The following is a 57,249-nucleotide window of genomic DNA, read 5'->3' as shown; positions in this document are numbered from 1 at the left end:
GTTGAAGATGAGCCGGATGACCGCGGCGGTGCTGCTGGTGACCTTCGTGGTGGCCGCCATCACCCTGCTGGGCACCTCCCCGGAGACGCTGCGCTGGTTCACCTTCCAGGATTTCCAGATGGTCGGCGAGGACCGCGCGCTGTTCCAGCCGCTGTCCGACACGCTGGCGCAGGGGCAATGGTGGCGCCTGTTCACGCCCATGCTGATCCACTTCGGCTGGCTGCACTTGGCGATGAACGCCATGTGGTATTGGGAGCTCGGCCGGCGCATCGAGTATCGCCAGGGCGCCTGGATGCTGCTGGGGCTGAGCCTGGGCTTCGGCCTGGTGTCGAACCTGGTGCAGTACAGCTGGAGCGGGCCGAGCCTGTTCGGCGGCCTGTCCGGCGTGCTCTACGGCTTGCTGGGCCATTGCTGGATCTTCCAGCGAATAGCGCCGACGCCGGCCTACCACCTGCCCAAGGGCGTGGTGGGGATGATGCTGATCTGGCTGCTGGTGTGCCTGTCGGGCGTGATCGACCTGCTCGGCTTCGGCTCTATCGCCAACGGTGCCCATGTGGGCGGGCTGGTGGCGGGTTGCCTGAGCGGCCTGGTCGGTGGGTGGCTGGCGCGGCGTCGCGTGGCCTGACGCGCTTCTGCGTGAAGTCCTGCGCGGAGGTCTGCCCTCTCCCTAACCCTCTCCCTGAAGGGAGAGGGGACTGGTTCGGCGCAGGAGGAAACCATGGCGTCAGTTGGCACAATCGGCTCCCTCTCCCTTCGGAGCGGGGCGCGTAGCCAGGGCGGGGGAGAGGGGCAGGCTTCGCGCCGAGCCTTCCAGCCAATAGCCCGAGACATCATTGCAACCGATTGACCGGCGTTCGTGCGCGCCGGGCGTTCGCCCGGTAGAATGCCGGCTTCGTTTTTCCCCTGCAGGAGCCGGCCCATGTCGTCCTTCGCCGAAATGATCCAGAACATCACCCCCGAAATCTACGAGAGCCTCAAGCTGGCCGTGGAAATCGGAAAATGGCCCGATGGTCGCAAGCTGTCCCAGGAACAGAAGGAGCTGACCCTGCAGGCCATGATCGCCTGGGAGATGGACAACCTTCCCGAGGACCAGCGCACCGGCTACATGGGCCCGCAGGCTTGCGAGTCCCACGCCGAGCCGATCCCGAACATCCTCTTCTCCTCCAATTCGCTGCACTGATGCAGGAACTTGGACGCGGCGCCCTGGACAAGATGTCGGCGCGCCTGGAAAGCCCCGTGCAATACGCCTTCCGCCTGGGTGATACGCAGGTCCCGGTCAACCCGCTGATCGGCAGGACGGTGCGCCTGGAATACCTGGGCGAGATCTTCTGCAGCCATTGCTCGCGCAAGACGAAGAAGAGCTTCGCCCAGGGCTATTGCTACCCGTGCTTCACCAAGCTGGCGCAATGCGACAGTTGCATCATGAGCCCGGAGAAGTGCCACTTCGAGGAAGGCTCCTGCCGCGACCCCGAATGGGGTGAGCGCTTCTGCATGACCGACCACGTGGTCTACCTGGCCAACTCCTCGGGCGTGAAGGTGGGCATTACCCGCGCCACCCAGGTGCCGACCCGCTGGATCGACCAGGGCGCACGCCAGGCGCTGCCGATCATGCGCGTGGCGACCCGCCAGCAATCCGGCTTCGTCGAGGACCTGCTGCGCAGCCAGGTCGCCGACCGCACCAACTGGCGCGCACTGCTCAAGGGCGAGGCCGAGCCGCTGGACCTGATCGCCATCCGCGAACGGATCTTCGACGCCTGTGCCGAAGGCATCGTCGCCCTGCAACAGCGCTTCGGCCTGCAGGCGATCCAGCCGGTGATGGACATGCAGCCCATCGAGATCAGCTATCCGGTGGAGGCGTACCTGCCCAAGATCACCAGCTTCGATCTGGACAAGACGCCGGTGGTCGAGGGTACCCTGCAGGGCATCAAGGGCCAGTACCTGATCTTCGATACCGGCGTGATCAACGTGCGCAAGTTCACCGCGTACCAGCTGGCCATCAGCGCCTGATCGAACCTGCATTGAATTTCCGGCACGAGGAACGCATCTAGGGATAGATGCGTTCCCGACTCGCCCGCGCCGTTCCCAATCGCTAGAGTCAAGTATTCCTCCGGCCGGCCCATCCCGCCTGCCGCCTTCCAAGGGGCCAAAAGCCATGCGTACCGAGCAACCGAAAGTCATCTACCTCAAGGATTATCAGGCACCCGAGTACCTGATCGACGAGACCAACCTGACCTTCGAGCTGTACGAGGACCACACCCTCGTCCATGCCCAGCTGGTGATGCGCCGCAACCCGGAGCGCGGCGACGGCCTGCCGCCGCTGGTGCTCGACGGCCAGCAGCTGGAGCTGCTGTCGCTGGCGCTGGACGACCAGCCTCTCGAAGCTGGCCAGTACCAGCAGGACGAGAACCACCTGACCCTGCAGCCCACCGCGAAGTCCTTCACCGTCGACAGCACCGTGCGCATCCACCCCGAGAGCAACACCGCGCTGGAAGGCCTGTACAAGTCCGGCAAGATGTTCTGCACCCAGTGCGAGGCCGAAGGCTTCCGCAAGATCACCTACTACCTCGACCGCCCGGACGTGATGAGCAGCTTCACCACCACGCTGTCGGCCGAGCAGCACCAGTACCCGGTGCTCCTGTCCAACGGCAACCCGGTGGCCAGCGGTTCGGAAGAGGGCGGTCGGCACTGGGCGACCTGGCAGGACCCGTTCAAGAAGCCGGCCTACCTGTTCGCCCTGGTCGCCGGCGACCTCTGGTGCGTCGAAGACCAGTTCACCACCATGAGCGAGCGCGAAGTCACCCTGCGCATCTATGTCGAGCCGGAGAACATCGACAAGGTCCAGCACGCCATGGACAGTCTGAAGAACTCGATGCGCTGGGACGAGAAGGTCTACGGCCGCGAGTACGACCTGGACATCTTCATGATCGTCGCGGTCAACGACTTCAACATGGGCGCCATGGAGAACAAGGGTCTCAACATCTTCAACTCCAGCTGCGTGCTGGCCAAGGCCGAGACCGCCACCGACGCCGCGCACCAGCGCGTCGAAGGCGTCGTCGCCCATGAGTACTTCCACAATTGGTCGGGCAATCGCGTGACCTGCCGCGACTGGTTCCAGCTGTCGCTCAAGGAAGGCTTCACCGTGTTCCGCGACAGCGAGTTCTCCGCCGACATGAACTCGCGCACGGTCAAGCGCGTCGAGGACGTGGCCTTCCTGCGAACCAACCAGTTCGCCGAGGATGCCGGCCCCATGGCGCACCCGGTGCGCCCGGATTCCTTCATCGAGATTTCCAACTTCTACACCCTGACCGTCTACGAGAAGGGCTCGGAAGTGGTCCGCATGATCCACACCCTGCTGGGCGCCGAAGGCTTCCGCAAGGGCACCGACCTGTACTTCGAGCGCCATGACGGCCAGGCCGTGACCTGCGACGACTTCGTCAAGGCCATGGAAGACGCCAACGGCGTGGACCTTACCCAGTTCAAGCGCTGGTACAGCCAGTCCGGCACCCCGCGCCTGGCGGTGGAGGAGCGCTTCGACGCTGCTGCGCAGACCTACACCCTGACCTTCCGCCAGAGCTGCCCGGCCACGCCGGGACAGAGCGAGAAGCAGCCTTTCGTCATTCCGGTGCAGATGGGCCTGATCGACAAGCTGGGCAACGCCTTGTCGCTGCGCCTGCAGGGCGAAGAGCACGCCCACGGCAGCGACCGCGTGCTGACCGTGGACCAGGCCGAGCAGTCCTTCACCTTCGTCGGTCTGGCCGAGAAGCCGCTGCCGTCGCTGTTGCGTGGTTTCTCCGCGCCGGTGAAGCTGAGCTTCCCCTACGACCGCGACCAGCTGATGTTCCTCATGCAGCACGACGAGGATGGCTTCAACCGCTGGGAAGCTGGCCAGCAACTGTCCGTGCAGGTCCTGCAGGAACTGATCGGCCAGCACCAGCGCGGCGAGAAGCTTGTCCCGGATGAGCGCCTGATCACCGCCTTCCGCACCCTGCTGCTGGATACCGGCCTCGACCAGGCGATGGTCGCCGAGATGCTCTCGCTGCCCAGCGAGGCCTATCTCACCGAAATCAGCGAAGTGGCGGACGTCGACGCCATCCACGCCGCCCGCGAGTTCGCCCGCCAGCAGATCGGCGCGGCGCTGCACGAGCAACTGTGGGAGCGCTACCAGGCCAACCGCAAGCAGTCCCGCGAGACCGCCTACGTGGCCGAGGCTTCCCATATCGCCCGCCGCAGCCTGCAGAACATCGCGCTGTCCTACCTCATGCAGAGCGGCAAGGCCGAGGTGCTCGCCGCCTGCCAGGAGCAGTACAAGGATTGTGACAACATGACCGAGCGCCTGACCGCGCTGGCCGTGTTGGTCAACTCTTCCTTCGAAAGCGAGAAGGCCGAGGCACTGGCAATGTTCGCCGACTACTTCCAGGACGACCCGCTGGTGATGGACCAGTGGTTCAGCGTCCAGGCCGGCTGCACCCTGCCGGGCGGGCTGGAGCGCGTCCAGGCGTTGATGAGTCATCCGGCCTTCACCCTGAAGAACCCGAACAAGATCCGCGCGCTGATCGGCGCCTTCGCCAACCAGAACGCGGTGAACTTCCACCGTGTGGACGGCGCCGGCTACCGCTTCCTGGCCGACCAGATCATTACCCTCAACGCGCTGAATCCGCAGATCGCCTCGCGCCTGCTGACCCCGCTGACCCGCTGGCGCAAGTACGCGCCCGCGCGCCAAGCGCTGATGAAGGCCGAGCTGGAACGCATCCTCGCCTCCGGCGAGCTGTCCAGCGATGTATACGAAGTGGTCAGCAAGAGCCTCGCTTAACACACCCGCCGCGCCCCTTCCCAGGGGCGCCATGCACGTTCGAAAAGGTGTTACCAACGCTTGTTGGTAACACCTTTTTGTTACCTATCGAAATTGATCGATATCATTCTTATCGCTTTCCGATAGTGGGCGAAGGGCGCCGATGCGTCTGCGTCGAGCCTTCAGGGGCGGATTGCGCCATCTGGGGTGCTGAGTGGCGCAATCGGTCACTTGATTTGATCAGTGAATGACCAGTCACAAAAAGTAGCGCGCAGATTCTTTATTTTTTGTAAGCAGAATCGGATACATCAGTGCTGTTGGCACTGGGGTTGCACCGCCGGACCCCGCTTCGCCTTTGCCCGTCCGATGGGGCGGGAGGCATGTCGAGCACCTTGGGGGAGTTTCCTTCAGATCGACGACAACAAGGCCGTGGAGTAACGGCTGAAAACGGTGAACCGCCCGCAGTGGCGGCACCGCCAAAGAATGATCAGTCCATGGAGTGAGTCCAAATGGAAATCCCAGTTCGCAAGCCTGTCTTGCGTTATGCGCCTGCTCGTGCGGGCTTTGCCCTGGCAGGCATCCTGCCGCTGCTGATGTCCGCCCAGGCGACCGCCGTCGAGTTCAGCTTCCTCGACAACGAGGTTTCCGGCTCGCTGGACAGCACCATTTCCTACGGCACTCTCTGGCGTGTACAGGGTCAGGACAAGACCAACAACGATATCAACGGCAACGACGGCAACCGCAACTTCGACACCGGCCTGGTTTCCGAGGTGTACAAGATCACTTCCGACCTGGAAGCGACCTACAAGAACTACGGTCTGTTCGTACGTGGCTCGGCTTTCTATGACACCCAGATCATGGACAAGCGCAACGACTACTACGACAACAACCATCCGGCGCAGCCGAGTCAGACCTATCCCAACAGCAACCGCTTCACCAGCGAGACCCGCGACGCCGCCGGCAACCGCGCCGAGATCCTCGATGCCTACGTCTACGGCAACTGGGACGTGGCTGACCATCCGCTGACCGCGCGCCTGGGCCGCCAGGTCTTCAACTGGGGCGAGGGCATCTTCTACCGCGGTGGCGTGAACACCACCAACCCGGTGGACGCCGCCAAGTTCCGCCTGCCGGGCTCCGAGCTGAAGGAAGTGCTGATGCCGGTCGAGGCCGCGAGCTTCAACATCGGCCTGACCGACAACCTGTCGATGGACGCCTTCTACCAGTGGAACTGGAAAGAAACCCGTATCGACCCGGTCGGCACCTTCTTCTCCGAGACCGATCTGTTCGCCGATGGCGGCAACACGGCCTACACCACGGTGGGTGCGCTCTCCAACCCGCTGTTCCAGAGCCTCTATCCGCAGCTTTCCGCGGCGCACGTGGGCGGTCTCCAGGGCACGCAGTACCTGGACTCCAACGGCGTGTTCAAGGTCGCCAATGTCGGCAAGGACATCAACGCCAAGAACGACGGCCAGTTCGGCGTGGCCTTCCACTATGTGGCCGAAGAGCTGAACTCCACCGAGTTCGGCTTCTACTTCGTCAATTACCACTCGAAAGAGCCGACCATCTACGCCGACCTGAACAGCGATTACGCCGGCGTGAACCTCGACCAGTTGGCAGGTGTGGGTGGCTTCACCTCCTACGACCAACTCGTCAGCGCCGCAGGCAGCGGCAACGCCCTGGCCGGCCAGGTGCTGAGCCTGGTCAACGGCGCGACCTCCGTGGATGTCGCCAACCAGGTCAATGCCCGTCGCGAGTACGTCGAGAACATCCGCATGTACGGCTTCAGTTTCAACACCACCGTGGGCGACGCCTCGGTGTTCGGTGAACTGGCCTACCGCCCGAACCTGCCGATCGGCATCGCCACCACCAACGACCTGCTCGGCGACCTGCTGGTCCAGGCTCCGGGGCTGGCCAGTGGCAAGTCGGTGAATATCGGCGGCGGCCAGGTCTCGATGAGCGACCAGATCCACAACTACGAGCGCGTCGAGGCCTTCAACACCTCCCTGGGCACCATCTACAACTTCGGCCCGTCGCTGTCCTTCGACTCGCTGATGGGCGTCGCGGAACTGGCTTCCGAGCACCTGCGCGGCAGCGACCTGCAGTACACCGCGTATGACGGCAGCACCCGTTACTACTCCGGCCGCGGCAACGGCGCCTACATCTCCGGCTACGACCGCGACGATCAGGTGAACAAGAACGCCTATGGCTACACCCTGCTGCTGTCGGGTACCTGGAACGACGTCTTCGCCGGCGTGAACATCTCGCCCTACGCCGTCTACAAGGACGACTTCGAAGGCAACTCCTACCAGACCGGCAATTTCATCGAAGGCCGCAAGGCCTACACCCTGGGCGTCAAGGCTACCTACCTGAACGCCCTGGAAGCGGAGCTGCAGTACACCGAGTTCTACGGCGCCGGGCAGAACAACGCCAGCCGCGACCGCGACAACGTCGGCTTCAACGTCAAGTATTCGTTCTAACCATTAGATCCAAAGCCGCGTGGCACGCTCACCGAGCTGCCGCGCGCCCCTCACGGAGAAGCAACATGCGCAACATGCGTACCCTGGTCGGCGCCGCCGTGGCCCTGGCCCTGTCCGCCGGCAGCGCTCTGGCGGCGGTTTCCCCGCAGGACGCGGCCAAGCTGCAGTCGAGCCTGACCCCGCTGGGCGCCGAGAAGGCCGGCAACGCCGCCGGCACCATCCCGGCCTGGACCGGTGGCATCACCCAGGCGCCGGCCGGCTACAAGCCGGGCCAGCACCACATCGACCCGTTCGCCGCCGACAAGCCGCTGTACACCATCACCAAGGCCAACCTGGACCAGTACAAGGCCAACCTGACCCCGGGCACCCTGGCACTGTTCGCCACCTACCCGGACACCTTCCAGATGCCGGTGTACCCGAGCCGCCGCAGTGGTTCGGCGCCTCAGTGGGTGTACGACAACACCCTGAAGAACGCCACCAGCGCCAAGCTGGCAGAGGGCGGCAATGGCTTCGTCGACGCCTTCGGCGGCATTCCGTTCCCGATCCCGCAGAGCGGTGTGGAAGCAGTGTGGAACCACATCGCCCGCTACCGCGGTACCTACGTCGTGCGTCGCGCGTCCGAAGTGGCCGTGCAGCGCAACGGTGACTACTCGCTGGTAACCTCGCAGCAGGAAGCGCTGTTCAAGTACTATATCCAGGGCAAGAGCTTCGCCGACCTGAACAACCTGCTGTTCTACTACCTGTCGTTCACCAAGAGCCCGGCTCGCCTGGCCGGCGGTGCCGCGCTGGTGCACGAGACCCTCGATCAGGTGAAGGAGCCGCGTCAGGCCTGGGGCTACAATGCCGGCCAGCGCCGCGTACGCCGTGCGCCGAACCTGGCCTACGACACTCCGATCGCTGCCGCCGACGGCCTGCGCACCGCCGACGACACCGACATGTTCAACGGCTCGCCGGACCGCTACGACTGGAAGCTGATCGGCAAGAAGGAAATGTACATCCCGTACAACAACTACAAGGTTTCCAGCCCTGAGGTTAAGTACAAGGATCTGCTGACCCCCAGCCATCTGAACCCGAAATACACCCGCTACGAACTGCACCGCGTGTGGGTCGTCGAAGGTACCCTGAAGCCGGGTGCGCGCCACATCTACTCCAAGCGCGTGCTGTTCCTCGACGAGGACAGCTGGGGCGCCGCCGAAGTGGACCAGTACGATGGTCGCGGCGAGCTGTGGCGCGTATCGCTGGCCTACCTGAAGAACTACTACGAGCTGCCCACCACCTGGACCGCCCTGGATACCTTCCACGACCTGCAGGCCCGTCGCTACCACGTACAGAACCTGGATAACGAAGAGCCGAGCACCATCGACTTCAGCCAGGCCGTGCCTGACGATTCCTACTTCAGCCCGTCCGCCCTGCGTCGCCGCGGCACTCGCTGAGGTCGTCGCGTGAACAGGAAGCCCCGCCTCGGCGGGGTTTTTTATTGGCCACCGGCAACCTTTGTAGGAAAGCCATCGGCGTCTCGGTGAGCTTTATCCGGATCGTCGAAACCTGAGGAAAGACGTCTGGCAGAAGCAAAAAGTGTTACCGCTCAACCCGCGCAGACCCTTCAGCCCCGCGCCTTTCGGGGGAGGTGGCAAAATGCAATCATCCTTTCGAGTGAGGCGCTCCGGGCTTAACAAAAGATAACGTGCCGTTAATTGTCAGCCCCGGAAAAGGCTGGCTATATAGCTCCAAACTACATACCGCCTGCATAAGAAAAAGAGGTAAAGGCATATGCGTGAGCCCCTGTGGCGCACTTCGAGCAAGCAACCCGTATCGGGAGTGCGAAGCTCCTTCGCGATGTCGCGCAAGACGGTTTCCCTGCTCGGCGCGTTTTCCTTCCTGATGATGTCCCTGGCTCCGCTGCATGCCGTTGCCGCCACGGATGCCGCCAGCGATTCCAACTCGATCGTTTCCGCCAAGGCGTCCAGCAGCCTGCTGTTGAGCATCGCCCATGCCGGCAAGCGCCTGGTCGCAGTGGGTGACCACGGGCACATCCTCTATTCCGACGACGCAGGCAAGAGCTGGACCCAGGCCAGCGTGCCGACCCGCCAGCTGCTGACCTCGGTATTTTTCGTCAACGACAAGAAGGGCTGGGCCGTCGGCCACGACGCCCAGGTCCTGGCCACCACCGATGGCGGTACCACCTGGGTGCGCCAGTTCGAGGACTTGAAGCGCGAAGCGCCGCTGCTGGACATCTGGTTCCAGAACGAGAGCCACGGCATGGCCGTGGGCGCCTATGGCGCGCTGCTGGAAACCACCGATGGCGGCCAGCACTGGGAAGACGTCAGCGACCGCCTGGACAACGAAGACCAGTTCCACCTCAACGCCATCGCGGCAGTGAAGGACTCCGGCCTGCTCGTGGTCGGCGAGGCGGGCAGCATGTTCCGCTCCAAGGACTGGGGCCAGACCTGGGAAAAACTCCAGGGCCCCTACGAAGGCTCGCTGTTCGGCGCCACCGGCACCACCCAGGCCGGCACCGTCCTGGCATACGGCCTGCGCGGGCACCTGTTCCGCTCCACTGATTTCGGCGACACCTGGCAGCAGGTCAGCCTGCCCACCGCCAACGGCGGCGAGCTGGAGTTCGGCCTCTCCGAAGGCAGCCTGCTGGATGACGGCACCATCGTCGTCGTCGGCCATGGCGGCAGCGTACTGGAGAGCAAGGACGACGGCGTCAGCTTCAGTGTCGTCAACCGTCCGGACCGCTTGTCCCTCGCGGGCGTGAGCGCGGCGGGCAATGGCAACCTGGTCCTGGTCGGCCAGGGCGGTATCCACCTGGCTTCGGCGACCGGCGCCGAGCTGACAGAACAACAATAAGCCGGGGAGCCGCAATGAACGCTCTGAACAAGCATCAACAGGACAAGGCGACTTTCCTGGAACGCATCATCTTCACCCACCGGCCGTTCGTGATCATCGCGTGCCTGCTGGTGACCCTCTTTCTCGCCTGGTCGGCCACACAGGTGCGTCCGTCCACCAGCTTCGAGAAGATGATTCCGCTGCAGCATCCGTTCATCCAGAACATGCTGGAGCACCGCAACGACCTGGCCAACCTTGGCAACACCGTGCGCATCTCGGTGGAAGCGGTGAATGGCGACATCTTCACCAAGGAGTACATGGAGACGCTGCGGCAGATCCATGACGAGGTCTTCTACATCCCCGGCGTCGACCGCTCCGGCATGAAGTCGCTGTGGAGCCCGAGTGTGCGCTGGACCGAGGTGACCGAGGAAGGCTTCGCCGGTGGCGAAGTGATCCCGCAGACCTACGACGGTTCCGCCAAGGCCCTGGACCTGCTGCGCAACAACGTGCTCAAGTCCGGCCAGATCGGCCGCCTGGTGGCCAACAACTTCAAGTCGAGCATCGTCGACGTGCCGCTGCTGGAGGTCTACCCGGACCCGAAGGACCAGGGCAAGCTGATGAAGCTGGATTACCGCCAGTTCTCCCATGAGCTGGAAGAAAAGATCCGCGACAAGTACCAGCTGCAGAATCCCAACGTGAAGATCCACATCACCGGCTTCGCCAAGAAGGTCGGTGACCTGATCGACGGCCTGCTGATGGTGGTCGGCTTCTTCGGTATCTGCTTCGTCATCACCCTGGTGCTGCTGCTGTGGTTCACCAAGTGCGTGCGCTCGACCATCGCCGTGCTGTCCACCACGCTGGTGGCGGTGATCTGGCAGCTGGGCATCCTGCACCTGATCGGCTTCGGGCTGGACCCGTACTCGATGCTGGTGCCGTTCCTGATCTTTGCCATCGGTATTTCCCACGGCGTGCAGAAGATCAACGGTATCGCCCTGCAGTCCAGTGACGCGGAAACCCCGCTGCTGGCTGCCCGCCGTACCTTCCGCCAGCTGTTCCTGCCGGGCATGATCGCGATCCTCGCGGACGCCGTCGGCTTCATCACCCTGCTGGTGATCGACATCGGCGTGATCCGCGAACTGGCCATCGGCGCCTCCATCGGCGTGGCAGTGATCGTGTTCACCAACCTGATCCTGCTGCCGGTCGCCATCTCCTACATCGGCATCAGCAAGAAGGCGGTGCAGCGCAGCAAGGAAGACGCCGTCCGCGACCATCCCTTCTGGCGCGCGCTGTCCAACTTCGCCAGCCCGAGCGTGGCGCCGATCTCCGTTGTCATCGCCCTGGCGATGTTCGCCGGCGGCATGTGGCAGGGCCATCACCTGAAAATCGGCGACCTCGACCAGGGCGCGCCGGAGCTGCGTCCGGACTCGCGCTACAACCTGGACAACGACTTCATCATCCGCAACTACTCGACCAGCTCCGACGTGCTGGTGGTGATGGTCGCGTCCGAGGCCGAAGGCTGCTCCACCCACAAGACCCTGTCCGCCATCGACGATCTGGCCTGGCGCCTGGAGAACACCCAGGGCGTGCAGTCGGCGATCTCCCTGGTCACCGTCTCCAAGCAGATGATCAAGGGCATGAACGAAGGCAATCTGAAGTGGGAGTCGCTGTCACGCAACCAGGACGTGCTGAACAACTCCATCAGCCGCGCCGAAGGCCTGTTCAACAGCAACTGCTCGCTGGCGCCCCTGCTGGTGTTCCTCAACGATCACAAGGCCGAGACTCTCGACCGTGCTGTCGCGGTTATTCAGGACTTCGCCAAGGCCAACGAGAAGGACGACCTGAAGTTCAAGCTCGCTGCCGGTAACGCCGGTATCGAGGCTGCCACCAACGACGTGATCAAGCACTCGGAGCTGACCATTCTGATCCTGGTGTACATCTGCGTGGCGCTGATGTGCCTGATCACCTTCCGCTCCTTCGCCGCGACCCTGTGCATCGTGCTGCCGCTGATCCTCACCTCGGTGCTGGGCAACGCGCTGATGGCCACCCTGGGCATCGGCGTGAAAGTGGCGACCCTGCCGGTGATCGCCCTGGGCGTGGGGATCGGCGTGGACTACGGCATCTACATCTACACCCGCCTGGAGTCCTTCCTGCGCCAGGGCCTGTCCCTTCAGGAGGCCTACTACGAGACCCTGAAGTCCACCGGTAAAGCGGTGCTGTTCACCGGCCTGTGCCTGGCCATCGGCGTCGCCACCTGGATCTTCTCGGCGATCAAGTTCCAGGCCGACATGGGCCTGATGCTGACCTTCATGCTCCTCTGGAACATGTTCGGCGCACTGTGGCTGCTGCCGGCGCTGGCGCGCTTCCTGATCAACCCGGAGAAGGTGCGTCAGAAGAAGGCGTCGATCCTGGTGCACTGATCGACTGTCGAGCGGTAAATGGAAACCGCGGCCTTGGGCCGCGGTTTTTGTTTACGTCATTGGCTCGGGCATCCGTCTTTATTCTGCGCCGCCCTCTCCCCAGCCCTCTCCCTGAAGGGAGAGGGGGCGCAGCGGAGTTGCCGGTCAACTCGGTGTTTCGCTTGATGCCGCTCAGTTCCCTCTCCCTCCAGGGAGAGGGTTAGGGAGAGGGGCTCATCGCGCCCATGAGCAGCTCAGGTTTTATGGCAGGATGGCAAACACCCGCGCCGGGAAGCCCGTGCCTTTGGCTATCTTCGGGAAGCTCACCACCGCCAGCGCGCCGGCTTCGGGCACCTTGTCGAGGTTGGCGAGCAGCTCGATCTGGTAGTGGTTGGTGCCCAGGATGTAGGACTCCAGCGAGTAGTCGTCCTTGCTGGTGGCGATGCCCGGATCGGTGTCGGTGGTCTCGTGTCCGGACGCGGTGATCTTGCGCGTCTCGTAGAGGTACACCAGCGCTTCCTTGCTCCAGCCCGGATAGTGCGCCACGCCCTTGGCATCCTGGTTCTGCATCTTCGCCTGGTCCGGCCAGCGCTGCGACCAGTCGGTACGCAGTGCCGCGAAGGCGCCTTGGGGAACGGGGCCGTGCTTGGCTTCCCAGGCCTTCACATCGGCCAGGCTCAGCACATAGTCGGGGTTCTTCGCCACCTGCTCGTGAATGTCGAACACCACCAGTGGCAGGAACTGCTCCTTCACGTCCAACTGGTCGACGCTGCGCAGGCCCTTGTGGAAGTGCACCGGCGGGTCGACGTGGGTGCCCCACTGGCCGACGTGGCTGTACAGCTCCACCTGGAAACCGTCCTTGTCCACGGTGTAGAGCGTCTTGCGACCCATGGGCTCGAAGCCTTTCCAGTGCGGGGTGTTGCTGTCGAACGAATGGGTCAGGTCAATCCAGTCGTGTTGTTTGAGGCTGGCATAGGTGTCCCACAGGCCGGGCTGGGCGGCCTGGCTCGCGGCGGGCAGCAGGGCGGCGGCGAAGAGCAGGGCGGGAAGGCGTTGCATGAGTCTGATTCCTTGACGGGGATGGGAGAAAGCGCCTTATCTTTCTCCATCGTCTGATCCGTCATCCAATTCTGAATTCTACTTTTCTTATTCTGTTTCGTTATTCCATCAGGAGCCTCCATGTCCTTCCAGCTCATCGAATACGCCGACGCCAGCGCCGAGGTCCGTGCCGTCTACGACGACATCATGGCGACCCGCAAGATCGACTGGGTTAACAACTTCTGGAAGGCGCTGGCCAACCACCCGCAGACCCTGAAGCGCACCTGGGAAAGCCTCAAGCAGGTGATGGGGCCGGGGCAACTGGACCCGCTGGTGAAGGAGCTGATCTATGTTGCCGTCAGCGTCACCAACAACTGCAACTACTGCATCGGTTCCCATGGCGCCGCGGCGCGCAAGGCCGGAATGGACGACGCCATGCTCGGCGAGCTGATGGCGGTCGTTGCGATGGCCAACGAGACCAACCGCCTCGCCATTGGCTACCAGGTGCCGCTGGACGATGTGTTCAAGGGGGCGGTGATGGAGAACTCTGCCGGCTGATGGGATCGGTTCCGCCCACGGTGACTCCCCTGTAGGAGCGGGCCACGCCCGCGATCCGCTGGCAGGGCCTGCAGCTTGCTGCGTCGACTGGTGTGTTTCTGCGTCGCTTCAGCGTACGCCCATGCATCTTGTTTCGCCCCCTCGGGCGACCTACTTTGGCAAACGCCCCAAAGTAGGCAAAGGTCTTGCCCCGGACATCCGGTTTTTCGCTTGGGGCGAAAAAATGCCCTCGCTCCAGCGAAGTTACAGGGGCACGCGTCGAAGGGCCATCCCTGGCCCATCGCCGCTCTCGCGACATCCATGTCGCTCAACCCCTGAAACTCCGCTTCCGCTCGGCCTCCTGAACGGGGCATTCGGCGCGTGCGGACATTTCTCTGGAAGTCGCTAAGAGCCAAAGCCGGATCTGTTGGGCTCTTCGTAGGAAAGAGGGGGGGCGCCTGGCCCTTGCTCGCGAACCCACCAGGCGCCCGGAACATCAGGGGACGGATTGGGACAACCGCTGAATCGCCTTCACCGGCGTCCCGTCGCTCCAGCGCCCCATGGACAGCTGGGCCGGTCCGCCGCCCAGGGCGTAGTCGCGGTCCTGGCCGTAAAAGGCGGTGTCGCACAATGCATCGAACAGCTTCCACGGCCCGAACCAGTCCATTGCGTCGATGGCCAGGGCATTGTGCGCCGAGGGCTGTCCCTGCTTGAGCCGTTGCTTCACACGTTCCTGCACACGATTGAGCAGCCAGCTGGAAGAGTCGCTGGGCGGGTAGCGTGGGTCGAAGCGCGGCGCAGTGGGGGCGGCATGGTTGGCCAGCAGCGGCGGGCTGCCGTGGCGGTCGCTGCGCAGCAGGAGCAGGTCCTTGTCGCGCGGCGCGACCAGGGTGCTTTCTCCGTAGATGCGCCGGGCGTCGTCGCAGGCGACGCGCTCGTCCTCGTCGCCACAGATTGCCAGCAACAGGGTGCCGGCGGGAATGTCCGCCAGCGGCTCCAGCGGCACCTGTCGCCAGCGCTGGCCGCTGCTCCTGCCCGGCTCCACGGCCATCAGCGCGCGCGGCGTGGGTACGCCCAGGCGTTGCCAGGACGCCGCCAGGCCGCTGGCGATCAGCCCACCTGCCGAATGACCGACATAGGCCACGTGCTCCAGCTCCGGCTTCACGCCCAGCTTGCCTGCCTGCAGATCGGCAACGGCGTGGCGCACGGCGTCGGCGGCGTTGGGCAGGAACTCCGCGGCCGGGGTCTTCAGGGTGGCCTGGTAGCGTGGGTAGATGAGGATGGCGCCACGGCGGACGATGTGCTCGATCCAGGCGCGGTACAGGTCCGGCTGCATCACGCTCCAGCCGTGGGTGAAAACCACCACCGGCGCGCTGGACGGGGCGGGGCGGTCCGGGATGAATACCCAGTATTCGTTGCCGTTGGCCGCGAAGTGCCACTGGCGCACATCGGCGTGGACATAGTGCGAGCCGCCGGGGCCTTGCAGTGGCTGGGGCGGCGGCAGGATCTGGGCGGCGTTCAGGGAGAGAGTGCAGATCGACAGCAGGCCGGCGGCCAGCGTGGAAATCAGCCGGTTGCAACGCATGGAGGCACCTCTGGCGGGGATGCCTCCAGCATAGCCGTCAGCGCGGGTAGAGCGGCGGCAGGCTGCTGGCTTCCGTCGCTGGCGGGGCGTCCGGATCGGCGCCGGGCAGGGTGCGGATGGCGCGCCAGAGGTCTTCGCCCTGCCAGTTGCGCCCACCTTCGCTGTCGCTGTAGAGCGCGCCGTTGAGGCCGTCCAGCGCATCGGACAGCGGCACAAAGCGCGCCGCCATGTCGGCCAGGGTTTCCGGCTGCTGCCGGGCCCAGGCGTCCAGCGCCTGGCGGGTGGCGTGGGGGTCGTTGGCCTGGCAGGCGCGGCGCAGTTCGTCGAGCAGCGTGCGGGTGCTCGGCCCAGCCTGCGCAGCGCGGATCACCGCCGGCTGGCTGCGGGCTCGCCACCACAGGCCGAAGCCGAGGAGGGTCGTCAGGCTGAGCAGTGCGCAGGCCAGTTGCCAGGGCCAGAGCAATGTATCGCTGACGACCGTCTCGCCGGGAATGGCAGGGGCTTCGGTGTGTTCCTCCAGCTGCGAGTTGGCAGCGACCTGCAGGGTGCGGGCCGGCAGGCTGGTGCGTTCGACACGATGTTCCTGGGTATTCCACCAGACGATTTCCACCGGCGGCAGTTCCACCGGGCCGGCCTTGTCGGCGATCAGCGCCTCGCGCTCTTCGCGGCTGCCGATCATGCCCTGGTCGCTGCTTTCGTTGGCCAGTTGGGGCTGGTCCGGGTAATGCCGCAGGCCTTCGGGCAGGGCGATCGGCAAAGGCGGCAGCTGGGCGCTGGACAGCCCCTCCACGCGCAGCATGATGTTGCGGGTCAGCGCCTCGCCGGCCTTGGCCTCCTCCGGCTGCGGGCTCCAGGTCTCGGTCAGGCTGAGCGAACGGGCGGGCAGCCAGGGCGCGTCCCTGGGATAGTCGGCGGGCTTGGGGTCGACCTGCAGCGGGATGCTCGGCGAGACCACCCGCACCTGCTTGCCCGGCGGCGGGCCGAAGGGGTTGTACTCGTCGTTGCGGCGCTGCGCGGCCTGGGTGGCGTTGAAGGTCTGGCCGGGTATTTCCAGGGTGCCACTTTTCTGCGGGAAGATCGCATAGCGCACTTCGATCACACCGTGGCGGACGCCGTTGATTTCCTTCTCGTAGGTGCGCGGCTCGCCCAGCTGCTCGACCCGCGCATCGTTCATGCGCAGTGGGCTGAGGCTGCTGTCGTCGTACAGCGACACCGAGTGGTAGATGCGCAGGGTAAGGATCACTTGCGCCTGCACCCAGCTTTCCTCGTGGTCGACGCTGGCATCGATGAACACCGGGGCGAGCTTCTGGCCCTCGGCGCTGTCCTGGGCCTTGAGCACGTCCAGGCTGATCGGTTCGCTGGCGTTGCCGCCCAGGCGGATCGGCGGGATTTCCACCTTGCCCTCGCTGCGCGGCTGCAGCGTGATGATCCAGCGCGTGGTGGCCTGAGCCTTGCCGTTGAGCGTGGTCAGGCGGTTGACCTGGCGAGTGCCGAGTACCACGAAGCGCTCGTCCAGCGGCTTCAGGTCGGGCTTGCCGAACAGCGTGGGGTCATCCGACTCCAGCGTCAGTTCGACGCTCTCGCCTGCAGTCAGGCGCGCGCGGTCAACACTGGCAGTGAAGCTGGCTTCGGCGCGCATCGCGGCCAGGCAGAGCAGGGTCAGGCAGATCAGCCTTTTCATGGGGTGGGTTCCTGGCGCTGCTGCTGTTGCTGGTACCAGAACTTGCGGCGCAACAGTTCGGACGGGTCGTCGGGAATCTGCCGCAGCCACTGTTCCAGGGCCTGACGGCGCTCATCCCCTAGTGGACCGGCTTCTTCCGGGTTGGTTTCCTGTTCTTCGCCGGCGTGTTCGCCGGGTTTGTCGCTCGTGCTGGCGGAGGGGCGATCAGCCTCCTGAGAAGGGTTGTTCGCCGCTGGCGCCGGCCGCGAGTCGCGCTCGCCGGAGTGTTCGTCGTCCTGCTGCTGATCCTGCGGCTGGGCGGCCTGCGGGTCGTTGTTCTGGGCAGGGTCCTGATTCTGCTGCAAGGGCTGGTCCTTGCCATCGCCTGTGGGATTTTCCTTGCGCTGGCGCAGCAGGTCTTCGAGCAGTGCCTTGTTGCGCTTGGCCGATTCCAGCTCGGGGTCGCGCTCCAGGGCCTGGTCGTAGGCGTCGATGGCAGCTTCCAGCTCGTTCTGTTTCGCCAGGGCATTGCCGCGGTTGTAGTGGTCGGCGGCTTCGTCTCCATGGGCGAAGGCCTGGGCGGCGTCGACGTAATCGCCGGCGCGGTACAGCGCCAGGCCCTTCCAGCGGAAGTCGTCGAAGCGCTCGGCGGCTTCGGCTGGGTGTCCGGCGTCGAGCAGGCGCTGGCCCTGCTGGTCCGGCCGCAGCCAGAGGTCATTGGGCTCGAAGGCGTTGGCATCCTGCGGCGGCGCCCACAACAGCGGCAGCAACAGCGGCAGGCAGAACAACCAGCCGCGGCGGCCGGCGCAGGCGGCGAGCAGGAGCAGCGGCAACAGCAGCCAGTAGCCCTGGTCGGCCCAGCGTTGCAGGCGCAGCAGGGCATCTTCCTCGCTCACCTGAAGACCCTGGGTGCTGTCCAGCAGGCCGAGGGAGCGCAGGTCGCTGCTGCTGGTGCGCAAGCGCTGGAAGCGTCCGCCCATGTCGGTGGCGAAGGTGCGTAGCGAGCTCTCGTCAAGGCGCGGCACGAGGATGTTGCCCTGGTCGTCCTTGAGGAAGGTGCCGTCTTCCTGGGCGATGGGGGCGCCGCCGGGGGTGCCCACGGCGAGCAGCAGCAGATCCTTGCCCTTGCCTTTGAGTGCCTGGCGGATGCCCTGGCGCTCGCGGGCGTCCAGTGCGCTGGTGACCAGCAGGATTCGACCGTTGCCCTGCGCGCCATTGTCCAGCAGGCGGCGCGCCTGGGCCACGGCAAGGTCGGCGCGCTGGCCCGGCTCGGGCATGATCGACGGCTTGAGGGCATCCAGCAGATTGCGCGCAGTGCCCAGGTCATTGGACAGCGGCACCAGCGTGTGGGCGCTGCCGGCGTAGACGACGATGGCGGTCTGCGCGTCGCTGCGGCTCTGCAGCAGGTCGAGCAGTTTGTGCCGGGCCTGCTCCAGACGGGTCGGCTTGAGGTCGGTGGCGAGCATCTGCGGAGTGAGCTCCAGCACCACCACCAGCGGGTCGCTGCGCTCCAGGGTCGGTTGCTCGACCTGCTCCCAGCTCGGGCCGAGCAGCGCGAGCACGGCCAGCAGCCAGGCAATACCGAGGTAGATCCACGGGCGGCGCTCATGGCGACCGTTGCCGCCGGACAGCAACCACGGATGGAATGCCTGGGGCAGCAGCAGTTGCCAGCGGCCGGCGCGGCGTTCGCGGTGCCAGAGCTTCCACAGCAGCCAGCCCAGCGGCAGCAGCAGGATCAGCCAGAGCGGGTGCAACAGATGCGGCCAGACGTGGCTCATGGCCGGCGCTCCTTCTGCAGGCGCGCCATCCAGGCCGGCCAGCGCCAGTCCTCGGGCGGCCAGAGGGTACCGACCACGAGCGCGGCGCTGATCATCAACGCCAGCAGCAGCGGCCAGCGGTACAGCGCGATGGCGGGGCGCGCCTGGGTCGGCTTCTGTTCCACCGGCTCGAGCTGGTCGAGGCTTTCGGAGATGCGTTGCAGCTCTTCGCCGTTGCGCGCGCGGAAGTACTCACCGCCGGTGCTTTCGGCGATGGCCTTGAGCGTGGGTTCGTCCAGGTCCAGACCCGGATTGAGGCCGAACAGCCCGACGACGCCCCCTTGCTTGGGATCGGCGCCGATGCCGATGGTGTAGACCTTCACCTGTTCCTGGGCCGCCAGCCTGGCGGCGGTCTGCGGGGAAATCTCGCCGGCGGTGTTGGCGCCGTCGGTGATCAGTACCAATACGCGGCTCTCGGCCGGGCGCTGGCGCAGCCGCTTGACCGCAAGACCCATGGCATCGCCCAGGGCGGTGTCCTTGCCGGCGATACCGATCAGCGCCTCGTCCAGCCAGATGCGCACGGTATGGCGGTCGAAGGTCAGCGGTGCCTGCAGGTACGCGCGGGTGCCGAACAGGATCAGCCCGACGCGATCGCCCCGGCGGCTCTCGATAAAGTCACCGAAGAGCCTCTTTACCAGGTCAAGGCGGCTGACTTCCGCGCCGTCCCAGGTCATGTCGACGTAATCCATGGAGCCGGAAACGTCCACCGCGACCAGCAGGTCGCGGCCGGTAGCCGGGATCGGCAGCGGCTCGCCGACCCATTGCGGGCGCGCAGCGGCCAGCAGCAGGCACAGCCAGAGCAGGGCGAAGGGCGCCTGTTGGCGCCAGGCCGGCAGGCGTGCGCGGGCCCGGCGGCCGGCGAGGCCCTCGAGTTCCTTGAGGAAGCTGACCTTGATCGCCGCCTCGCCGTTGTCGGCCGGCGGCAGGACGAGGCGCATCACCCAGGGCAGCGGGGCGAGCAGGAAGATCCAGGGCCAGGCGAACTCAAACATGCTTGCGCACCCAGGTTTCCACCGCGGCGGCGAGACCGTCGATGGCCTTGTCGTCCAGCTTGCACTCGGCGCGGTAGCCGCCTTCCACCAGGATCATCCAGCGGGTCAGGCCGGCGGCCGGGCAGCGGGTGTCGAGGAAGGCCAGCCAGGCGCGGCCGCTCAGGGTGTGGCTGTGGCTCTCCGGCCAGCGCGCGCGGGACAGGCGCTTGAGCAGACCGTTCAGCGCTTGCAGCCAGGGGCCGGCCGGCGCGTGGTCGTAGGGGCGCGGCAGGCGCTTGAGCTCTTCCAGCGCGGCTTCGCGAAGCGGGTCCAGTGGCGCCTCCGCGGCGACCTTGGCCTTGCGCTTGGGCAGCCAGCGCTGGCGGTTGCGCCACAGCAGCCAGAGCAGCAACGGCAGCAGCGCGGCGAGCAACCACCAGCCCGGCGCCGGCGGCCACCAGGGCACCGCGGCGGGTTCGATCAGCGGTTGCAACTGGTCGAGGGGATTCATTTCGCGTAGCCCGGCTCGTGCTGTTCCAGCAGGTTGCGCAGCTGTTCCACCAGTTCTTCCTGGGTGGTCAGCGGCAGCAGCGGCACGCCCAGGCGCAGGGCGAGGCGCTGCCAGCGTTGGCGGCGGGCTTCGCCAAGGGCGCGGTAGGCCAGGCGTTGCTCGTCGATGTGGGTGTCCAGCTCCAGCTGCGCCTGACCCTCGGCGAATCTCAACAGCCCGGCGGCAGGCAATGCGTGGTCGAGCGGGTCGGAGACCGGCAGCATCACCAGGTCGGTGTGGCGTGACAGCAGGGAAAGCTGTTGTTCGGCGACGTCACTGAGCGCGCGCTCGTCGCACACCACCATGATCAGGCTGCCGGGACGCAGCACCTCGCGGGCGCGGCGCAGGGCCATGCCGAAGCCGTCGCCGCTGTGGCTGAGGTTGGAGCCGGCGAGCAACGCGTTGTTGGCGCGCACGATCAGGTTGAACAGCTGCAGCAGGCTCTGCTTGCTGCGGCGCGGCTTGATTTCATGGCATTCGCTGTCGGTGAAGACCAGCCCGCCGATGCGGTCGTTGTGCGCCAGCGCAGCCCAGCCGACGAAAGCGGCGGCGCGGGCGGCGAGCACGGACTTGAAGCTCAGCCCGGAGCCGAAGAACAGCCGGGCACTCTGCTCGACCAGCACGAACACCGGACGCTCGCGTTCTTCATGGAACAGCTTGGTGTGCGGCTCCTGGGTGCGTGCGGTGACACGCCAGTCGATGGTGCGCACGTCGTCGCCGGCCTGGTAGACGCGCACCTGGTCGAAGTCCACGCCACGGCCGCGCAGGCGCGAGTGGTGCAGGCCGATCAGCGGGCTGCGCCGCGAGGGCGTGGAGAACAGCTGGACTTCACGCAGGCGGTGACGGATCTCGATCAGCTCGCCGAGCGAGACGGCCACGCCGGGCGCCAGGACGTTGTGCATGTCAGGCGACGGCGACCACGTCGAGGATGCGCTGGACCACGCGGTCCTGGTCGATCCCGGCGGCTTCCGCCTCGAAGGTGAGGATCAGGCGATGGCGCAGCACGTCGAAGAGCATCGCCTGGATGTCCTCGGGGCTGACGAAGTCGCGCCCGGCCAGCCAGGCATGGGCGCGTGCGCAACGGTCCAGGGCGATGGAGCCGCGCGGGCTGGCGCCGTAGGACAGCCACTCGGCCAGTTCGGCGTCGTACTTGGCCGGGGTGCGCGTGGCCATGATCAACTGCACCAGGTACTCCTCCACGGCATCGGCCATGTACAGGCCGAGGATTTCCTGGCGGGCGGCGAAGATGGCTTCCTGGGTGACCCGGCGCTCCGGCTTGGTCTCGCCGTGCAGCGCTTCGCCGCGGGCCTGCTGGAGGATGCGGCGTTCCACGGAGGCCTCCGGATAGCCGATCTTCACATGCATGAGGAAGCGGTCGAGCTGCGCCTCGGGCAGCGGGTAGGTGCCTTCCTGCTCGATAGGGTTCTGCGTCGCCATCACCAGGAACAGCGGCGGCAGGTCGTAGGTGCTGCGCCCCACGCTGACCTGGCGCTCGGCCATGGCTTCGAGCAGGGCGGACTGCACCTTGGCCGGCGCGCGGTTGATTTCATCGGCCAGCACCAGGTGGTGGAAGATCGGTCCCTGCTGGAACACGAAGCTGCCGTTTTCCGGGCGATAGATCTCGGTGCCGGTGATGTCGGCAGGGAGCAGGTCCGGAGTGAACTGGATGCGGTGGAAGTCGGCCTCCAGGCCCTCGGCCAGATCCTTGATGGCCTTGGTCTTGGCCAGACCCGGCGCGCCCTCCACCAGCAGGTGGCCATCGGCGATCAGGGCGATGAGCAGCCGCTCGATGAGCTTTTCCTGGCCGAGGATCTGGCTGGAGAGATACTGGCGCAGTGCAAGGAGCGACTCACGATGTTCCATCGCGTGGATTTCCTGGGACTAAGGGTGGGGCTGTCGGGCCGCCTATTTTACTGCATCGGCCCTCACTCTTGCAGCGCTGCGCTTCGAGCCTTGTGCGGCGCTGCCGGTTCCCGAACGGTTTCTACGCCGGGCAGCGGTGTCAGGCAATGCAGCGCGGAATTGGGGTTGCGCTGCTGGCGCATATCGCGCGCACCGCCATGGACCACCGCGAAGCGGTAGACCCAGGCCACCAGGCGCGGCATGCCGGCGCGCAGCAGCATGCGGTGGAACAGCTCGTCCGCCTCGGCCTTGGTCACCGGGGCGACGTTGAGGAACTGGTACAGCGCGTCGTGCACCAGGCTCGCGTGGTGCGCCACCGGCCAGAACATCGTGCGTTCCTTCTGCTGCCCGTGGCGCAGGCACTGCACGCTTTCCAGGTGTTCCCACCAATCCGGCGTGCCGAGGGTGGCGATCCAGAAGAACGGCACCTTCGGCGAGCAGCCGTCCCAGGCGTAGGTGCGCGTACAGCCGAAGTCGTAGCTCACGGTGCCGGCGGCAAGGTCCACGCTGGCGGGCCCGGGGTTGATGATGATGCGCCCGTCGTGCACCACCAGCCACTCGCTGTAGAAGAAGCGACCCTGGAACAGCGGCTCCTCGCAGACCAGCGGGAAGTCGATGTAGTTGATCCACGGGCCGTTGCGGTCGCGACTGCAGAAGCCCCACTCGCGCACCGAGCGCTCCCGCGCGGCTTCGACCCGGCGCAGGCGCTCGGTGCGGCCGACGATGCGTGGCAACAATACGCCGAGATAGACCGGGACCGCGCCGATCAGCAGCGGCCGTACGGCTTCGTCGAGGAACAGCCAGGCCAGCACCAGCAGCGTCACGCCCAACAGGGTGACCAGCAGGTTGTCCAGGTGGCGCAGCAGCGGGCGGTGCAAGGGTGGGTGGCGTTGCATGGCGTCCGTTCCAGGGCAGGAGTCCGCATGATAGCGCTTTGATATTTCCTGCGGCAGGTGCGGAACGATCGTACCGGGAAATCTGTCGTCTCTGCGTGGGCGTAGCCTCTGCATGCCGTTGAACGAATATGTCGCAGCCCCGTAAGCCACGGCCTGGCCACTCCCGATAAGCTCGCTGGGATCGGTGACCGCCCGGTCGGGGTTGTCAATCGAGGGTCACACTGCCCGTCTATGACCTGTGGCCCGACACAAGGCGATATGCGTTCTACGCTCAATCCAACAAAACGAGCCCAGCGGAGTACCAACATGGCGTTCTTCACCGCAGCCAGCAAAGCCGACTTCCAGCAACAACTGAAAGCGGCCCTGGCGCAGCACGTCGACGACAAGGGTCTGCCACAAGTGACCCTGTTCGCCGAGCAGTTCTTCGGCTTCATCTCCCTCGACGAATTGACCCAGCGCAGGCTGTCCGACCTGGTCGGCTGCACGCTGTCTTCCTGGCGCCTGTTGGAACGTTTCGACCCCGCCCAGCCTATCGTTGCGGTCTACAACCCCGATTACGAGAAGCATGGCTGGCAGTCCACCCACACCGCCGTGCAGGTGCTGCACCCGGACCAACCGTTCCTGGTCGACTCGGTGCGCATGGAGCTGAACCGCCGCGGCTACAGCATCCACACCCTGCAGACCAACGTGCTCAGCGTGCGCCGCAACGCCAAGGGCGAGTTGCTGGAAATCCTGCCCAAGAACAGCACCGGCAAGGACGTGCGCCAGGAGTCGCTGATGTACCTGGAGATCGACCGCGTCTCCCAGGCCGGCGAACTGCGCACCCTGGAAAAAGCCCTGCTGGAGGTGCTGGGCGAAGTCCGCCTGGCGGTAGCCGATTTCCCGGCCATGCGCACCAAGGCCGAAGAGCTGCTGGCCTGGCTGGGCAAATCCAAGCTCAAGGCTCGCGCCGAGGAAACCGCCGAGGTGCGCGCCTTCCTCGAGTGGCTGCTGGACAACCACTTCACCTTCCTTGGCTATGAAGAATTCACCGTGCAGGAGGAAGCCGACGGCGGCCACCTGGTGTACGACGAGAAGGCCTTCCTCGGCCTGACCCGCACCCTGCGCGCCGGCCTTAACAAGGACGACCTGCACATCGAGGACTACGCGGTGACCTACCTGCGCGAGCCGGTACTGCTGTCCTTCGCCAAGGCCTCGCAGCCCAGCCGCGTGCACCGCCCGGCCTACCCGGACTACGTGTCGATCCGCGAGATCGACGCCAAGGGCAAGGTCGTCCGCGAGTTCCGCTTCCTCGGCCTGTATACCTCGGCGGTCTATGCCGAGAGCGTGTTCGACATCCCGTTCATCCGTGGCAAGGTCGCTGCGGTGTTGAAGAATTCCGGTTTCGACAGCAAGGCGCACCTGGGCAAGGAGCTGGCGCAGATCCTCGAGGTGCTGCCGCGCGACGATCTGTTCCAGACCCCGGTGGATGAGCTGTACAACACCGCCATGTCCATCGTGCAGATCCAGGAACGCAACAAGATTCGCCTGTTCCTGCGCAAGGACCCGTACGGCCGCTTCGCCTACTGCCTGGCCTACGTACCGCGTGACATCTATTCCACCGAAACGCGGATGAAGATCCAGCAGGTGCTGATGGAGCGCCTGAAGGCCAGCGACTGCGAGTTCTGGACCTTCTTCTCCGAATCCACCCTGGCCCGCGTGCAGTTCATCCTGCGTGTCGATCCGAAGAATCGTATCGACGTTGATGCCGCCCAGCTGGAGCAGGAGGCGATCCAGGCCTGCCGCTCCTGGCAGGACGACTACGCCGCACTGGTGCTGGAGAACTTCGGCGAAGGGCAGGGCAACAACCTGCTGGAAGACTTCCCGAAGGGCTTCCCGGCCGGCTACCGCGAGCGCTTTGCCCCGCATTTCGCGGTGGTGGACCTGCAGCACCTGTCCAGCCTGTCCGACAGCCGCCCACTGGTGATGAGCTTCTACCAGCCGCTGGCCCAGGGCGAACAGCAGCTGCATTGCAAGCTGTACCACGCCGACACGCCGTTGGCCCTGTCGGACGTCTTGCCTATTCTGGAAAACCTCGGCCTGCGCGTGCTCGGCGAGTTCCCCTATCGGCTGCGCCACACCAACGGCCGCGAGTACTGGATCCACGACTTCGCCTTCACCTACGCCGAGGGCCTGGACGTCAACATCCAGGAACTCAACGAGACCCTGCAGGACGCCTTCGTCCACATCGTCAACGGCGACGCCGAGAACGATGCCTTCAACCGCCTGGTGCTGACCGCCGGCCTGCCGTGGCGCGACGTGGCGCTGCTGCGCGCCTACGCGCGCTATCTCAAGCAGATTCGCCTGGGCTTCGACCTGGGCTACATCGCCAGCGCGCTGAACGCCCACGTGGACATCGCCCGCGAACTGGTGCGCCTGTTCAAGACCCGCTTCTACCTCGCCCGCAAGCTCACCGCCGAGGACCTTGAAGACAAGCAGCAGAAGCTGGAACAGGCGATTCTCGCGGCCCTGGACAACGTCCAGGTGCTCAACGAGGACCGCATCCTGAGGCGCTACCTCGACCTGATCAAGGCGACCCTGCGCACCAACTTCTACCAGCCGGACGTAGCTGGGCAGAACAAGAGCTACTTCAGCTTCAAGTTCAACCCCAAGGCCATCCCGGAAATCCCGCGGCCGACGCCCAAGTTCGAGATATTCGTCTACTGCCCGCGTGTGGAAGGCGTGCACCTGCGCTTCGGCGACGTGGCCCGTGGCGGCCTGCGCTGGTCTGATCGCGAGGAAGACTTCCGCACCGAAGTGCTGGGCCTGGTGAAGGCGCAACAAGTCAAGAACGCGGTGATCGTGCCCACCGGCGCCAAGGGCGGCTTCATCCCGCGCCGCCTGCCGGTCGGCGGCAGCCGCGACGATATCCAGGCCGAGGCCATTGCCTGCTACCGCATCTTCATCTCCGGCCTGCTGGACATCACCGACAACCTCAAGGAAGGCCAGGTCGTGCCGCCTGCCAACGTGGTGCGCCACGACGCCGACGACCCCTACCTGGTGGTGGCGGCGGACAAGGGCACCGCGACTTTCTCCGACATCGCCAACGGCATTTCCGCCGACTACAACTTCTGGCTTGGCGACGCCTTCGCCTCCGGCGGCTCCGCCGGCTACGACCACAAGGGCATGGGCATTACCGCCCGTGGCGGCTGGGTCTCGGTGCAGCGGCACTTCCGCGAGCGCGGCATCGACGTGCAGAAGGACAGCGTCACCGTCATCGGCATCGGCGACATGGCCGGCGACGTGTTCGGCAACGGCCTGCTGATGTCCGACAAGCTGCAGATGGTTGCAGCGTTCAACCACATGCACATCTTCCTCGACCCGAATCCGGACCCGGCGGCGAGCTTCGCCGAGCGCCAGCGCCTGTTCAACCTGCCGCGTTCCAGTTGGGCCGATTACGACGCTTCGTTGATCTCCGCCGGTGGCGGCATCTTCCTGCGCAGCGCCAAGAGCATCACCCTGACCCCGGAAGTGCGCGCGCGCTTCGACATCGATGCCGAGCGCCTGACCCCGACCGAGCTGATCCATGCGCTGCTCAAGGCGCCGGTGGACCTGCTGTGGAACGGCGGCATCGGCACCTACGTGAAGTCCAGTGACGAAACCCACGCCGACGTCGGCGACAAGGCCAACGACGGCCTGCGCGTGGACGGCCGCGACCTGCGGGTGAAAGTGGTGGGCGAGGGCGGCAACCTCGGCATGACGCAGCTGGCGCGGGTCGAGTTCGGCCTCAACGGCGGCGCCTGCAACACCGACTTCATCGATAACGCCGGTGGTGTGGACTGCTCCGACCACGAGGTGAACATCAAGATCCTGCTCAACGAGGTGGTGACCGCCGGCGACATGACCAGCAAGCAGCGCAACAAGCTGCTGGCGGAAATGACCGACCAGGTGTCCGACCTGGTGCTGGGCAACAACTACAAGCAGACCCAGGCGCTGTCCCTGGCCGAGCGCCGCGCCCGCGAGCGCATCGCCGAGTACAAGCGGCTGATGAGCGACCTTGAGGCGCGTGGCAAGCTGGATCGCGCGCTGGAATTCCTGCCCACCGACGACGGCCTTGCCGAGCGCATCGCTGCCGGCCAGGGCCTGACCCGCGCCGAACTGGCTGTGCTGATTTCCTACAGCAAGATCGATCTGAAGGAACAGCTGCTGGGTTCGCTGGTGCCGGACGACGACTACCTGACCCGCGACATGGAGACGGCCTTCCCGCAGGCCCTGGTCGATACCTTCGGCCCGGCCATGCGCAAGCACCGTCTGAAGCGCGAGATCGTCAGTACGCAGATCGCCAACGACCTGATCAACCACATGGGCATCACCTTCGTGCAGCGCCTGAAGGAGTCCACCGGCATGACGCCGGCGAACGTGGCGGGCGCCTACGTGATCGTGCGCGATGTCTTCCATCTGCCGCACTGGTTCCGCCAGATCGAGGCACTGGACTACCAGGTGCCGGCGGAAGTGCAGCTGACCCTGATGGACGAGCTGATGCGTCTGGGGCGCCGCGCGACCCGTTGGTTCCTGCGCAGTCGTCGCAACGAGCAGGACGCCGCTCGCGACGTCGCGCACTTCGGTCCGCGCATCGCAGCCCTGGGCCTGAAGCTCAACGAACTGCTTGAAGGCCCGACCCGCGAACTGTGGCAGGCGCGCTACCAGGCCTACGTCGATGCGGGCGTGCCGGAGCTGCTGGCGCGCATGGTCGCCGGTACCAGTCACCTCTACACCCTGCTGCCGATCGTCGAAGCAGCGGACGTCACCGGCCGTGATCCGGCCGACGTGGCGCGCGCCTACTTCGCCCTGGGCAGCGAGTTGGAACTGACCTGGTATTTGCAGCAGATCAGCTCCCTGCCGGTGGAAAACAACTGGCAGGCGCTGGCCCGCGAAGCCTTCCGCGACGACCTGGACTGGCAACAGCGCGCAATTACCGTGTCGGTGCTGCAGATGCAGGATGGCCCCGCGGAAATCGACGCGCGCGTGGCGCTCTGGCTGGACCAGCACGCTCCGATGGTTGCGCGCTGGCGCGCCATGCTTGCTGACCTGCGTGCATCCACCAGCACCGACTACGCCATGTACGCCGTGGCCAACCGCGAGCTGCTCGACCTGGCGCAAAGCAACCAGCAGGGCGCTGGCCCGGTCTGACGGTCAACGCCTGAAAACCTTTTGATGCTCCAGCCCCGCCTCGTGCGGGGCTTTTTTTCGCCTGGATAAGCGCCCCTGTAGGAGCGGGCCATGCCCGCGACGTGAGTCGCCGCCTGCACGGACCTCCCGCCGAGCCCCCACGCCGGATGGCGCTAGATGCAGTGATGCCTATCGATTGGGGGGGGCGAGTCGTCGGGCCAGCGCCCTATTGAGAAAGCGGCAGAGCTCGGTTCGCGAGCAAGCTCGCTCCTACAGCTCGCCCTTGCTCGGAGCGCTCTTTGTAGGAGCGAGCTTGCTCGCGAACAGCACGATAAGCGACCCATCGCCACGCTCGCTGGGCACGGGGCTGTATCGCTGGCCTTCAGAGGCAAAAGGGAAAACGCGTTCCGCCGCGAGGGGCTTGGCGGAGACGCTCCGCTTCTCCGGATACGGCGTGGATGTTCAGCTCCCGCTCCGCCCATCCTCATGCGGCTCGGTCAGTGCCCGACGGTACTTGGCGTACAGCTCATCGGACATATTGCTGGCCCCCAGCATCTTCAGCGCGAAGGATTTGACTTGCTCGTCGCTGTAGGGCTCTGGCTGCGGCGCCGGTTGGCTGGCGCAGCCCACCAGCCACAGGGGCAGGGTCAGGGAAAGGAGGGCGAGGGCACGGTTCATGGTTTCACACGCAGGCTGGTTCGGGGTAGGGAAAGGCTATCAACCGCTCGAGGCGAGCAGAAATCATCCCGTTCAATAGTGGTTATCGTTTCTGGCGACTTCCGACGCTTCAGTCCTACAGAAAGTTCCCGGCTGCGGCGTTTTACAGCGAATGCGGATATCCTTCCCCGCTGTTTATCCCGATTCAGGACATCCCCATGAAAGCGCAACTCGTCGAACTTCTCACGCTGATCAGCTCCGGCTGCCTCGGGGAGGATGAGATCCAGCAGGTCGCCGACGAGGCTTCGCAGGCCTATGCCGATCCGGCGGCCTTCCTCGCCGCCAATCCGGACATCAATTACGACGAAAGCTTCCCCATTCCGCTGGGTGAGTGGGTGGTGGTGGGCAGCCTGCCGGAGATCGTGCTGTTCATGGGCGACAGCTACGAGGAGCTGTTCGGTGAGATCCGCGCCTCCTTCGATCCGAGCGTGAGTTTTGTGCTGCAGGCCAAGCAACTGCGCAAGACCGAGCCGCTGGCCGCGCTTAACCGCATCCAGACCCAGCTCGGTGCGCTGTACCCGGAAAAAGGCGGCTATGTGCTGGTGAACTTCAGCGAGCCGCTGGACACCGAACTGCAGTGCGTACTGGTGTACCGCAATGACCTGGAGCGGGTCATGGCGCTTTGCGTGGAAATCGGCATTCCCGCCGTGCCGGCGCTGCAGGCCGCCCGGCAAGCCGATCAGGGCTGATCCGGCTGGGTCATCAGCAGCAGGGCGCCCAGGTCCACCAGGACCCGGTCGCCTATGCGTCGAGTCGGTATGGCTTTTTGATCGATCCAGAGTTGCACAATGGCTGGTCGGTCGTTCAGCCCGACCAGCTGTGCAAAACGCTGGGGCGTCACGTAATAGCCACCTTCGTCAAGGTCCGGGCTGAATCCGCTTTCCTCGTTCATATTGTGTCCCGCACCATCCCGTCTGATTGGTCCATGGCCTCTGCTGCGGCCTGGACGGCGAATTTATCCTAGTTATTAGGGTGTTTATCCGGGCTTTATCGGTCTCGGAGATGGATGACGCATGATGAAGAAACGTTTCCTATTCACTGCAGGAGAAAGACTACGCGCATTGCGCTCGCTGACGGGCCTGTCTCGCCGCGCCTTCGCCGAAGTGGTTGGCATGAAGGCCAAGGATGTGGAAAACATCGAGTACGGCAATCAGCGCATGCGTGACCTCGATTTCCAGAAGGTCTGCAGCGTTTACCCGGACTTCAGCCGGTGGATAACCTACGAAGGGCCGATCGACCAGGCAGAGGTGACCTGGAAGGTCGAGGACTCCGCCCAGCGCGCGGCGGTTTATCTGGTCAGGAGCAATCCGCAGCTGTTGGCCACGCTCGGTCTGACTCTGCAGGAGTGGCGGGCACGGCACCATGAGGTGCTCGATAGCCTGGAGGAGGAGGAGCGCCAGCTCTGGGAAGAGAGCCGCGAGGAGTGAGGTGTCGCGTCAGCCGGCCGCGCCGGTCTGGCGCAGGTAGGTGATCACGTCCGCAGCGCCGGCTTCGCGCAGCCCCTGACCGAAGCCATCCGACTGGGGGTCATCCCTGGGCAGCAGCAGGCTCTCAGGGGTTTCCGAATTGAACAGGCCGAAGCGCGCGTAGGGCATGCCGGTCTCCAGCAACAGTTCCATGAAGGACGCGTCGCTCCAGGCCTTGGCCGGCATGGCCAGCATATGGAAGCCGTGCTCCAGTTCATCCAGCACGGGGGCCTGCAGGGCAAAGTGCTGGATGCTCGCCGGCAGGATGATCTCCAGCCCGCGGCGGCGGGCATAGACCACCGCGTTGGCCAGTTCGCACGGGTGATTGTCGTCGTCCCAGAACAACCGCACGCCGTGCCAGCTCGCGCTACGCAACTGCAGAGGCGTCTTGCGCTCGAAACCGGGCAGGGCCACACCCAGTACCTTGGTGAAGTCGTTGTAGCTGATGATCCGCACCTTGCGGCACTGCTCACAGTTGGAGAGGTCTTCGAGCCCTGCCAGGGGGCTGTCGAGCAGGCTGCGGCAGCAGAGGCCATCGATGCTTCGAATGTCGACGGCGGGGTGCTCTTCGCGGTAGCTGGTCACCAGGCGCTTGAGTACGGCGTGGATGCGCGCCTTGTCTTCCTGTACCGGACCGGACAGCGCGCCGCGCGGCAGGTCGATCAGACGGTACAGCGGAGGGCCCGATTGCCAACCGAGACCCGCGGGCCCGTTGGGCAGTGGCTCGAAGGGCAGGGAAAGGCTCCGGCTGCGCTCAGCGACGTTACGCCCATCGGAGCTGCCAATACCCAGACGCTGGGCGAGGGCGGCCAGCCGACTGGTCACGCTGCGGGGGCGGGATGGTTGACTCATGGGCGACGCAAGACTCTCGATGACCGGCTGGCGAGTGTAGGAAGCGCCGGGCGTGATGCACGGCGAATTGCCCTAAGCATAGAAAACCCTGGCGCCGTTGGGCGCATGCAGTGTGGCAAAATTCTTTCCTTCATTTGCTGGAGGCCTCCATGGCTTGCGTTGTGCTGGATATATGCCTGCCGGTGGACCGGCTGCAGGCATTCTATCGCGGGCATGTCAACCGGGTAGAGGTGGTCAGTCGCGATGGCCGGCGGATCAATCTGCCGGCGTATCACCTGCGTCCATTCGTCACTCACTCCGGAGTTCATGGCAGCTTCGAGCTGGAATTCGACGATTCCGGGCGGCTGCTGGCGCTGCGTCGCCTCGCCTGAGCGAGAGTGGGCTGGCTATAATGGCGCCCCATTTTGCCGACCGATGCCCGACCATGTACAGCCTGGCCCGCGAGCTCCTGTTCAAGCTCTCCCCGGAAACCTCCCATGAATTGTCCATCGACCTGATCGGTGCCGGTGGTCGCCTGGGCCTCAACGGCTTGCTGACGCCGGCGCCGAGAAGCCTGCCAGTAAAGGTCATGGGCCTGGAATTCGCCAACCCTGTGGGGCTGGCAGCCGGCCTGGACAAGAACGGTGACGCCATCGACGGCTTCGCCCAACTGGGCTTCGGTTTCGTCGAGATCGGCACCGTCACCCCGCGTCCGCAGCCGGGCAACCCCAAGCCGCGCATCTTCCGCCTGCCGCAAGCCACCGCAATCATCAACCGCATGGGCTTCAACAATCACGGGGTCGATCATCTGATCGAGCGGGTCAAGGCGGCGAAGTACAAGGGCGTGCTGGGCATCAACATCGGCAAGAACTTCGATACCCCGGTCGAGCGCGCGGTGGATGACTACCTGATCTGCCTGGACAAGGTCTACGCTCACGCCAGCTACGTCACGGTCAACGTCAGCTCGCCGAACACCCCCGGCCTGCGCAGCCTGCAGTTCGGCGATTCGCTCAAGCAGTTGCTCGAAGCGCTGCGCCTGCGCCAGGAAGACTTGGCGGTGAAATATGGCCGTCGCGTACCGCTGGCGATCAAGATCGCTCCGGACATGAGCGACGAGGAGACCGCAATGGTCGCTTCCGCGCTGATCGAGGCGGGTATGGATGCGGTGATCGCCACCAACACCACCCTGGGTCGCGAAGGCGTCGAGCACCTGCCGTTCGGCAACGAGGCGGGTGGCCTGTCGGGGGCCCCGGTGCGCGAGAAGAGCACCCATATCGTCAAGGTGCTGGCCGGTGAGCTGGGTGGTCGCCTGCCGATCATCGCCGCGGGCGGCATCACCGAAGGCGCGCATGCCGCGGAGAAGATCGCTGCGGGTGCGAGCCTGGTGCAGATTTACTCGGGCTTCATCTACAAGGGCCCGGCGCTGATTCGCGAGGCGGTGGACGCCATTGCGGCGGCCAAGCGGGCTTGAACTCGGAAAGCAGAAATAAGTAGGGCTCCTTTCGGAGCCCTTGGGCTTGCGCCCTTTTCCGCCCGGATGGGGCGGCTTGGGGAAGTCGGGGGTGACCCTGGATTCAGCCTGTTGCGTGCTGCAACTGGTTCACACGTTGAATACCGGCGGCGCCGGTCAAACCATCCCAGTTGTCGCCGCGGCCCTCACGCCAGCCGTTGAGCCAGGATTGCCGGGTAGTGGGATGGGTAAACGGACAGAGGTCGCGAGATTTTCCAGTAATGCCGTGCTGATAACCACGCAAAAAGGCTCTTTCCAACGGATCACGCTTAAGTCTTCTCATAGGGTGTAGCCCTCACTTGTTGACTGTTATGTCCCGTTGGCCCCCCAGGGAGGCCGGGCGGAAATTTCCGCCAATGGGGCGCATTGCCGGCGTGACGCGCCCCGCCCGACACCGTTGCGGTGAAGGATTACCCCGAGTTCTATCGAAAGGTTCCGGGGCTGTGAATGACCAATTTGTCATAAGGACGTAACTCTTATGGGTTTGGGCCATAAGGTTCGTGCAGTTTGCAAAGTGCCAGTACGGCATAACCCGCCAGGGGCGGGAGCTTGCCAAGGATCAAGAGGAATGTGTGTCTAATTGAGACCGTCTCTCGTTCCGACGAGTGGGGTGGCATTCTGCGACGCGAGGCCGCAGGCCGGTTCGCCGGTCCATCCCGGAAAATGAATTAACGGGGTCGCTTTGGTTCGCGAATGAACAAAAGGTGGCCGACAAGGCCGTAAGCGGCTTTGCTCAATGGGCTGAGGCCCGGGAATTATTTGCATGGCGGATTTGCACGATCTCTTCCTCACCTGCCCGAAAGGGCTCGATGGCCTGTTGCTGGAGGAAGCCCAGGCGCTCGGGCTGACCGAGGCGCGTGCCCAGGTTTCGGCCGTTCGCGGCAAGGGCGACCTGGAGACGGCCTACCGCCTGTGCCTCTGGTCGCGACTGGCCAATCGTGTGCTGCTGGTGCTGTCGCGGTTTTCGGTGAATAACGCCGAAGATCTCTACCTGGGCGTCAACGCCGTGCCCTGGGGCGACCACCTGGATGCCGGCGGCAGCCTGGCGGTTGAATTCAGCGGCAAGGGTTCGGGCATCGACAACACGCACTTCGGTGCGCTGAAGGTGAAGGACGCCATCGTCGATAACCTTCGCGCCGAATTCGGCAAGAGGCCGACCGTGGACAAGGTCAACCCGGACATCCGGGTGCACCTGCACCTGGATCGTGGCCAGGCTGTTCTGTCGCTGGACCTTTCCGGGCACAGCCTGCACCAGCGTGGCTACCGCCTGCAGCAAGGTGCTGCGCCACTGAAGGAAAACCTCGCCGCTGCCGTGCTGATTCGTGCCGGTTGGCCGAAAATCGCTGCCGAAGGCGGCGCATTGTCCGACCCGATGTGTGGCGTCGGCACCTTCCTCATCGAAGCTGGCCTGATGGCTGCCGACGTCGCGCCGAACCTCAAGCGCGAGCGCTGGGGCTTCAGTAACTGGCTGGGTCATGTGCCGGCAATCTGGAAGAAGCTGATCGACGAAGCCCGGCAGCGTGCCGAAGTTGGTCTGGCGAAGACGCCGCTGTGGATTCGCGGCTACGAAGCTGACCCGCGCCTGATCCAGCCTGCGCGCAACAATATCGAGCGTTCGGGGCTCGCCGAATGGGTGAAGATCTACCAGGGCGAACTGGCAACCTTCGAGCCGCGCCCGGACAAGGGCCAGAAGGGTCTGATCATCTGCAATCCGCCTTACGGCGAGCGCCTGGGCGACGAGGCCAGCCTGCTGTATCTCTACCAGCACCTCGGTGAACGCCTGCGCCAGAGCTGCCTGGGCTGGAGCGCCGGCGTGTTCACCGGCGCGCCGGAGCTGGGCAAGCGCATGGGTATTCGCAGCCACAAACAGTACGCCTTCTTCAACGGCGCGCTGCCATGCAAGCTGATCATGCTGGATATCGATCCGCGCCAGTTTGTCACCGGCGAGCGTGGCGAGCGCAGTGAAGCCTCTCCGGCGCAGCAGGGCGCCGCTGTGATCGAACAGGCGCGCCTGAGCGAAGGCGGGCAGATGTTCGCCAACCGTGTGCAGAAGAACGTCAAGACGCTCGGCAAGTGGGCGCGCAAGGAAAAGGTCGAGTGCTACCGCGTGTATGACGCCGACATGCCCGAGTACGCCCTGGCCGTGGACCTCTACCGCGATTGGGCGCACGTGCAGGAATACGCCGCGCCCAAATCCATCGACCCGGAGAAGGCCCAGATCCGCCTGCTCGATGCGCTCGCCGCGTTGCCGCAGGCGCTGGGTATTCCCACCGAGCGAATCGTCATCAAGCGTCGCGAGCGCCAGACTGGCAAGAAGCAGTACGAGCGGCAGAACGCCGAAGGCCGCTTCATGGAAGTCGAAGAGGGTGGTGTGAAGCTGCTGGTCAACCTGACCGACTACCTCGACACCGGTCTGTTCCTCGATCACCGACCGATCCGCCTGCGCATCCAGCGCGAGGCTGCCGGCAAGCGCTTCCTCAACCTGTTCTGCTATACCGCCACGGCCACCGTGCATGCCGCCAAAGGCGATGCGCGCAGCACCACCAGCGTCGATCTGTCGAAGACCTATCTGGACTGGGCACGGCGCAACCTGTCGCTCAACGGTTTCTCCGACAAGCAACGCCTGGTGCAGAGCGACGTGATGGAATGGCTGCGTGAAGACCGAGGCGAATACGACCTGATATTCATCGACCCGCCCACCTTCTCCAACTCCAAGCGCATGGAAGGCGTGTTCGATGTGCAGCGTGACCATGTCGAGCTGGTCGATCTGGCCATGGCTCGCCTGGCCAAGGGCGGGGTGCTGTATTTCTCCAACAACTTCCGCAAGTTCGAACTGGACGAAGGGTTGGCGGCGCGTTATCAGGTCGAGGAGATCAGCGCGCAGACGCTGGACCCGGACTTCGCCCGCAACAGCAAGATCCACCGGGCCTGGCGCATCACCGTGCGCTGACACCCGAGCGGCGCGCGGCCTGGGCCTTGCGTCGCAGCATGGCTGGGCAAATGGCCATCGGCTGCTATAAGAACTGAGTACCCCTGAGATCGGGAATCCACATGACTCAGTTGCCGGCCTACAAGCAATTGCCCGCCGCTCAGGGAGTCGCCAGCCAGAAAAAGGCGCTGCGCGCCGCCGGTGTGGTGCTGGTGGCGGGCTTTTTGCTGACGGCGCTGCTGGGCTGGAATGTTTGGCGCAACGCCCACATCGCCCTGGAACAGCAGTTCGTGCTCACGGCCAATGAGCGGATCGACCGGGTTCGAGAACGCCTGTCGACGCAACTGAGTGAACTGGAATCGATCCAGCGCTTTTTCGAGAACTCCGAGAAGGTCTCTCGCGAGGAGTTCGAGCATTTCGTCAGCCCGTTGTTGGGCGATACCCTGGGTTACGCCTGGCTGCCCCGCGTTGACCATCGCCACCGCGAAGCCTTCGAGGCCAGCGCCCGCGCCGCCGGCATGCTGGATTACATGCTGTTCGATCTCGATCTGCAGGGGCGGCCGATTCCTGCTCAAGTCCGCGAGCGCTATTTTCCCGTCCTCTATGGCGCCTCCGAATACCTTGAGGAAATGCCCCTCGGGCTTGATCTCAATTCGACCCTGCCGGGCCGGGAACTGACGCAACGTGTACTGAAGTCCCGCTCGGTGGCCGCATCAATGCCTGTCGTTCTGCCCGGAGCTCCGCCAGCGGACTCCACCGGCCTGCTGCTGGCGGCCCCGCTTTATCGCACCAGCGCGACACCCAGCCCGACGGCGGAGACTCGCGTTGGCATCCAGGGCATCCTCCTGGCGGCAATCAGTTATCGACTGCTCATCGAGCAGGGAACGGAGGGGCGCGGCGAGCAACTGGCGCTGACCCTGCGCGACGCGGGTGATCCACGTCCGGACGTACCGCTCTATCGCAGCCCGGTCGCCGCGGACCAGACTGCGGGGCTCGTCTCGGAGCGCCACCTGCTTTTTGCAGGCCGTGACTATCTTGTCCGGGTCGAGCCTTCCAGCGACTTCCTGCGACGCAATCAGGGACATCCGCAGCTGTGGGTGGTGCTCGCCGGCAGCCTGACCTCCGTGCTGCTGGCTGGTTATGTCCTGACGCTGCTCGGCCAACGTCAGCGCGCCCTGCAATTGGTGGATGAGCGCACCGCCGAACTGCGGGCCAATCAGTTGGAGCTGCAGGAAAACCAGGCGCGCCTGCACTTCGCCATGGATAGCGCCGGGCACGGTGTCTGGGACTGGAACCTGGATAGCGGGAATGTCTTCTATTCCCACGCCTGGAAAGCCATGCTCGGCTTTCGCGACAGCGAAGTGGGGACGACGACCGATGAAAGCCTGAGCCGAGTCCACCCCGACGACAAGCAATCGCGCTGCGAGGCGCTGCGCCGGCATCTGCGCGGGGACTCCTCGCTGTATCAGAGCGAGCACCGGCTGCGTTGCAAGAGCGGACGCTGGCTTTGGGTGCTCGATCGGGGGCAGGTGGTGGAGCGCGGCAACGATGGCGCGCCGCGGCGCATGATCGGCACGCAGACCGATATCAGTTCACGCAAGGCCGCTGAACTGGAACTGGGCGAGGTGAACAGTCGTCTCCACGGTCTGCTCGATGCGGCGACCCAGGTGGCCATCGTTTCGACCGACTTGCGTGGCTTCGTGCGCAGTTTCAACGTGGGGGCCGAACGGATGTTCGGCTACAGCGCCCAGGAAGTGATCGGGCGGCCGGTGCCGGAGAACGTTTTCGTCAAGGACGAGATCCGGCGCCGCGCCCAAGACCTGTCGGGCATCCTTGGCCGCGAGATTCGCGGCTTCGAAGTCGTCGGCGCTCTCGTCGGAGAAGGTCATGAGGAGCACGAATGGACCTGCGTGCGCCGAGATGGCCGGCAGCTGAAGATCAACCTGATCATTACCGGTGTCCGCGATTCTGCCGGCAACACCACGGGCTATCTGGGCATTGCGACCGACATCACCCGGCGCAAGGAAGCGGAGCTCGAACTGCGGCGGCTGTCGGTCACCGATGCGCTCACTGGCATCCACAACCGCCGCTATTTCAAGGAACAGCTGGACCAGGCCATGGCGCGTTGCGCCCGCAGCGGCGAGCCGTTGTCGCTGGTGATGTTCGACATCGATCACTTCAAGGACATCAATGACCGCTTTGGTCACGAGGCGGGTGATACCGTGCTGGTTACGCTGTGCCAACGGATTGCCCAGCGTCTGCGCAAGGTGGACGTGTTCTGCCGCCTCGGCGGCGAGGAACTGGTGGTGCTTTGCCCGGGCAGCTCGACTGACCAGGCCTGGCAGTTGGCTGAGGCGCTGTGGCAGGCGCTGCGTGGCCAGCCGATGGATGGCGTCGGCGTGGTGACGGCGAGTTTCGGGGTGGCGTCCTGGTGTCCTGGCGAGAGTGCGGACGACCTGATGCGCAAGGTGGATCGCGCGGTCTACCGTGCCAAGCGTCTGGGGCGGGATCGCCTGGAGAAGGTTGAAGCCTGATGCGAAAACCCCGGCCAGTTGGCCGGGGCTCCTGTGGGTATCAACGCTTGGTGCTGCTGTACAGGTCCAGCAACACCTGGTCGAGGATCGACGAGGCGCCCCACGGTCGGTTGCTGTTGAGGATCGCTACCACCACCCAGGTACGGCCGTTGGCATCGCGACTGAAGCCGGCGAGGGCGCGTACGGTGTTCAGGGTGCCGGTCTTCACGTGGGCTTCTCCGGCCATGGGCGTGCCGCGCAGGCGTTTGCGCATGGTGCCGTCCTTCGCCACGATCGGCAGCGAGGAAATGTACTCGGCGGCATAGGGGCTGTGCCAGGCAGCTTGCAGCATGGCCGCCATCTCACGGGCGCTGACGCGCTCATCGCGGGACAGGCCCGAACCGTTTTCCATCACCAGGTGGCTCGCGGTGATGCCCTTGCGCGCCAGCCACTGGCGGATGACCCGCTGCGCGGCCTGGGCATCGTCTGCGTCGGCGCCGTTGCGGTACTGGCGGCCCACCGAGAGGAACAACTGGCGGGCCATGGTGTTGTTACTGAACTTGTTGATGTCGCGGATGATTTCCACGACGTCCGGCGACATGGCGCGGGCCACCAGGGTGGCGTTCTTCGGCACGGTTCCTTCGCGATCCTTGCCGAGGATGCTGCCGCCCAGCTCCTGCCAGATGCCGCGCACGGCACCAGCGGTGTAGGCCGGATGCTCGAGCAGCGACATGTAGGTTTGCGCACTGCAGCCTTGCGGAATCTGCCCGGTGGCGACCAGAGAGGTACCGTCGAACTGAGTCACCGGATTGAAGCGCAACTTCGGCCAGGCCGGGCAGGCTGCGGGCTTGCTTACCTGGATCTGATTGTCGATGCGCACGTTCGCCAGCGGCGGGTCCATCAATACGGTGGCCTTGTTGCCTTCGGTGCGGATCACAAGGCGCACGCTCTTGAGGTTGACCATCAACGAGTCGGGGCCGACCAGGAAGGGCTTGTTGTCGTCACCGCCGTCATCGTTGAACACCGGCAATTGCGGGATGTTGAAGTAGCTGCGGTCCAACACCAGATCGCCGTTGACCTTGCGTACACCATTGGCGCGCAGGTCGCGCATCATCAGCCAGAGCTTCTCCAGGTTCAGCTTCGGATCGCCGCCGCCCTTGAGGTAAAGATTGCCGTTGAGCGTGCCGTCCTTGAGCTGGCCGTCGGTGTAGAACTCGGTCTGCCATTGATAGGTCGGGCCGAGCATTTCCAGGGCGGCATAGGTGGTGAACAGCTTCATGGTCGACGCCGGGTTCACCGACACGTCAGCGTTGAAATAGGTAGCGTTGCCGGGGCCTTCCAGCGGAATCATCACCAGCGAGAGGGCGTCATCGCTGAGTTTGCTGGCCCGCAGCGCCTTCTGTACGCGCTCGGGCAGGGTGGAGTTGATCTGGGCAACGGCCGGCAAGGCGAAGGGCAATAAAGTAGCGAGAGCGAGGACGCGCAGAGACTTGAGCATAGAAAAGATGACATCCCAGTGGTCGGGCATTGACTTGAAAAAATGAAAAGATGAAGCGCAACACTACAGATGAAATACTCCCTGTTGGATCGGGAGGTGCGACTCATTATGCCGCAAGCCGATCCTGTATGCGCAGGCCTTCTAATGCCGGTCGTCTCGCAGCAGCGCTTCGCGAGCGGGGTGACAAGTCTGTGAATTTACTGCGGCATGTTCAACGAGAGACGATTATCCCCCTGAGGAGAGTTCGGATGGCTACTCATCGTTCCCGTCGTTTGCGCAAGAAGTTGTTTGTCGACGAATTCCAGGAGCTCGGATTCGAATTGAGTTTTCAGTACAAGGAAGGGCTGGGCGACGATGCGATAGACGCATTCATCAAGCGCTTTGCGATCATCGTCGAATCCAATGATCTGGTTTTCAGCGGTTGCGACGAGTATGGGTTGGTCTGTCTTGCCAGGCGTGGCTCGGTAAGCCCGGAACAGCGGGAGATGATCGCAGGGTGGCTGAGGCAACAGCCGGAGCTTGCGGGTTTCAACGTCAGCCCGCTGATCGATGCCTGGTATCCGGATCAGCCGGTCAATCCGCCTGCTCCAGAAGCTTGAAGGCTTCGGCGTCCTGAAGAGTTTGCATCAGTGCTGTTTGATCGAGCGGTTTCGGTAGACAGGCCAGGATGGGCAAGCCGCGCGCCTTGAGCGACTGCTGCAGGGTGCGCAATTCTGCATCCTCGCGACAGCTCAGCAACACTGCATGCCGGATCCGCCCTGCGGCGGCCAGTTCGATGGCCAGTTCGACACCGTCCGTGCCCGGGAGGTTGATGTCGCAGAGCAGCAGGTCGAAGGGCCCCGAGCGACGGGCACACTCTTCGCGCGCTTCCGAGGCGTCCAGCGCGGGAATCAATCTGAAGAAGCCCAAGCGGTTCAGATGCATTTGTGCGGCAATCAACTGGAACGGATGATCTTCCACCACCAGAATGCTGAGTTTGTTGTCTTGCATGAACAGGGGCTCCCAATGTTTGTGAAGGGCACCTCGTTAGCTGGGCCACAACTTTGCCATGACGATCGGAGTTCCCACCGTAGGCCGAACTCCGCCGAAATAGCTGGAATGTCTTGCTCGAAATGTTGATTTGAATATGCTGGGCTTGGCGTTTTGACTGTCGTCCGATTTAGATTGCCAGCAGGCTTTGCCGTACTTGCTGTCTGCATCTATATCTGCAGGGGCTCCGGTAAATACGGTTCGGTCAACGTGTATATAACGTGGCTTATAGTTTCTGGTTTTCGCTTGTTGTTTTTTACCAAGGGGTATGCGGGTTGTGACGGAACCTCTGCCTCGACAAGGCGCCGCCTTATGGACCGGATGGGCCTCATGGTGCCTGTCCGGCCAGCAGTTCAGCCTGTCGAGCTTCGTCAGTGTGCCCGAGTGGCCGATCTAGAGCCTCTGGTTCCAGACTTTAGGCGCTGCCGGCTGACCTGGCTGCGAGAGATAGCTTGCGCTTTGGGCATGACGTCGTGAGGGCATATCGAAACTCGGCTAGGTGACATAGGCAGGGATAGTGCCGAGGTTTCTCAGGATTCGAAGTCAGCCTTTCTACTCTTTCGTGTCGGAATTTTCTTGCGGAATGGTCGGCGGAGGGGCGGTGTTAAGAGTTGCTTGTAGGAATTGTTTAGTTGTTGCGTAGGAAAGTCCTCTATTGCCCAATAATGAGGGGGTTCAATCTCGACATAATAGGCTTGGCATATATCTTACCGAGGGATGTCTTATTTCAATGAGTCTTCGGGAGGAAGCTTGATGAGCAAAGTTCTTATTGTCGATGATCACCCGGTCATTCGCATGGCGATGCGTGTACTGCTGGAAAAGGAAGGCCATGTCATCGTTGGGGAAACCGACAATGGTGTGGATGCGCTTTCGCTTGTCAAGGATCTTGTCCCCGACCTCGTCGTCCTGGATATCGGCATTCCCCGGCTCGATGGTCTGGAGGTCATCAGCCGTATCTCCGCTTTCGAGCTTCCGCTCAAGGTCCTGGTCCTCACTGGACAGAGTGCCTCGCTGTTCGCCATGCGTTGCATGCAGGCCGGTGCGTCGGGCTTCGTCTGCAAGCAGGGCGGCCTGGCGGAGTTGATCAGCGCGGTCAACGCCGTGGTCGCCGGATACAACTATTTCCCCAGCACGGCGGTTCGCCAGACCCGCCGCAACAACGGGCAGATGGATGATCAGGAGCTTATCCAGCGCCTCTCCGACCGTGAAATGGCCGTGCTGCAGTATCTGGCCAATGGCTATTCGAACAAGGAAATCTCCGAGCAAATGTTCATCAGCAACAAGACGGTCAGCACCTACAAGACCCGTCTGCTGCTGAAACTGAATGCTCATTCGCTGGTCGACCTGATTGAGTTCGCCAAGCGGAACGCGCTGGTCTGAGGTGTGTGATGTTCCGCTTCCGCATGCTCATTGGTGTGTTGCTATTCATCTGTTACGGATGGGTGACGGCGGAGCAGCACGACTGGACCGATATGAACCTGCTGGCTCGTTCCACGGACGAGCCGGTCAAGGTGCGACTCAGCGATTCCGACTGGCACTGGCTCCGTGACAAACGGACGCTGCGCTTGGGCGTGACGGCGCCCGACTACGCCCCGTTCGACATCACTGGAAGCGGAACGGACCTCGAAGGTATCACTGCCGATGTGAGCGGGATCATTGCCGACACCCTTAATGTACGGATGGAGGTGCGGCGCTACCCTGACCGCGATGCGGCGATCGCTGCCCTGGCGCGTGGCGATATCGACCTGTTGAGCCGAGCCACCGGTTACGAGGGCGCGCGGCCTGGTATCGCGTTGTCCGTTCCCTACTTCACCAACCAGCCTGTGGTGGTCGGTCCGGAAACCGCTCGCCTGGAAAGCGCGGAACCGTTCGTGGGAAAGCGCATTGCGGTAGTCGACGATTACTTCCCAGCGGAAGAGCGTGACAAGTACTTCGCTGGCGCCACCGTGCAAACCTATCATTCCGTGCGTCGCGCACTGGAAGCTGTCGCCTTTGGTCAGGCGGACCTGTTCGTGGGCGATGCCTTCAGCGCCCAGTACCTGATCAGCCAGGGCTATCTGGCCAACCTCAAATTGCTCAACTTCGCCAACTTCAATGGTGAAGGTTTCAGTTTTGCGGTGGATGGGGCCGACCGCACCCTGCTGAATATCCTCGACCGTACCCTGGGCGCCATTCCAAGACAGGTCGAGAACGTCATCCAGCGTCGCTGGAGCCCCGGCGGCACCAGTTTCATCTCCAGCCAGCAATTGATCCTGACTCCCCAGGAACAGCGCTGGCTGGCGCGCCATCCGCATCCGAAAGTGCTGATCGATCAGGCCCTGGCTCCGGTGTCGTTCTTTGACACCCAGGGACAGTTCCGTGGCATCGCCGCTGATCTGCTGGACCTTGTTCAAAGTCGCACGGGCATCGATTTCGAAGTGCTCCCGATGCCCAGTGTCCCGGCGATGCTGGATCAGTTGCGCACAGGCAAGGCTGATGTCATCGCAGCGTTGGTGCCCTCCACGCAGCGTGAGGAGTGGCTGGGCTTCACCCGGCCGTACATGGCGGCGTCTTTCGTTGTCGTTGCCTCGGGCAAGAGCGAGTGGCTGAACTCATTGAGCGATCTGGACGGACGCAGCGTTGCGGTCCCCAAAGGCTCCATCGTCGTGGACTTCATGCGCACCCATCACCCGTTGGCCAAGCTGGTGGAGGTGGAGAACAACGTCGACGATCTTGCGATGATCAGCGAGGGGAAGGTGGATGCCGGTGTTCATCTGATGTCCTCCGCCAACTACCTGATATCCCGCTTTTACCCGGACCTCAGAATCGCCCTGGCACTGGACCGGGAGCCTGGACAGTTCTCGCTGGCGGTGTCCCAGTCGGAACCGGAACTTCTGAGTATTCTCAACAAGGCAATCCTGGCCATTTCGCCCGAGGAACTGAGCAACATCACCACGCGCTGGGCCCTTGGCGTGGAACGGCCGGACAGCGTCTGGCAAGGCTACCGTACCCAGTTCATCCGGCTGGCATGGGGCGCGGCTCTGGCGCTGCTCGCCGTGCTGTTCTGGAATGGGTGGCTATGGCGCAAGATGCGTCGGCGCCGGGATTCCGAGAAAGAGCTCAGCTATCGTCTCGAGTTCAAGCGTGCCTTGATCGATGGCATTCCCCAGCCTGTAGCGGTGCGCGATCGCGAGGGGAGGCTGGTTACCTGCAATATCGGCTTCCTCAAGGTGACCGGGATGTCCCGCCAGTCGGTGGATGGTTCGCGCGTCGTGGATTGTTCCTGGCTGGAGGCGGGCGATGCGCAAGCGTTGCAGCAGATCCATCAGCAGGCCATGGAGCAGGACGCAAAGGTGGCGTCCGACCTGATCCTGCACATGCGGAACGAGGTCCGGGAAATTCATTACTGGGCCACCCCTTACCATGGGCCCGGTGGGGATATATCCGGCGTGGTGACGGGCTGGATCGATGTCACCGAACGCGAGCGGTTGCACCATCAGCTCGAGGCGGCAAAGGAGCAGGCCGAAGAAGCCAACCGTGCTAAGAGCACCTTCCTCGCCACCATGAGCCATGAAATCCGCACTCCAATGAACGCAGTGATCGGTTTGCTGGAACTTGCGCTGACCCGCGCCGACCAGGGGTACTGGGAGCGTGAGCCGGTCGAGGTGGCCTACGATTCTGCACGGTCGCTGTTGACCTTGATTGGTGACATTCTCGACGTGGCCAAGATCGAATCCGGACGCCTGACGCTGATGCCCGAGCGTGCTCATTTGCGTGAGTTGGTGGAATCCGTGGCGCGTGTGTTCGATGGACTGGCGCGACAGAAGGCGCTGGAGCTCAGATTGGAAATCGAGGCGGACGCCGCCTGCGATGTGCTGATCGACCCGCTGAGGTTCAAGCAGATTCTGTCGAATCTGGTCAGCAATGCCATCAAGTTCACCGACTTCGGGCATGTGAAGATCCGGGTCCATGGCAAGCGCGTCGCCGGCGAGCGGCTGGCACTGGAGGTCAGCGTACAGGACAGCGGAATCGGTATTTCCGAAGATGAGCAGCGCCAGTTGTTCGAGCCATTCAGCCAGGTTGTCCGCAGTGCGGGTGCAAGTCGTGGCGGCACAGGACTGGGGCTCACCATCTGCCGCAAGCTGGCGGAGATGATGGGGGGCACGGTGCGCATGGAAAGCAGACCGGGAGCCGGTACCACGGTCACGGTGCGGCTGTTGCTGCAGACTCTCGAAAGCTTGCCGGAATGCGAGGTTGGCCCCGTCGCGGCTGTCGCCGGTACTCTCCATTCGCTGAAGGTGCTGGTGGTCGATGACCATGCTGCCAACCGGATGTTGCTGACTCAGCAACTGGAACACCTGGGACACCGGGTCGAGGTGGCGTCTGACGGTGCCCAGGCGCTACAGCTATGGCATCCAGGCGACTTCGACCTGGTGATCACCGACTGCAACATGCCGGTGCTCAATGGCTACGGACTGGCCAGGCGAATCCGTGAACTGGAAGAGGAGATGGAAGCCGAGCCGTGTGTGATCTTCGGTTTCACGGCCAACGCCCAGCCTGACGAGATAGAGAACTGTCGGCGCGCCGGTATGGACGACTGTCTGTTCAAACCTATTGGCCTGGACAACTTGCGATTGCGCTTGGAAGTGGTGCCGAGGATTTCAATCGATGACGATGGCCCCGCGGCCGAAGAGGAAAAGCGAGCCGACGGTTTCGATCTGAAATCCTTACGGGAAATGACCGGCGGAAACCCTGGGTTGGTTCGCCGCCTGCTGGAGGAGCTGCACAGCAGCAACCGCATCGATATCGATCAGGTCCGTCCGCTGTGGGAGGCGGGCGACTGGAAGCAACTGGCTGACCTCGCGCACCGAATCAAGGGCGCGGCTCGGCTGGTCAACGCGGACACGCTGCAGGATCTTTGCGGCAAGCTTGAAGAGGGTTGCAAGGGTGGCCTCGACAGCAAGGAGCTGCGCAATCGGGCAATGGCGGTTGAGCAAGCGATGGCGGCCTTGCAGGATGATCTGCAGCAGCAACTGCGCAAGCTGGCCGCCTAGCCTGTACGGCCGCTTCAGCTTGGGCTGGAGCGGCCGGTCATCTCGCGAGCCATTTCGGTGGCATAGCTATCGGTCATGCCGGCGATGAAGTCTGTTACGCGCAAGAAGGAGCGATAGAGCGTCCAACTCGGGTCCGGTGCATAGTGACTCAGCAAGTCGAGGATGCGCTGGTTCTTGAACGACGGCGTACGCTGGCGGTGCTGTTCCAGCACGGCACCACAGAAGGAATTCAAGAGGATTTCCAAGGTGGTGTAGGCGCCGATCTCATGGAGCGTCTTGCGCTTGTCCTGGAAGATCTTTTCCCGCGCCATACCCTTGGCTCGCTGCACGCAGCGCTTGGCCTGGCCATGCATGTGCTCCACCAGATCGCCCTGCAGGGTGCCTGCGAGCAGGGCCGGTTCCTGCTCGACGAAGGCCCGCGCAGCGGCATTGGTCAGGTGTTCTATGGCCTTGCCCCGCAGGATCGCCATCTTGCGCCGGCGGGAGTCCTTCGGGCCGAGCTGACGGTAGGTTTCCGGCAGGTCGTCGCCAACCAGGTCAAGCAGCAGCGCTTCCACTTCGCTGTAATCGAGCAGCTCCATTTCCACACCGTCTTCCAGGTCGATCAGGCCGTAGCAGATGTCGTCCGCCGCTTCCATCAGGTACACCAGTGGGTGGCGCGCCCAGCGTTCGTCCTCCAGTTGCGGCATCCCCAGCTTCTGGGTGATCTGCTCCAGCAGCGGCAACTCGCTGCGGTAGCAGCCGAACTTGTGCTTCTTGTAGCCCAGGGAGTCAGCGTGGCGCGCCGTCCAGGGATACTTCAGGTAGGTACCCAGCGTTGCGTAGGTCAGTCGGGTACCGCCATCGAACTGGTGGTATTCGAGTTGGGTGAGCACACGAAAGCCCTGGGCGTTGCCTTCGAAGTGCAGGAAATCCGAGCGTTCCTCCTCGCTCATGCCATCCAGCCAACCGCGCCCGGCAGCCTGCTGGAACCAATGGCGGATGGCGTCCTCGCCGGAGTGGCCGAAGGGCGGGTTGCCGATGTCATGGGCAAGGCAGGCGGACTGCACGATCACACCCATGTCCGCCGGGTCGCACCATTCCGGCAGGCGATCACGGATGATCTCGCCGACGCGCATGCCCAGCGAGCGGCCGACACAGCCGACTTCCAGCGAGTGGGTGAGGCGGGTGTGGATGTGATCGTTGCTCGATACCGGATGTACCTGGGTCTTGCGCCCGAGGCGGCGGAAGGCGCCGGAAAAGATAATGCGATCGTGGTCCTTGTGAAAGGCGCTGCGGCCCAGCTCGGTGCTGCTGTGCACGGGTTTGCCGAGGCGCTCCCGGGGGAGCAGGGTGTGCCAATCCATTCTTCAATCCGCGAGCAAAAGTGTTACCGGCAACGCTAGCTGTTCGCGTCGGCAATCTCAATCGTGGCGCTAGAGGCCTTCGGCGTCGATGTCGATGAGCAGAAGGCGTCGACCCTCGTCGATGAACTGGCCGGCGGTCATGCAGTACTGGTTGGTGGTGGCGTCGCGGTAGGTGTTGGAGAGTGTCAGGCGGCGCTCTTCCCAGCCTTCTGCGAGCAACTGATAAAAATAGGGACGCCATGACCAGTTGTGCCCGAGGTAGCGACGGTTCTCCTTCCAGAACAGGCCGTTCCATTCCAGGTTCGGCGAGGTCTGGGTGCCATGGCGGTCGCATTGGTAGATGCGCAGCAGGCGGCTGAAGGATTCCGGCGCCGGCGGCAGGCTGCTGAGCATGGCGCCGCCTTCGGCCCACGGGCGCAGCATGTTCATCAGTTCGGAAAGTTGCTGGCGCAGGTGGATGAGGTTGGCGCGCTCATGCAGCTTGCGGTGCACGTAGTGATCGCGGCGTTGGGCGAAGGCTTCGCGGAAGGCATCGCTGGTCGGGAATTCCAGCGCCGGTTTGGCGAACAGGAAGCCTTGTACGTAGCGCGCGCCGCACTCCAGGGCGAAATCCATTTCCTCTTCGGTTTCCACGCCCTCGGCGATGATCCAGCAACCGGTCTTTTCCGCCATCTGCGCCAGGGCCTTCACCACTTCGCCGCTGGGGCCGCCGCGGGCAGCTTCCTGGAACAGACGCATGTCCAGCTTGAGGATGTCCGGTTGCAACGCCAGTACACGATCCAATTGCGAGTAGCCGGCGCCGAAGTCGTCGATGGCAATACGCGCACCGGCATCCCGGTAGCGTGCCACAACCTCTGGCAGACGCTGATGGGCGCCGCCCAATTCGGTGATCTCGAAGACCACGCGCTCCGGCGGCACTCCTTGCTGCTGCAGTTGTTTGAGACTCGGCAGGGGCTGGTTCGGGCGCAGGCGACTGATCCAGCGTGGCGAGATGTTCAGGCTGAGGAACCAGTCCTTGGGCGCTTCGTGGATGCGGGCGAGAGCGGCATCGCGAATCTGTCGGTCGAGCCGGCGAAGTTCGGCCAGGCCGACCCGCGGATTGAAGAACAAGGGGCCCACCGATTGCAGGTCGCCGTTGTCCTGGCGCAAGCGCCCCAGTGCTTCGACACCGGCGATGAGCCCGGTCGCGGTGTCGATGAAGGGTTGGAAGCAGGCGATTGGTTGCCCGTCGATCAAGGGACACATCCTTAGTGGCGTGACAGGAGCGCGCCGGAGCGCGGCTTCCTGTCACTTAGCAAGAATGTGGCCAGTCTGGACGTCAGAGGTGTGTCGTGGGGGCGGGAGGGTTCTGGTGGTCGGGCTTCCTGCGCATCTGCAGGATGATCGGTGCAAGGGCGAGTCCTACGCGCAGCAACCGCACCCAGCGGCGCTTGCGGCCGAACAGCAGGGCCAGAGCCGCAGCGCCGCCAGCCCCCCAGAGCGGGGTGCTGCTACTGCTGAAGCTGCTGCGCACATTCTGACCCAGGCTGCGGGCCTGACGGAGCGGGTGCAGAAGCAATTCGCCTTCCTGGCGAATCTGCTGGCGCTGCATTTCCAGGCGCAGACGAACGATGGCCTTGCGCAGCTCCGCACGACTCAGGTTGCGGGCGTCGGGCATTTCACTCATGGCAGCAGTCGCTCCCGGTCACGGGCCAGCTCTTCGAGAGTGGCATTGAATGGCGAGCCTTCGTCGGTGACCAGCAGGTGCAGGCGCCAGGCACACAGCAGACTACCGCCGATATAGAACAGGCACAGGCCGATGGCCGCCTGCAGGCGATAGCTGTCCCAGAAGATGATCAGCACCAGCACCGACAGGGCGACCAGCAGCAACAGCGCGAAGACCAGCGCCAGGCCGGCCATCAGCAACATCTTCACTGTGCGGGTCTTCTGCTCCTGCAGTTCGATGCCGAGCAACTCGACGTGCCCGTGCAGCAGCCCGAGGACTGCGGCGCCGAAGCGCCGCAGGGAAGGGGAGTTGGCCGGGTTTTTCGGCCCGGCGTCCATGGGCTCGCTCATGGATCAGCGCCGGCTGACCAGCAGCCCGAGAAGGAAGCCGACACCGGCGGCGATGCCCACCGCTTGCCAGGGATGTTCTCCCAGGAATTCCTCAGTGGCATCGACGGCGGCTTTGCCCTGGTCGCGGACCGAGTCCTTGGTGGAGTAAATGGCCTCACGGGCGCGCTTGAGGCTTTGGTGGATCTGCTCGCGCATCTGGTCGGCTTCGGCGCCTGCCAGCTCGGCCGAGGTTTGCAGCAGTTTCTCGGTGTCGCTGACGAGGGCCTGGAATTCGGCCAGGAGTTCGTCCTTGGCGGCGTTCACTGCGGTCTTGCGAGGCATGTGATGCTCCTTGTGCTGGTTGAGGTTCCTAGGGTTCGAACCCCGCGGGTCCGGGAAAGTTTCTCATAAATTCACCCCCCGGCCGCGGGGCAGATGCGAGCTAAAGCCTAGCCGCGGATCAGGGGAGTGCTGGTATGCCGCTTGCATTTCTCTGGTGCGCATGGAGTGCCGAGCGCCCCATGGCGGGGCGGTTCCGGTGCGGTGAATGGCCGGAAAAATAAGCTCAAACCACTGAAAAACATAAGGAAGTACAGGAAATTGCGAAGCGGGTCGGATGGTCTGTGGACCAATCTGAACCAGCACTCGGCTCCTCTGTGGTGCATCGCTGCTTCAGCGTGGTGCGATCCCGGGGTGCCGCGAGCCGTTTTGGTGCTTTCCCCAACCTCCGGGGCTGCCTGTAGTGATGGAAAACCTCAATAGTGCCGTAGAGACGCTGGTCCACGGTTCCAACACGCTGTTCCTTCTGATCGGCGCGGTCATGGTGCTGGCCATGCACGCGGGCTTCGCCTTCCTCGAAGTGGGCACGGTGCGCCTGAAGAACCAGGTGAATGCCCTATCGAAGATTCTCTCGGACTTCGCCATCTCAACCCTTGCATATTTCTTCGTTGGCTACTGGATAGCTTACGGCGTCACGTTCCTGCAGCCGGCGGCGACGCTGGCGAACGAAAACGGCTACGCGCTGGTGAAGTTCTTTTTCCTGCTGACGTTCGCCGCAGCGATTCCCGCGATCATTTCCGGCGGCATTGCCGAGCGTGCCAAGTTTGGTCCGCAACTGTGTGCGACTGCGCTGATCGTGGCCTTCGTCTATCCGTTCTTCGAGGGGTTGATCTGGAACGGAAACTTCGGCTTGCAGAACTGGCTGAAGGCAGAGTTCGGTGCTGCCTTCCATGATTTCGCCGGATCCGTAGTGGTACATGCCTTTGGCGGCTGGTTGGCGCTGGCCGCAGTGGTTCTTCTGGGGCAGCGCAATGGTCGTTATCGAGAGGGCCGCCTGGTCGCTTTCGCGCCGTCGAACATTCCGTTCCTGGCGGCGGGTTCGTGGATCCTCATTGTCGGCTGGTTCGGCTTCAACGTTATGAGCGCGCAGTCGCTGGCGGGAGCCAGTGGGCTGGTGGCGGTGAACTCGCTGCTGGCGATGGTCGGCGGCACCGTGGCGTCGCTGCTGGTCGGTCGCAATGACCCGGGCTTCCTGCACAACGGGCCGCTGGCCGGGCTGGTGGCGGTCTGCGCCGGCTCCGACCTGATGCATCCCATCGGCGCCCTGGCCACCGGCATGGTGGCGGGCGCGTTGTTTGTCTGGGCGTTCACCGCGACTCAGGTGCGCTGGAAGATCGACGATGTGTTGGGTGTCTGGCCGCTGCACGGTCTGTGCGGCGCGTGGGGCGGCATTGCCTGCGGCATCTTTGGTCAGCAGGCGCTGGGCGGGCTGGGTGGGGTCAGCCTGGCCAGCCAGGGTATCGGTACGCTGCTGGGCGTGGCGGTGGCGTTCGCCGGCGGCCTGCTGGTGTATGGCCTGGTGAAATCGGCTGTGGGCATCCGTCTGTCGAAGGAGGAGGAGTACTACGGCGCCGATCTGTCGATCCACAAGATCGGGGCGCTCAGCCAGGACTAGGACGCAAGGCCTTAGGAGCAAAAAAAGCCCGGCAGATGCCGGGCTTTTTCGTCATGCCGTGCGGGTTACCAGAGCGGCATGGTGTAGCTGACGATCAGACGGTTTTCGTCGTAATCGTTGGTGTAGTTGGTGCGCATGGTCGCGTTACGCCATTTCACGCCCAGGTTCTTCAGCGGGCCGTCCTGGAAGACGTAGGCAATGTCGGTGTCGCGTTCCCATTCCTTGCCTTCGCCGTCGGTGGTGATCAGGTCGATGTTGTCGCCTTTCACGTAGCGGGTCATGAAGGTCAGGCCGGGGATGCCGAGGCCGGCGAAGTTGTAGTCGTAGCGTGCCTGCCAGGACTTTTCGTCCTTGTTGGCGAAGTCGCCGATCTGGATGTAGTTCACCAGGTAGGGGTCGGTGCCGTTGATGTAGGCGAAGCCGGTGTCGCCGCTCATCTTCTGGTAGCCGACGCCGAAGGCGTGATAGCCCAGGGCGTAGGTGAACATGGCGTTGAGCGCCTTGTTGTCGACGTTGCTGCCGCCATCGTCATCGGACTTGGCCCAGCGGATGTCGGACTTCAGCGACTGTTTATCGGCAATCGGCAGCACGTGGATCAGGCCCAGGTAGTGCTGCTTGTAGATGTCTTCCAGGCCGCCGTAGTGGTAGCTGGTGCTCAGGCTGTCGGTCCACTTGTAGGTGAGGCCGCCGAACAGGAACTTGTTGGATGTGAGGCTATCGCCCAACTTGATGTTGCGCTTGCCGCCGCCGGTGATGGTCATGTCCTCGTAGTCCGAGGAGTCGCGCTGGTTGACCTGGTAGAGACGGCCGCCGTCGACGGTCAGGCCCTCGAGTTCCGCGGAGTTCAGGGCGAAACCGCTGAAGGTCTGTGGCAGCAGGCGCGTGTCGTTGAATTGCACCACCGGCATCTTCGGCATCAGGGTGCCGCCCTTCAGGGTGGTCTTGGAGGCGCGAAGCTTGGCGGTAACGCCCAGGTCGCCGTAGCTGTCTTCGGCGCGCTTGTCGCTGGAGGAACGCTGCAGCAGGCCGGTGCCGCTGCGGTCAGGCGAGGAATCGAGTTTCAGGCCCAGGGTGCCCAGGGCGTCGACGCCGACACCGATGGTACCGTCGGTGTAGCCCGATTCGTATTTGAGGATGAAGCCCTGTGCCCATTCTTCGGCCTTGTTCTGGCTAGGGGCCGGGCTGTCCTGGCGGAAGTCGCGGTTGAAGTAGAAGTTGCGCAGTTCGACGGTGGCCTTGCTGTCCTTGATGAAGTCGGCATGGGCAATGGTCGGAACGGTCAAGCTGGTACCCAGCGTGGCCAAGGCCACGGCACGGGCGATCGGGGTCTTGCTCATTGTTATTGTCTCCTCGAGCGCTTGGGGCAGTTTGATGATGCCGACTGGATCAGGGCCGGCATGTCAATCTGTTACAGCCTATCTACTAAATCATTACCGAATGTTGACGACTCTTAGACCTTAGTCGCTGATTGGTAAGCGGGCTATTGAAGCGCCAATCGGCGACTGGCGTGGCTTTCACTGCACCCAGTGGGGGTAGTAGCCCAGCTTGTCCTGCACTTGAGCGTCGTGGGCGGGCACAACGGTGAGCGTTGGATGGGCAAGCATCAGTTCATGCACGCGGGCCACTTCGGCGAGGGTCTGCTCGCGGTTGTTGTCCACCATGTTGCGGCTGATCCAGAACTTTTCGTGGGGGCCGGTGAAGCCGGACAGCCGCCAGGTGGTGTCGCCGCTGAAAAAGTAGCGCCGACCCTCGTCGAGGGTGATGAACAGACCCACCGCCCCAGGGGTATGGCCGCCCATGGGTACGAGCACCAGGCTGCCGTCGCCGAACAGGTCGAGGCTGCGGTCGTAGCTCAGGAAAGGGCCGGATTCGAACTGGAAGGGCACCCATTTCACCGGATGACGGAACTGGCTGGGGAACACCGCCGGCGGCTGGGCGATATGGGCGTAGTTGATCTCTTCATAGGTTGCCCAGACCGGGACTTCGGGGAAGTCCGACAAGGCTGAGGCATGGTCCCAATGGGCATGGGACAGGATGATCCGGTCGATGGCGATGCCGCTGCCCTGCAGTTGATCGCGCGCGGGTTTCAGGCCCTCGTAACGGAACAGTGGCTTGTCCCACCAGGGCATGTCCTGCTTGAACTGCGCGTCCGCCTGGCTGCCCAGACCGGTATCGAAGAGCAAGGTGGCGGCATGGTGCTGGACCAGCACGGCGGTGTGGTTCATCGGAACCTTTCTCGTCCAGTCGCCGCCTGCCACGGTCAACGCATCCAGCGTGGTGATGCCTGAGGTGCGGATCAGCGAGAAACGCAGGTCCGCGGCCTGGAGGTTCAGACAGGTGAGGGCGAACAGCCCGGCCAGCAGCAGGGATGGGAGACGCATCGGATTTTCCTTTTTCTGAAGCGAAGGGGAGCGCCGCCGCTTGAACGACGACGCGGGCAATCAACAGGGCGTTAGATGAGCGTCAGAAGGCGGGTTGCGCGACGTAGCCTGGCAGGGCACGCACACGGGCCAGCCAGTCCTGCACGTAGGGATAGCCGCACGGCTCCAGGCCGCCCTCCGGCGCCAGGGTGACGTAGGGATAGATGGCAATATCGGCGATGCTCGGCCTGTCGGTCTGCGCCAGCCAGCGGTGATCGGCCAGCGTCGCATCGAGCAGTTCCAAGGCATGGCGGCCCTTGGCCTGGGCGGCGGCCAGGTCACCGGGGCGCTTGAACAGCTGGATTACCCGGGCCATCGCCAGGCCGTGCTGCACCTCGTTGGCCGAGAAGCTCATCCAGTTGGCGATGCGCCCCTGGGTGATGGCATCCTGCGGGTACCAGTGCGGCTCGGCGTACTGCCGGGCCAGGTAAGCGAGGATGGCGTGGGAGTCGCCAAGGCGCAGCTCGCCATCCTCCAGCGCCGGCACCTGACCGCGCGGGTTGATCGCCAGGAAGGCCGGGCGCTTGTGCGCGCCGCCCATCAGGTCCACCGGCAACAGCTCGGCTCTCTGCCCGATGAGCCCGAGAAACAACCGAACCTTGTAGCAATTACCGGAAAGCGCGACGTCGTGGAGTTTCATGGCGTGAGTCCTTTGCGATGTTGCCGGGACGGCGATGTGGTAGATATTAGACAGACAGGTCTGTATAGTTCAAGCGAAATGATTGCCGGCCAATCGGATCCGCTGTCGCCCTGCAATTGTCCGGCTCCCCTGGGCGTCGAGCCTCGCGCATAATGTCCGGTCAGGAGGGAATGCCATGGCATCCAGCAAACGCGAGCTGCTGCTCGCCACCGCACAGGATCTGTTCTACCGCGAGGGCTACCACGCCACCGGTATCGACCGGATCCTCGCCGAGTCGGGCGTTGCGAAAATGACGCTGTACAAGCACTTCAAGTCCAAGGACGAGCTGATCATGGCCGCGCTGGAAGAGCGTCACGTCCGCATGGTCGAACGCATGGAGGTGGCCGAACGCATTCTGGCGCCCCGCGAGGCGATCCTGGCGGTTTTCGACGGCTTGCAGGAAGTGCTCAACGCCCCTGATTTCTGCGGCTGCGCCTTTATCCACGCCGCCGGTGAATTCCATGATCGCGAACACCCCATTCATCAGCAGGCCGCCGAGCACAAGGCTTTCCTGGGGCGTTTCTTTGCCGCCCAGTTGGCGCGACTCGGCGCAGCGGAGCCGGAAGCGCTGGCTCGGCAACTGCAATACCTGCTTGAGGGCGTGCTGGTGATGGCGCACATGCAGGGGCCGGCGCATCAGGGGCGCGAGGCCCGTGCCGTGGCCGATACTCTGCTCAAGCACGCCGGAGTCTGAAGCATGTCGCCAATCAAGGAGCCCAACCTGCCGCCGGAATGCCAGCTCTTCGGCACCCTCGGCTGCCATCTTTGCGAAGTGGCCGAAGCGGTGCTGATGCCCTTTGTCGAGCATGGCCTGATGGTCGAACTGGTGGACATCGCCGACCGCGAGGATTGGGTCGAGCAGTACGGCCTGACTATCCCCGTGTTGCGTCGTTGCGATTCTGGCGCCGAACTCAACTGGCCGTTCGACGCCGAGCAGGTCGCCGCTTTCCTCAGTCGCTGAGGCACTGCGGGCTCAAGCGCCGCTCAGCCTTGAGCGGCGCCGGTGCGACAGCGGGGGATTGCCCATGAAAATAACCCGTCCTTGCGACGGGCTTTTTGTGCCTGCGGACTCACATCAGGGGAAAAATCGCAGGCAATAAAAAACCCGCTGTTAGGCGGGTTTTCGGGATTTGGTCGGAGCGACTGGATTCGAACCAGCGACCTTCTCGTCCCGAACGAGACGCGCTACCAAGCTGCGCTACGCTCCGTTTGATGGCGCGCATTCTACCGAAAAACTTTTGATGCACAAGGGGTTAGCGAAAAATTTCTGAAAAAAGATTTTCCCGCCCCAGGAAACGCGAACGCCCCGCAGACCGATCAGGGGCCTGCGGGGCGTTTTCACCACCGGGAGAATCAGAGGTCCTTGACGGTCCGTACCTGATCCTTGTTCACACGGGCGGTTTTGCCATCCAGCTGTTCGAACTCATAGAAGCCGGATTCTTCGTCGTACTTGGGCTTGTCGACCGACTGAATCTCGCGACCATCGTTCAGGGTGATGACCGACGGAGTGGAGCAACCTGCGAGCACTCCGAAGCCCAGGGCGAGCAGGAAGGCGGGAAGCATCCGTTTGTTCATTAGTGAATCTCCTGATGAGCGAACAAAAAAGTACGAAAAGTCTGACCGGGAGGACTACGGCATAGTTCCCGGAAAATTTTCGAATGCGTTGCTATCAGGCGCGATAGAGCAGCTCCGGGGTATTCAGGTTGGCCAGGCGTGGGTCGTCGGCTGGGCAATCCACCGCTTGCAGGCCCAGTTTCGAGAAAACGTAACGGGGGCTGCGATCGCCCTGGTTCCAGGCTTCCTCTATCGACGCGCACATCGCCACTGGGATGATGCTGAACAAAGGCTCCCACTGCGTGCCGCAGCGCAGCATGTGTACGACGTCCGGCTCTGCGGCCGATGCGCGCAGCAGGCGCTGCAGCAACTCGGCATCCAGGCGCGGCGCATCGCAGGGAAGAACCAGCAAGTGCGAATGACGCGCGATGGCCAGGCCTGCCCGGATACCGGCCAGCGGGCCGGGGAAGTCCGTGCTGTCATCCTGTACCAGGCGGTCGGCGAAGCCGGCGTAGACGTCCGCGTTGCGGTTGCAGGAAATAATCAGATCGTCGCTGAATGGGCGGGCGAGGGCGGCCGCATAGCTCACCAGCGGGCGGCCCTGCCACTCCATCAGGCCCTTGTCCTGGCCGCCCATGCGCTGGCCGCGTCCTCCAGCGAGAATCAGGACGGAGCAGGGGGGGAGCGGGGCTTGTGGCATGTCAGGGTCTCCAGGGCGGGCCTGTGATATAACACCGCGCATTCCAACCTCACAAGCAAGGGCCCTCATCATGAGCCACAAGGCCGAGCAGCCATTCGTCCCGCTGAACATCGCCGTCCTCACCGTCAGCGATACCCGCACTCTGGAAACCGACACCTCCGGCCAGCTGTTCGTCGACCGCCTGAAGGCCGCGGGCCACAACCTCGCGGCCCGCGTCCTGCTCAAGGATGACCTCTACCGCATCCGCGCCCAGGTCGCGACCTGGATTGCCGAAGACGAAGTGCAGGTCGTGCTGGTTACCGGCGGTACCGGCTTCACCGGCCGCGACAGCACCCCGGAGGCCGTAACCTGCCTGCTGGACAAGGTAGTGGACGGCTTTGGCGAGCTGTTCCGGCAGATTTCCGTGGCCGACATCGGCACCTCCACTGTCCAGTCCCG

48 protein-coding genes and 1 tRNA gene (2 of these 49 only partly in view) are annotated in these 57,249 nt (G+C 63.9%); 23 read left to right on the top strand and 26 right to left on the bottom strand.

All coding sequences use genetic code 11. The features are described from left to right. The 8 genes from C167_RS0116290 to C167_RS0116255 form a co-directional block, all read left to right on the top strand. Positions 1-625 carry the 3' portion of a rhomboid family intramembrane serine protease gene (locus C167_RS0116290; RefSeq protein WP_017519350.1) on the top strand. Its footprint begins 242 nt before the window's first position, so only the last 625 of its 867 coding nucleotides appear in the window; its start codon lies beyond the left edge, outside the window; its stop codon occupies positions 623-625. A 294-nt stretch (positions 626-919) separates the two neighbouring features. Next, positions 920-1,180 (top strand): YeaC family protein, encoded by a 261-nt coding sequence (locus C167_RS0116285; RefSeq protein WP_017519349.1) that lies wholly within the window; start codon positions 920-922, stop codon positions 1,178-1,180. After that, positions 1,180-2,007, top strand: coding sequence for a DUF2797 domain-containing protein (locus tag C167_RS0116280; RefSeq protein WP_017519348.1), 828 nt, complete (start codon positions 1,180-1,182; stop codon positions 2,005-2,007). The genes C167_RS0116285 and C167_RS0116280 overlap by 1 nt, the downstream gene beginning before the upstream one ends. Positions 2,008-2,152: 145 nt before the next feature. Continuing rightward, positions 2,153-4,810, top strand: coding sequence for an aminopeptidase N (gene pepN, locus C167_RS0116275; RefSeq protein ID WP_017519347.1), 2,658 nt, complete (start codon positions 2,153-2,155; stop codon positions 4,808-4,810). Positions 4,811-5,298: 488 nt separating this feature from the next. Continuing rightward, complete coding sequence (locus C167_RS0116270) at positions 5,299-7,266, top strand: DUF1302 domain-containing protein (RefSeq protein WP_017519346.1); 1,968 nt, start codon at positions 5,299-5,301, stop codon at positions 7,264-7,266. A gap of 65 nt (positions 7,267-7,331) precedes the next feature. After that, on the top strand, positions 7,332-8,699 hold the full coding sequence (locus tag C167_RS0116265) for a DUF1329 domain-containing protein (RefSeq protein ID WP_017519345.1): 1,368 nt from the start codon (positions 7,332-7,334) through the stop codon (positions 8,697-8,699). A 337-nt stretch (positions 8,700-9,036) separates the two neighbouring features. After that, positions 9,037-10,119: a WD40/YVTN/BNR-like repeat-containing protein gene (locus C167_RS0116260; protein ID WP_026079103.1), complete on the top strand. Its 1,083-nt coding sequence runs from the start codon at positions 9,037-9,039 to the stop codon at positions 10,117-10,119. A 14-nt stretch (positions 10,120-10,133) separates the two neighbouring features. After that, positions 10,134-12,515: an efflux RND transporter permease subunit gene (locus tag C167_RS0116255; protein ID WP_017519343.1), complete on the top strand. Its 2,382-nt coding sequence runs from the start codon at positions 10,134-10,136 to the stop codon at positions 12,513-12,515. A 240-nt stretch (positions 12,516-12,755) separates the two neighbouring features. Here C167_RS0116255 and C167_RS0116250 read toward each other — a convergent pair whose 3' ends face one another. Continuing rightward, positions 12,756-13,553: a cyclase family protein gene (locus C167_RS0116250; protein WP_017519342.1), complete on the bottom strand. Its 798-nt coding sequence runs from the start codon at positions 13,551-13,553 to the stop codon at positions 12,756-12,758. 120 nt (positions 13,554-13,673) lie between these two features. Here C167_RS0116250 and C167_RS0116245 point away from each other — a divergent pair, with 120 nt between their 5' ends. Next, entirely contained in the window at positions 13,674-14,090 is a 417-nt protein-coding gene (locus C167_RS0116245; protein ID WP_017519341.1) for a carboxymuconolactone decarboxylase family protein, read from the top strand. Between the two features lie 475 nt (positions 14,091-14,565). Here C167_RS0116245 and C167_RS0116240 read toward each other — a convergent pair whose 3' ends face one another. From C167_RS0116240 to C167_RS0116205, 8 genes are all read right to left on the bottom strand, one after another. After that, positions 14,566-15,654 (bottom strand): chlorophyllase/cutinase-like alpha/beta fold protein, encoded by a 1,089-nt coding sequence (locus C167_RS0116240; RefSeq protein ID WP_017519340.1) that lies wholly within the window; start codon positions 15,652-15,654, stop codon positions 14,566-14,568. Between the two features lie 37 nt (positions 15,655-15,691). Next, complete coding sequence (locus tag C167_RS0116235; protein WP_017519339.1) at positions 15,692-17,335, bottom strand: BatD family protein; 1,644 nt, start codon at positions 17,333-17,335, stop codon at positions 15,692-15,694. Continuing rightward, positions 17,332-19,092 (bottom strand): VWA domain-containing protein, encoded by a 1,761-nt coding sequence (locus C167_RS0116230; protein ID WP_017519338.1) that lies wholly within the window; start codon positions 19,090-19,092, stop codon positions 17,332-17,334. Before C167_RS0116230 ends, C167_RS0116235 begins: the two co-directional genes overlap by 4 nt. After that, positions 19,089-20,123: a vWA domain-containing protein gene (locus C167_RS0116225; protein WP_017519337.1), complete on the bottom strand. Its 1,035-nt coding sequence runs from the start codon at positions 20,121-20,123 to the stop codon at positions 19,089-19,091. Before C167_RS0116225 ends, C167_RS0116230 begins: the two co-directional genes overlap by 4 nt. Continuing rightward, positions 20,116-20,613, bottom strand: coding sequence for a DUF4381 domain-containing protein (locus C167_RS0116220; RefSeq protein ID WP_017519336.1), 498 nt, complete (start codon positions 20,611-20,613; stop codon positions 20,116-20,118). Before C167_RS0116220 ends, C167_RS0116225 begins: the two co-directional genes overlap by 8 nt. Then, positions 20,610-21,554, bottom strand: coding sequence for a DUF58 domain-containing protein (locus C167_RS0116215; RefSeq protein WP_017519335.1), 945 nt, complete (start codon positions 21,552-21,554; stop codon positions 20,610-20,612). The genes C167_RS0116220 and C167_RS0116215 overlap by 4 nt, the downstream gene beginning before the upstream one ends. 1 nt (position 21,555) lies before the next feature. Further along, on the bottom strand, positions 21,556-22,515 hold the full coding sequence (locus tag C167_RS0116210; protein ID WP_017519334.1) for an AAA family ATPase: 960 nt from the start codon (positions 22,513-22,515) through the stop codon (positions 21,556-21,558). A 62-nt stretch (positions 22,516-22,577) separates the two neighbouring features. Continuing rightward, a complete protein-coding gene (locus C167_RS0116205; RefSeq protein WP_017519333.1) occupies positions 22,578-23,450 on the bottom strand; it encodes a DUF1353 domain-containing protein in 873 nt (290 codons plus the stop codon). A 306-nt stretch (positions 23,451-23,756) separates the two neighbouring features. Between C167_RS0116205 and C167_RS0116200 the strand changes: the two genes are divergently transcribed. Beyond that, positions 23,757-28,619 carry an NAD-glutamate dehydrogenase gene (locus C167_RS0116200; protein ID WP_017519332.1) on the top strand — a complete coding sequence of 1,621 codons (4,863 nt, stop codon included), beginning with the start codon at positions 23,757-23,759 and terminating at the stop codon, positions 28,617-28,619. Positions 28,620-29,060: 441 nt separating this feature from the next. Here C167_RS0116200 and C167_RS0116195 read toward each other — a convergent pair whose 3' ends face one another. Next, positions 29,061-29,276: a hypothetical protein gene (locus C167_RS0116195; protein ID WP_017519331.1), complete on the bottom strand. Its 216-nt coding sequence runs from the start codon at positions 29,274-29,276 to the stop codon at positions 29,061-29,063. A 197-nt stretch (positions 29,277-29,473) separates the two neighbouring features. Here C167_RS0116195 and C167_RS0116190 point away from each other — a divergent pair, with 197 nt between their 5' ends. After that, positions 29,474-30,004, top strand: a complete 531-nt coding sequence (locus C167_RS0116190) for a hypothetical protein (RefSeq protein WP_017519330.1) — start codon at positions 29,474-29,476, stop codon at positions 30,002-30,004. On the opposite strand, the gene C167_RS0116185 is transcribed toward C167_RS0116190, so the two are convergent. Continuing rightward, positions 29,995-30,207 carry a hypothetical protein gene (locus tag C167_RS0116185; protein WP_017519329.1) on the bottom strand — a complete coding sequence of 71 codons (213 nt, stop codon included), beginning with the start codon at positions 30,205-30,207 and terminating at the stop codon, positions 29,995-29,997. The genes C167_RS0116190 and C167_RS0116185 overlap by 10 nt on opposite strands. Before the next feature lie 121 nt (positions 30,208-30,328). Here C167_RS0116185 and C167_RS32640 point away from each other — a divergent pair, with 121 nt between their 5' ends. Beyond that, the gene (locus tag C167_RS32640; RefSeq protein WP_081596683.1) at positions 30,329-30,742 is read left to right on the top strand and encodes a helix-turn-helix domain-containing protein; all 414 of its coding nucleotides are present in this window, start codon (positions 30,329-30,331) and stop codon (positions 30,740-30,742) included. A gap of 9 nt (positions 30,743-30,751) precedes the next feature. Here C167_RS32640 and C167_RS0116175 read toward each other — a convergent pair whose 3' ends face one another. Next, the gene (locus C167_RS0116175; protein WP_026079102.1) at positions 30,752-31,633 is read right to left on the bottom strand and encodes a DUF6685 family protein; all 882 of its coding nucleotides are present in this window, start codon (positions 31,631-31,633) and stop codon (positions 30,752-30,754) included. Between the two features lie 149 nt (positions 31,634-31,782). Between C167_RS0116175 and C167_RS0116170 the strand changes: the two genes are divergently transcribed. Both C167_RS0116170 and C167_RS0116165 read left to right on the top strand, forming a co-directional pair. Continuing rightward, on the top strand, positions 31,783-32,004 hold the full coding sequence (locus C167_RS0116170; protein ID WP_017519326.1) for a DUF2835 domain-containing protein: 222 nt from the start codon (positions 31,783-31,785) through the stop codon (positions 32,002-32,004). A 53-nt stretch (positions 32,005-32,057) separates the two neighbouring features. Then, a complete protein-coding gene (locus C167_RS0116165; RefSeq protein WP_017519325.1) occupies positions 32,058-33,083 on the top strand; it encodes a quinone-dependent dihydroorotate dehydrogenase in 1,026 nt (341 codons plus the stop codon). A 103-nt stretch (positions 33,084-33,186) separates the two neighbouring features. On the opposite strand, the gene rmf is transcribed toward C167_RS0116165, so the two are convergent. Next, a complete protein-coding gene (gene rmf / locus C167_RS33765) occupies positions 33,187-33,405 on the bottom strand; it encodes a ribosome modulation factor (RefSeq protein ID WP_081519407.1) in 219 nt (72 codons plus the stop codon). A 480-nt stretch (positions 33,406-33,885) separates the two neighbouring features. Between rmf and rlmKL the strand changes: the two genes are divergently transcribed. Continuing rightward, positions 33,886-36,072: a bifunctional 23S rRNA (guanine(2069)-N(7))-methyltransferase RlmK/23S rRNA (guanine(2445)-N(2))-methyltransferase RlmL gene (gene rlmKL / locus C167_RS0116160; RefSeq protein WP_017519324.1), complete on the top strand. Its 2,187-nt coding sequence runs from the start codon at positions 33,886-33,888 to the stop codon at positions 36,070-36,072. A gap of 101 nt (positions 36,073-36,173) precedes the next feature. Then, positions 36,174-38,585, top strand: a complete 2,412-nt coding sequence (locus C167_RS0116155) for a diguanylate cyclase (RefSeq protein WP_017519323.1) — start codon at positions 36,174-36,176, stop codon at positions 38,583-38,585. A gap of 40 nt (positions 38,586-38,625) precedes the next feature. Here the strand turns inward: C167_RS0116155 and dacB are convergent, their stop codons facing one another. Next, complete coding sequence (gene dacB / locus C167_RS0116150; protein ID WP_026079101.1) at positions 38,626-40,062, bottom strand: D-alanyl-D-alanine carboxypeptidase/D-alanyl-D-alanine-endopeptidase; 1,437 nt, start codon at positions 40,060-40,062, stop codon at positions 38,626-38,628. A 248-nt stretch (positions 40,063-40,310) separates the two neighbouring features. Between dacB and C167_RS0116145 the strand changes: the two genes are divergently transcribed. Beyond that, positions 40,311-40,661 carry a YggL family protein gene (locus tag C167_RS0116145; protein WP_017519321.1) on the top strand — a complete coding sequence of 117 codons (351 nt, stop codon included), beginning with the start codon at positions 40,311-40,313 and terminating at the stop codon, positions 40,659-40,661. On the opposite strand, the gene C167_RS0116140 is transcribed toward C167_RS0116145, so the two are convergent. Next, positions 40,636-41,052, bottom strand: coding sequence for a response regulator (locus tag C167_RS0116140; RefSeq protein WP_017519320.1), 417 nt, complete (start codon positions 41,050-41,052; stop codon positions 40,636-40,638). The genes C167_RS0116145 and C167_RS0116140 overlap by 26 nt on opposite strands. A gap of 792 nt (positions 41,053-41,844) precedes the next feature. On the opposite strand from C167_RS0116140, the gene C167_RS0116135 reads away from it, so the two are divergent. Next, a complete protein-coding gene (locus tag C167_RS0116135) occupies positions 41,845-42,471 on the top strand; it encodes a response regulator transcription factor (RefSeq protein ID WP_017519319.1) in 627 nt (208 codons plus the stop codon). An 8-nt stretch (positions 42,472-42,479) separates the two neighbouring features. Beyond that, positions 42,480-46,124, top strand: a complete 3,645-nt coding sequence (locus C167_RS0116130) for an ATP-binding protein (protein WP_017519318.1) — start codon at positions 42,480-42,482, stop codon at positions 46,122-46,124. 14 nt (positions 46,125-46,138) lie between these two features. On the opposite strand, the gene C167_RS0116125 is transcribed toward C167_RS0116130, so the two are convergent. The 5 genes from C167_RS0116125 to C167_RS0116105 all read right to left on the bottom strand — a co-directional run bounded on the left by C167_RS0116125 (position 46,139) and on the right by C167_RS0116105 (position 49,846). Continuing rightward, positions 46,139-47,470 (bottom strand): deoxyguanosinetriphosphate triphosphohydrolase, encoded by a 1,332-nt coding sequence (locus C167_RS0116125; protein ID WP_017519317.1) that lies wholly within the window; start codon positions 47,468-47,470, stop codon positions 46,139-46,141. 69 nt (positions 47,471-47,539) lie between these two features. Then, complete coding sequence (locus C167_RS0116120) at positions 47,540-48,706, bottom strand: EAL domain-containing protein (RefSeq protein WP_017519316.1); 1,167 nt, start codon at positions 48,704-48,706, stop codon at positions 47,540-47,542. Positions 48,707-48,788: 82 nt separating this feature from the next. Further along, a complete protein-coding gene (locus C167_RS32635) occupies positions 48,789-49,136 on the bottom strand; it encodes a hypothetical protein (protein WP_037006178.1) in 348 nt (115 codons plus the stop codon). Further along, a complete protein-coding gene (locus tag C167_RS0116110; RefSeq protein WP_017519314.1) occupies positions 49,133-49,513 on the bottom strand; it encodes a phage holin family protein in 381 nt (126 codons plus the stop codon). Before C167_RS0116110 ends, C167_RS32635 begins: the two co-directional genes overlap by 4 nt. A gap of 15 nt (positions 49,514-49,528) precedes the next feature. Beyond that, positions 49,529-49,846: a DUF883 family protein gene (locus tag C167_RS0116105; RefSeq protein WP_017519313.1), complete on the bottom strand. Its 318-nt coding sequence runs from the start codon at positions 49,844-49,846 to the stop codon at positions 49,529-49,531. A gap of 403 nt (positions 49,847-50,249) precedes the next feature. Between C167_RS0116105 and C167_RS0116100 the strand changes: the two genes are divergently transcribed. Next, positions 50,250-51,458 (top strand): ammonium transporter, encoded by a 1,209-nt coding sequence (locus C167_RS0116100; protein ID WP_017519312.1) that lies wholly within the window; start codon positions 50,250-50,252, stop codon positions 51,456-51,458. A 65-nt stretch (positions 51,459-51,523) separates the two neighbouring features. Here the strand turns inward: C167_RS0116100 and C167_RS0116095 are convergent, their stop codons facing one another. The 3 genes from C167_RS0116095 to C167_RS0116085 form a co-directional block, all read right to left on the bottom strand. Then, positions 51,524-52,795, bottom strand: a complete 1,272-nt coding sequence (locus tag C167_RS0116095; RefSeq protein WP_017519311.1) for an OprD family porin — start codon at positions 52,793-52,795, stop codon at positions 51,524-51,526. 177 nt (positions 52,796-52,972) lie between these two features. After that, on the bottom strand, positions 52,973-53,839 hold the full coding sequence (locus C167_RS0116090) for an MBL fold metallo-hydrolase (protein WP_017519310.1): 867 nt from the start codon (positions 53,837-53,839) through the stop codon (positions 52,973-52,975). 82 nt (positions 53,840-53,921) lie between these two features. Then, a complete protein-coding gene (locus tag C167_RS0116085; RefSeq protein WP_017519309.1) occupies positions 53,922-54,518 on the bottom strand; it encodes a glutathione S-transferase family protein in 597 nt (198 codons plus the stop codon). A gap of 175 nt (positions 54,519-54,693) precedes the next feature. On the opposite strand from C167_RS0116085, the gene C167_RS0116080 reads away from it, so the two are divergent. After that, positions 54,694-55,251, top strand: coding sequence for a TetR/AcrR family transcriptional regulator (locus C167_RS0116080; RefSeq protein WP_017519308.1), 558 nt, complete (start codon positions 54,694-54,696; stop codon positions 55,249-55,251). A 27-nt stretch (positions 55,252-55,278) separates the two neighbouring features. Then, positions 55,279-55,518, top strand: a complete 240-nt coding sequence (locus C167_RS0116075) for a glutaredoxin family protein (protein WP_275590564.1) — start codon at positions 55,279-55,281, stop codon at positions 55,516-55,518. A 170-nt stretch (positions 55,519-55,688) separates the two neighbouring features. Here C167_RS0116075 and C167_RS0116070 read toward each other — a convergent pair. From C167_RS0116070 to mobA, 3 genes are all read right to left on the bottom strand, one after another. Next, positions 55,689-55,765 (bottom strand) — tRNA-Pro (locus C167_RS0116070). A gap of 145 nt (positions 55,766-55,910) precedes the next feature. Further along, the gene (locus tag C167_RS0116065) at positions 55,911-56,132 is read right to left on the bottom strand and encodes a YgdI/YgdR family lipoprotein (protein WP_017519306.1); all 222 of its coding nucleotides are present in this window, start codon (positions 56,130-56,132) and stop codon (positions 55,911-55,913) included. A 94-nt stretch (positions 56,133-56,226) separates the two neighbouring features. Continuing rightward, positions 56,227-56,811, bottom strand: coding sequence for a molybdenum cofactor guanylyltransferase MobA (mobA, locus tag C167_RS0116060; protein WP_026079100.1), 585 nt, complete (start codon positions 56,809-56,811; stop codon positions 56,227-56,229). A gap of 70 nt (positions 56,812-56,881) precedes the next feature. Between mobA and moaB the strand changes: the two genes are divergently transcribed. Beyond that, on the top strand, positions 56,882-57,249 hold the 5' portion of the coding sequence (moaB, locus tag C167_RS0116055) for a molybdenum cofactor biosynthesis protein B (RefSeq protein WP_017519304.1). It continues 172 nt past the right edge of the window; only the first 368 of its 540 coding nucleotides appear in the window; the start codon lies at positions 56,882-56,884; its stop codon lies beyond the right edge, outside the window.

Origin of the sequence: Pseudomonas nitroreducens TX1, assembly GCF_000313755.1 — a bacterium.
GTDB lineage: Bacteria > Pseudomonadota > Gammaproteobacteria > Pseudomonadales > Pseudomonadaceae > Pseudomonas > Pseudomonas nitroreducens_A.
Note: the sequence above shows the minus strand (reverse complement) of the source record. Positions and strands in the feature narration are given on the sequence as shown.

Coding starts and splice junctions, on each gene's coding strand:
- pepN (WP_017519347.1), top strand. CDS start 2,153: ATGCGTACCGAGCAACCGAAAGTCATCTACCTCAAGGATTATCAGGCA.
- C167_RS0116085 (WP_017519309.1), bottom strand. CDS start 54,518: ATGAAACTCCACGACGTCGCGCTTTCCGGTAATTGCTACAAGGTTCGG.
- rlmKL (WP_017519324.1), top strand. CDS start 33,886: ATGGCGGATTTGCACGATCTCTTCCTCACCTGCCCGAAAGGGCTCGAT.
- C167_RS0116200 (WP_017519332.1), top strand. CDS start 23,757: ATGGCGTTCTTCACCGCAGCCAGCAAAGCCGACTTCCAGCAACAACTG.
- C167_RS0116265 (WP_017519345.1), top strand. CDS start 7,332: ATGCGCAACATGCGTACCCTGGTCGGCGCCGCCGTGGCCCTGGCCCTG.
- C167_RS0116125 (WP_017519317.1), bottom strand. CDS start 47,470: ATGGATTGGCACACCCTGCTCCCCCGGGAGCGCCTCGGCAAACCCGTG.
- C167_RS0116235 (WP_017519339.1), bottom strand. CDS start 17,335: ATGAAAAGGCTGATCTGCCTGACCCTGCTCTGCCTGGCCGCGATGCGC.
- C167_RS0116175 (WP_026079102.1), bottom strand. CDS start 31,633: ATGAGTCAACCATCCCGCCCCCGCAGCGTGACCAGTCGGCTGGCCGCC.
- C167_RS0116100 (WP_017519312.1), top strand. CDS start 50,250: ATGGAAAACCTCAATAGTGCCGTAGAGACGCTGGTCCACGGTTCCAAC.
- C167_RS32640 (WP_081596683.1), top strand. CDS start 30,329: ATGATGAAGAAACGTTTCCTATTCACTGCAGGAGAAAGACTACGCGCA.
- C167_RS0116280 (WP_017519348.1), top strand. CDS start 1,180: ATGCAGGAACTTGGACGCGGCGCCCTGGACAAGATGTCGGCGCGCCTG.
- C167_RS0116225 (WP_017519337.1), bottom strand. CDS start 20,123: ATGTTTGAGTTCGCCTGGCCCTGGATCTTCCTGCTCGCCCCGCTGCCC.
- C167_RS0116155 (WP_017519323.1), top strand. CDS start 36,174: ATGACTCAGTTGCCGGCCTACAAGCAATTGCCCGCCGCTCAGGGAGTC.
- C167_RS0116145 (WP_017519321.1), top strand. CDS start 40,311: ATGGCTACTCATCGTTCCCGTCGTTTGCGCAAGAAGTTGTTTGTCGAC.
- C167_RS0116105 (WP_017519313.1), bottom strand. CDS start 49,846: ATGCCTCGCAAGACCGCAGTGAACGCCGCCAAGGACGAACTCCTGGCC.
- C167_RS0116140 (WP_017519320.1), bottom strand. CDS start 41,052: ATGCAAGACAACAAACTCAGCATTCTGGTGGTGGAAGATCATCCGTTC.
- C167_RS0116285 (WP_017519349.1), top strand. CDS start 920: ATGTCGTCCTTCGCCGAAATGATCCAGAACATCACCCCCGAAATCTAC.
- C167_RS0116240 (WP_017519340.1), bottom strand. CDS start 15,654: ATGCGTTGCAACCGGCTGATTTCCACGCTGGCCGCCGGCCTGCTGTCG.
- C167_RS0116065 (WP_017519306.1), bottom strand. CDS start 56,132: ATGAACAAACGGATGCTTCCCGCCTTCCTGCTCGCCCTGGGCTTCGGA.
- C167_RS0116215 (WP_017519335.1), bottom strand. CDS start 21,554: ATGCACAACGTCCTGGCGCCCGGCGTGGCCGTCTCGCTCGGCGAGCTG.
- C167_RS0116255 (WP_017519343.1), top strand. CDS start 10,134: ATGAACGCTCTGAACAAGCATCAACAGGACAAGGCGACTTTCCTGGAA.
- C167_RS0116220 (WP_017519336.1), bottom strand. CDS start 20,613: ATGAATCCCCTCGACCAGTTGCAACCGCTGATCGAACCCGCCGCGGTG.
- C167_RS0116195 (WP_017519331.1), bottom strand. CDS start 29,276: ATGAACCGTGCCCTCGCCCTCCTTTCCCTGACCCTGCCCCTGTGGCTG.
- C167_RS0116190 (WP_017519330.1), top strand. CDS start 29,474: ATGAAAGCGCAACTCGTCGAACTTCTCACGCTGATCAGCTCCGGCTGC.
- C167_RS0116080 (WP_017519308.1), top strand. CDS start 54,694: ATGGCATCCAGCAAACGCGAGCTGCTGCTCGCCACCGCACAGGATCTG.
- C167_RS0116135 (WP_017519319.1), top strand. CDS start 41,845: ATGAGCAAAGTTCTTATTGTCGATGATCACCCGGTCATTCGCATGGCG.
- C167_RS0116270 (WP_017519346.1), top strand. CDS start 5,299: ATGGAAATCCCAGTTCGCAAGCCTGTCTTGCGTTATGCGCCTGCTCGT.
- C167_RS0116245 (WP_017519341.1), top strand. CDS start 13,674: ATGTCCTTCCAGCTCATCGAATACGCCGACGCCAGCGCCGAGGTCCGT.
- C167_RS0116090 (WP_017519310.1), bottom strand. CDS start 53,839: ATGCGTCTCCCATCCCTGCTGCTGGCCGGGCTGTTCGCCCTCACCTGT.
- C167_RS0116210 (WP_017519334.1), bottom strand. CDS start 22,515: ATGGAACATCGTGAGTCGCTCCTTGCACTGCGCCAGTATCTCTCCAGC.
- C167_RS32635 (WP_037006178.1), bottom strand. CDS start 49,136: ATGAGTGAAATGCCCGACGCCCGCAACCTGAGTCGTGCGGAGCTGCGC.
- C167_RS0116165 (WP_017519325.1), top strand. CDS start 32,058: ATGTACAGCCTGGCCCGCGAGCTCCTGTTCAAGCTCTCCCCGGAAACC.
- C167_RS0116250 (WP_017519342.1), bottom strand. CDS start 13,553: ATGCAACGCCTTCCCGCCCTGCTCTTCGCCGCCGCCCTGCTGCCCGCC.
- C167_RS0116130 (WP_017519318.1), top strand. CDS start 42,480: ATGTTCCGCTTCCGCATGCTCATTGGTGTGTTGCTATTCATCTGTTAC.
- C167_RS0116095 (WP_017519311.1), bottom strand. CDS start 52,795: ATGAGCAAGACCCCGATCGCCCGTGCCGTGGCCTTGGCCACGCTGGGT.
- C167_RS0116170 (WP_017519326.1), top strand. CDS start 31,783: ATGGCTTGCGTTGTGCTGGATATATGCCTGCCGGTGGACCGGCTGCAG.
- C167_RS0116230 (WP_017519338.1), bottom strand. CDS start 19,092: ATGAGCCACGTCTGGCCGCATCTGTTGCACCCGCTCTGGCTGATCCTG.
- C167_RS0116185 (WP_017519329.1), bottom strand. CDS start 30,207: ATGAACGAGGAAAGCGGATTCAGCCCGGACCTTGACGAAGGTGGCTAT.
- rmf (WP_081519407.1), bottom strand. CDS start 33,405: ATGAGAAGACTTAAGCGTGATCCGTTGGAAAGAGCCTTTTTGCGTGGT.
- C167_RS0116260 (WP_026079103.1), top strand. CDS start 9,037: ATGCGTGAGCCCCTGTGGCGCACTTCGAGCAAGCAACCCGTATCGGGA.
- C167_RS0116110 (WP_017519314.1), bottom strand. CDS start 49,513: ATGGACGCCGGGCCGAAAAACCCGGCCAACTCCCCTTCCCTGCGGCGC.
- dacB (WP_026079101.1), bottom strand. CDS start 40,062: ATGCTCAAGTCTCTGCGCGTCCTCGCTCTCGCTACTTTATTGCCCTTC.
- C167_RS0116205 (WP_017519333.1), bottom strand. CDS start 23,450: ATGCAACGCCACCCACCCTTGCACCGCCCGCTGCTGCGCCACCTGGAC.
- mobA (WP_026079100.1), bottom strand. CDS start 56,811: ATGCCACAAGCCCCGCTCCCCCCCTGCTCCGTCCTGATTCTCGCTGGA.